Source organism: Citrobacter braakii, from assembly GCF_009648935.1.
Classification (GTDB): Bacteria; Pseudomonadota; Gammaproteobacteria; order Enterobacterales; family Enterobacteriaceae; genus Citrobacter; species Citrobacter braakii.
Genome location: NZ_CP045771.1, coordinates 2996973 through 3052699 on the forward strand (window position 1 = coordinate 2996973; position 55727 = coordinate 3052699).

The 55727-nt window shown below is 52.4% G+C and carries 61 protein-coding genes (1 of these 61 only partly in view); 29 read left to right on the forward strand and 32 right to left on the reverse strand.

Going from position 1 to position 55727, the window contains the following annotated elements:
• A protein-coding gene (locus GFC06_RS13935; protein WP_047502136.1) for a VOC family protein crosses the window boundary here: on the forward strand, nucleotides 1–480 show its 3' portion. It extends 87 nt beyond the left edge of the window; the window shows 480 of its 567 coding nt (coding positions 88–567); the start codon falls outside the window, past its left edge; its stop codon occupies nucleotides 478–480.
• A 2-nt stretch (nucleotides 481–482) separates the two neighbouring features.
• Entirely contained in the window at nucleotides 483–1229 is a 747-nt protein-coding gene (gene cutC, locus GFC06_RS13940; RefSeq protein WP_153690271.1) for a copper homeostasis protein CutC, read from the forward strand.
• Between the two features lie 167 nt (nucleotides 1230–1396).
• On the opposite strand, the gene cmoB is transcribed toward cutC, so the two are convergent.
• The 5 genes from cmoB to GFC06_RS13965 are packed head-to-tail and all read right to left on the reverse strand — an operon-like array spanning nucleotide 1397 to nucleotide 4975.
• Nucleotides 1397–2365 carry a tRNA 5-methoxyuridine(34)/uridine 5-oxyacetic acid(34) synthase CmoB gene (gene cmoB / locus GFC06_RS13945; RefSeq protein WP_016153420.1) on the reverse strand — a complete coding sequence of 323 codons (969 nt, stop codon included), beginning with the start codon at nucleotides 2363–2365 and terminating at the stop codon, nucleotides 1397–1399.
• Entirely contained in the window at nucleotides 2362–3105 is a 744-nt protein-coding gene (gene cmoA, locus GFC06_RS13950) for a carboxy-S-adenosyl-L-methionine synthase CmoA (protein ID WP_016153419.1), read from the reverse strand. The genes cmoB and cmoA overlap by 4 nt, the downstream gene beginning before the upstream one ends.
• A 40-nt stretch (nucleotides 3106–3145) precedes the next feature.
• Nucleotides 3146–3541, reverse strand: a complete 396-nt coding sequence (locus GFC06_RS13955; protein ID WP_016153418.1) for an MAPEG family protein — start codon at nucleotides 3539–3541, stop codon at nucleotides 3146–3148.
• A 52-nt stretch (nucleotides 3542–3593) separates the two neighbouring features.
• Nucleotides 3594–4412, reverse strand: coding sequence for a DUF72 domain-containing protein (locus GFC06_RS13960; protein ID WP_153690272.1), 819 nt, complete (start codon nucleotides 4410–4412; stop codon nucleotides 3594–3596).
• Nucleotides 4409–4975, reverse strand: a complete 567-nt coding sequence (locus GFC06_RS13965) for a hydrolase (protein WP_153690273.1) — start codon at nucleotides 4973–4975, stop codon at nucleotides 4409–4411. The genes GFC06_RS13960 and GFC06_RS13965 overlap by 4 nt, the downstream gene beginning before the upstream one ends.
• A gap of 264 nt (nucleotides 4976–5239) precedes the next feature.
• On the opposite strand from GFC06_RS13965, the gene aspS reads away from it, so the two are divergent.
• From aspS to ruvB, 6 genes are all read left to right on the forward strand, one after another.
• Entirely contained in the window at nucleotides 5240–7012 is a 1773-nt protein-coding gene (gene aspS, locus GFC06_RS13970) for an aspartate--tRNA ligase (protein WP_016153415.1), read from the forward strand.
• A gap of 1 nt (nucleotide 7013) precedes the next feature.
• The gene (gene nudB / locus GFC06_RS13975; protein ID WP_016153414.1) at nucleotides 7014–7457 is read left to right on the forward strand and encodes a dihydroneopterin triphosphate diphosphatase; all 444 of its coding nucleotides are present in this window, start codon (nucleotides 7014–7016) and stop codon (nucleotides 7455–7457) included.
• Nucleotides 7458–7485: 28 nt separating this feature from the next.
• A complete protein-coding gene (locus tag GFC06_RS13980) occupies nucleotides 7486–8229 on the forward strand; it encodes a YebC/PmpR family DNA-binding transcriptional regulator (RefSeq protein WP_016153413.1) in 744 nt (247 codons plus the stop codon).
• A 34-nt stretch (nucleotides 8230–8263) separates the two neighbouring features.
• Nucleotides 8264–8785 carry a crossover junction endodeoxyribonuclease RuvC gene (gene ruvC, locus GFC06_RS13985; protein WP_003034867.1) on the forward strand — a complete coding sequence of 174 codons (522 nt, stop codon included), beginning with the start codon at nucleotides 8264–8266 and terminating at the stop codon, nucleotides 8783–8785.
• An 80-nt stretch (nucleotides 8786–8865) separates the two neighbouring features.
• A complete protein-coding gene (gene ruvA, locus GFC06_RS13990; protein WP_016153412.1) occupies nucleotides 8866–9477 on the forward strand; it encodes a Holliday junction branch migration protein RuvA in 612 nt (203 codons plus the stop codon).
• A gap of 8 nt (nucleotides 9478–9485) precedes the next feature.
• Entirely contained in the window at nucleotides 9486–10496 is a 1011-nt protein-coding gene (gene ruvB, locus GFC06_RS13995; protein ID WP_016153411.1) for a Holliday junction branch migration DNA helicase RuvB, read from the forward strand.
• 74 nt (nucleotides 10497–10570) lie between these two features.
• On the opposite strand, the gene purB is transcribed toward ruvB, so the two are convergent.
• From purB to rluE, 5 genes are read right to left on the reverse strand one after another with little or no spacing between them, the layout of a single operon-like run.
• The gene (gene purB, locus GFC06_RS14000; protein ID WP_016153410.1) at nucleotides 10571–11941 is read right to left on the reverse strand and encodes an adenylosuccinate lyase; all 1371 of its coding nucleotides are present in this window, start codon (nucleotides 11939–11941) and stop codon (nucleotides 10571–10573) included.
• Between the two features lie 3 nt (nucleotides 11942–11944).
• Nucleotides 11945–12586, reverse strand: a complete 642-nt coding sequence (hflD, locus tag GFC06_RS14005; RefSeq protein ID WP_016153409.1) for a high frequency lysogenization protein HflD — start codon at nucleotides 12584–12586, stop codon at nucleotides 11945–11947.
• Nucleotides 12587–12620: 34 nt separating this feature from the next.
• Entirely contained in the window at nucleotides 12621–13727 is a 1107-nt protein-coding gene (gene mnmA, locus GFC06_RS14010) for a tRNA 2-thiouridine(34) synthase MnmA (RefSeq protein ID WP_003832402.1), read from the reverse strand.
• Between the two features lie 53 nt (nucleotides 13728–13780).
• Complete coding sequence (locus tag GFC06_RS14015) at nucleotides 13781–14242, reverse strand: NUDIX hydrolase (protein ID WP_153690274.1); 462 nt, start codon at nucleotides 14240–14242, stop codon at nucleotides 13781–13783.
• 13 nt (nucleotides 14243–14255) lie between these two features.
• The gene (gene rluE, locus GFC06_RS14020) at nucleotides 14256–14879 is read right to left on the reverse strand and encodes a 23S rRNA pseudouridine(2457) synthase RluE (protein WP_016156800.1); all 624 of its coding nucleotides are present in this window, start codon (nucleotides 14877–14879) and stop codon (nucleotides 14256–14258) included.
• A gap of 202 nt (nucleotides 14880–15081) precedes the next feature.
• Here rluE and icd point away from each other — a divergent pair, with 202 nt between their 5' ends.
• Nucleotides 15082–16332, forward strand: a complete 1251-nt coding sequence (gene icd / locus GFC06_RS14025; protein ID WP_153690275.1) for an NADP-dependent isocitrate dehydrogenase — start codon at nucleotides 15082–15084, stop codon at nucleotides 16330–16332.
• Nucleotides 16333–16382: 50 nt separating this feature from the next.
• Here icd and GFC06_RS14030 read toward each other — a convergent pair whose 3' ends face one another.
• Entirely contained in the window at nucleotides 16383–17756 is a 1374-nt protein-coding gene (locus GFC06_RS14030; RefSeq protein WP_047500603.1) for an MFS transporter, read from the reverse strand.
• Nucleotides 17757–17930: 174 nt separating this feature from the next.
• Here GFC06_RS14030 and kdgR point away from each other — a divergent pair, with 174 nt between their 5' ends.
• On the forward strand, nucleotides 17931–18722 hold the full coding sequence (gene kdgR / locus GFC06_RS14035; RefSeq protein WP_016156798.1) for a DNA-binding transcriptional regulator KdgR: 792 nt from the start codon (nucleotides 17931–17933) through the stop codon (nucleotides 18720–18722).
• A gap of 112 nt (nucleotides 18723–18834) precedes the next feature.
• Here kdgR and GFC06_RS14040 read toward each other — a convergent pair whose 3' ends face one another.
• Nucleotides 18835–19074 (reverse strand): YobH family protein, encoded by a 240-nt coding sequence (locus tag GFC06_RS14040; RefSeq protein WP_016153403.1) that lies wholly within the window; start codon nucleotides 19072–19074, stop codon nucleotides 18835–18837.
• 164 nt (nucleotides 19075–19238) lie between these two features.
• On the opposite strand from GFC06_RS14040, the gene mgrB reads away from it, so the two are divergent.
• The 6 genes from mgrB to rlmA all read left to right on the forward strand — a co-directional run bounded on the left by mgrB (nucleotide 19239) and on the right by rlmA (nucleotide 23581).
• On the forward strand, nucleotides 19239–19382 hold the full coding sequence (mgrB, locus tag GFC06_RS14045; RefSeq protein WP_016153402.1) for a PhoP/PhoQ regulator MgrB: 144 nt from the start codon (nucleotides 19239–19241) through the stop codon (nucleotides 19380–19382).
• A 74-nt stretch (nucleotides 19383–19456) separates the two neighbouring features.
• A complete protein-coding gene (locus GFC06_RS14050; protein ID WP_016156797.1) occupies nucleotides 19457–19741 on the forward strand; it encodes a YebO family protein in 285 nt (94 codons plus the stop codon).
• A 636-nt stretch (nucleotides 19742–20377) separates the two neighbouring features.
• Nucleotides 20378–20521, forward strand: a complete 144-nt coding sequence (locus tag GFC06_RS14055; protein WP_006684179.1) for a DUF2627 domain-containing protein — start codon at nucleotides 20378–20380, stop codon at nucleotides 20519–20521.
• A 12-nt stretch (nucleotides 20522–20533) separates the two neighbouring features.
• Nucleotides 20534–20743, forward strand: coding sequence for a transcription antiterminator/RNA stability regulator CspE (gene cspE / locus GFC06_RS14060; RefSeq protein ID WP_001062678.1), 210 nt, complete (start codon nucleotides 20534–20536; stop codon nucleotides 20741–20743).
• 219 nt (nucleotides 20744–20962) lie between these two features.
• Nucleotides 20963–22708, forward strand: a complete 1746-nt coding sequence (ftsI, locus tag GFC06_RS14065; RefSeq protein ID WP_016153400.1) for a peptidoglycan glycosyltransferase FtsI — start codon at nucleotides 20963–20965, stop codon at nucleotides 22706–22708.
• Between the two features lie 63 nt (nucleotides 22709–22771).
• A complete protein-coding gene (gene rlmA, locus GFC06_RS14070; protein WP_153690276.1) occupies nucleotides 22772–23581 on the forward strand; it encodes a 23S rRNA (guanine(745)-N(1))-methyltransferase in 810 nt (269 codons plus the stop codon).
• Here rlmA and mntP read toward each other — a convergent pair.
• The 5 genes from mntP to manX all read right to left on the reverse strand — a co-directional run bounded on the left by mntP (nucleotide 23578) and on the right by manX (nucleotide 27780).
• A complete protein-coding gene (mntP, locus tag GFC06_RS14075; RefSeq protein ID WP_016153398.1) occupies nucleotides 23578–24144 on the reverse strand; it encodes a manganese efflux pump MntP in 567 nt (188 codons plus the stop codon). The two genes, rlmA and mntP, sit on opposite strands and share 4 nt — an antisense overlap.
• 431 nt (nucleotides 24145–24575) lie before the next feature.
• Nucleotides 24576–25034 (reverse strand): DUF986 family protein, encoded by a 459-nt coding sequence (locus GFC06_RS14080; protein WP_016153397.1) that lies wholly within the window; start codon nucleotides 25032–25034, stop codon nucleotides 24576–24578.
• A gap of 60 nt (nucleotides 25035–25094) precedes the next feature.
• The gene (locus GFC06_RS14085) at nucleotides 25095–25946 is read right to left on the reverse strand and encodes a PTS mannose transporter subunit IID (protein WP_016153396.1); all 852 of its coding nucleotides are present in this window, start codon (nucleotides 25944–25946) and stop codon (nucleotides 25095–25097) included.
• A 12-nt stretch (nucleotides 25947–25958) separates the two neighbouring features.
• A complete protein-coding gene (gene manY, locus GFC06_RS14090) occupies nucleotides 25959–26759 on the reverse strand; it encodes a PTS mannose transporter subunit IIC (RefSeq protein ID WP_016153395.1) in 801 nt (266 codons plus the stop codon).
• A 58-nt stretch (nucleotides 26760–26817) separates the two neighbouring features.
• Nucleotides 26818–27780, reverse strand: coding sequence for a PTS mannose transporter subunit IIAB (manX, locus tag GFC06_RS14095; RefSeq protein WP_049282133.1), 963 nt, complete (start codon nucleotides 27778–27780; stop codon nucleotides 26818–26820).
• A 313-nt stretch (nucleotides 27781–28093) separates the two neighbouring features.
• Here manX and GFC06_RS23550 point away from each other — a divergent pair, with 313 nt between their 5' ends.
• Both GFC06_RS23550 and yoaE read left to right on the forward strand, forming a co-directional pair.
• On the forward strand, nucleotides 28094–28252 hold the full coding sequence (locus GFC06_RS23550) for a protein YoaL (protein WP_407643784.1): 159 nt from the start codon (nucleotides 28094–28096) through the stop codon (nucleotides 28250–28252).
• Complete coding sequence (gene yoaE / locus GFC06_RS14100; RefSeq protein WP_016153393.1) at nucleotides 28240–29799, forward strand: CNNM family cation transport protein YoaE; 1560 nt, start codon at nucleotides 28240–28242, stop codon at nucleotides 29797–29799. Before GFC06_RS23550 ends, yoaE begins: the two co-directional genes overlap by 13 nt.
• A gap of 6 nt (nucleotides 29800–29805) precedes the next feature.
• On the opposite strand, the gene GFC06_RS14105 is transcribed toward yoaE, so the two are convergent.
• From GFC06_RS14105 to pabB, 4 genes are all read right to left on the reverse strand, one after another.
• Entirely contained in the window at nucleotides 29806–31407 is a 1602-nt protein-coding gene (locus GFC06_RS14105) for an EAL domain-containing protein (protein WP_153690277.1), read from the reverse strand.
• Nucleotides 31408–31537: 130 nt separating this feature from the next.
• Complete coding sequence (sdaA, locus tag GFC06_RS14110; RefSeq protein ID WP_016153391.1) at nucleotides 31538–32902, reverse strand: L-serine ammonia-lyase; 1365 nt, start codon at nucleotides 32900–32902, stop codon at nucleotides 31538–31540.
• A 183-nt stretch (nucleotides 32903–33085) separates the two neighbouring features.
• The gene (locus tag GFC06_RS14115) at nucleotides 33086–33664 is read right to left on the reverse strand and encodes a CoA pyrophosphatase (protein ID WP_016153390.1); all 579 of its coding nucleotides are present in this window, start codon (nucleotides 33662–33664) and stop codon (nucleotides 33086–33088) included.
• Between the two features lie 3 nt (nucleotides 33665–33667).
• Nucleotides 33668–35029 (reverse strand): aminodeoxychorismate synthase component 1, encoded by a 1362-nt coding sequence (pabB, locus tag GFC06_RS14120; RefSeq protein WP_194831196.1) that lies wholly within the window; start codon nucleotides 35027–35029, stop codon nucleotides 33668–33670.
• A gap of 83 nt (nucleotides 35030–35112) precedes the next feature.
• Here pabB and GFC06_RS14125 point away from each other — a divergent pair, with 83 nt between their 5' ends.
• Entirely contained in the window at nucleotides 35113–35292 is a 180-nt protein-coding gene (locus tag GFC06_RS14125) for a YoaH family protein (RefSeq protein WP_016153388.1), read from the forward strand.
• Between the two features lie 6 nt (nucleotides 35293–35298).
• Here GFC06_RS14125 and GFC06_RS14130 read toward each other — a convergent pair whose 3' ends face one another.
• Entirely contained in the window at nucleotides 35299–35643 is a 345-nt protein-coding gene (locus GFC06_RS14130) for a RidA family protein (protein WP_016153387.1), read from the reverse strand.
• A 141-nt stretch (nucleotides 35644–35784) separates the two neighbouring features.
• Between GFC06_RS14130 and GFC06_RS14135 the strand changes: the two genes are divergently transcribed.
• The 5 genes from GFC06_RS14135 (at nucleotide 35785) to rnd (ending at nucleotide 42218) form a co-directional block, all read left to right on the forward strand.
• Complete coding sequence (locus GFC06_RS14135; RefSeq protein WP_141875280.1) at nucleotides 35785–37695, forward strand: ATP-dependent DNA helicase; 1911 nt, start codon at nucleotides 35785–35787, stop codon at nucleotides 37693–37695.
• 58 nt (nucleotides 37696–37753) lie between these two features.
• Nucleotides 37754–38449 (forward strand): tRNA (adenosine(37)-N6)-threonylcarbamoyltransferase complex dimerization subunit type 1 TsaB, encoded by a 696-nt coding sequence (gene tsaB, locus GFC06_RS14140; protein WP_094761103.1) that lies wholly within the window; start codon nucleotides 37754–37756, stop codon nucleotides 38447–38449.
• A 94-nt stretch (nucleotides 38450–38543) separates the two neighbouring features.
• Nucleotides 38544–39128 carry a Slp family lipoprotein gene (locus GFC06_RS14145; protein WP_153690279.1) on the forward strand — a complete coding sequence of 195 codons (585 nt, stop codon included), beginning with the start codon at nucleotides 38544–38546 and terminating at the stop codon, nucleotides 39126–39128.
• 204 nt (nucleotides 39129–39332) lie between these two features.
• Complete coding sequence (gene fadD, locus GFC06_RS14150; RefSeq protein ID WP_141875278.1) at nucleotides 39333–41018, forward strand: long-chain-fatty-acid--CoA ligase FadD; 1686 nt, start codon at nucleotides 39333–39335, stop codon at nucleotides 41016–41018.
• An 84-nt stretch (nucleotides 41019–41102) separates the two neighbouring features.
• Nucleotides 41103–42218 (forward strand): ribonuclease D, encoded by a 1116-nt coding sequence (gene rnd / locus GFC06_RS14155; protein WP_153690742.1) that lies wholly within the window; start codon nucleotides 41103–41105, stop codon nucleotides 42216–42218.
• 49 nt (nucleotides 42219–42267) lie between these two features.
• Here the strand turns inward: rnd and GFC06_RS14160 are convergent, their stop codons facing one another.
• The 4 genes from GFC06_RS14160 to GFC06_RS14175 all read right to left on the reverse strand — a co-directional run bounded on the left by GFC06_RS14160 (nucleotide 42268) and on the right by GFC06_RS14175 (nucleotide 47413).
• Nucleotides 42268–43233, reverse strand: a complete 966-nt coding sequence (locus tag GFC06_RS14160) for a PDR/VanB family oxidoreductase (protein ID WP_153690280.1) — start codon at nucleotides 43231–43233, stop codon at nucleotides 42268–42270.
• Nucleotides 43234–43303: 70 nt separating this feature from the next.
• The gene (yeaW, locus tag GFC06_RS14165; RefSeq protein WP_003833746.1) at nucleotides 43304–44428 is read right to left on the reverse strand and encodes a carnitine monooxygenase, oxygenase subunit YeaW; all 1125 of its coding nucleotides are present in this window, start codon (nucleotides 44426–44428) and stop codon (nucleotides 43304–43306) included.
• 45 nt (nucleotides 44429–44473) lie between these two features.
• Nucleotides 44474–46075, reverse strand: coding sequence for a BCCT family transporter (locus GFC06_RS14170; RefSeq protein ID WP_103928304.1), 1602 nt, complete (start codon nucleotides 46073–46075; stop codon nucleotides 44474–44476).
• Between the two features lie 255 nt (nucleotides 46076–46330).
• Nucleotides 46331–47413, reverse strand: coding sequence for a tartrate dehydrogenase (locus GFC06_RS14175; RefSeq protein WP_153690281.1), 1083 nt, complete (start codon nucleotides 47411–47413; stop codon nucleotides 46331–46333).
• Between the two features lie 103 nt (nucleotides 47414–47516).
• On the opposite strand from GFC06_RS14175, the gene GFC06_RS14180 reads away from it, so the two are divergent.
• On the forward strand, nucleotides 47517–48434 hold the full coding sequence (locus GFC06_RS14180) for a LysR family transcriptional regulator (protein WP_016153377.1): 918 nt from the start codon (nucleotides 47517–47519) through the stop codon (nucleotides 48432–48434).
• 85 nt (nucleotides 48435–48519) lie between these two features.
• Here the strand turns inward: GFC06_RS14180 and minE are convergent, their stop codons facing one another.
• From minE to minC, 3 genes are read right to left on the reverse strand one after another with little or no spacing between them, the layout of a single operon-like run.
• Complete coding sequence (gene minE / locus GFC06_RS14185) at nucleotides 48520–48786, reverse strand: cell division topological specificity factor MinE (protein ID WP_001185666.1); 267 nt, start codon at nucleotides 48784–48786, stop codon at nucleotides 48520–48522.
• Between the two features lie 3 nt (nucleotides 48787–48789).
• Nucleotides 48790–49602, reverse strand: a complete 813-nt coding sequence (gene minD / locus GFC06_RS14190; protein WP_003020956.1) for a septum site-determining protein MinD — start codon at nucleotides 49600–49602, stop codon at nucleotides 48790–48792.
• A gap of 23 nt (nucleotides 49603–49625) precedes the next feature.
• Nucleotides 49626–50333 (reverse strand): septum site-determining protein MinC, encoded by a 708-nt coding sequence (gene minC / locus GFC06_RS14195; protein ID WP_049282151.1) that lies wholly within the window; start codon nucleotides 50331–50333, stop codon nucleotides 49626–49628.
• Nucleotides 50334–50459: 126 nt separating this feature from the next.
• Between minC and GFC06_RS14200 the strand changes: the two genes are divergently transcribed.
• From GFC06_RS14200 to GFC06_RS14210, 3 genes are all read left to right on the forward strand, one after another.
• Nucleotides 50460–50753: a YcgL domain-containing protein gene (locus GFC06_RS14200; RefSeq protein ID WP_153690282.1), complete on the forward strand. Its 294-nt coding sequence runs from the start codon at nucleotides 50460–50462 to the stop codon at nucleotides 50751–50753.
• 69 nt (nucleotides 50754–50822) lie between these two features.
• The gene (locus GFC06_RS14205) at nucleotides 50823–51482 is read left to right on the forward strand and encodes a fumarylacetoacetate hydrolase family protein (RefSeq protein ID WP_016156786.1); all 660 of its coding nucleotides are present in this window, start codon (nucleotides 50823–50825) and stop codon (nucleotides 51480–51482) included.
• Between the two features lie 92 nt (nucleotides 51483–51574).
• Nucleotides 51575–52021: a YcgN family cysteine cluster protein gene (locus GFC06_RS14210; RefSeq protein ID WP_016153373.1), complete on the forward strand. Its 447-nt coding sequence runs from the start codon at nucleotides 51575–51577 to the stop codon at nucleotides 52019–52021.
• Between the two features lie 29 nt (nucleotides 52022–52050).
• Here GFC06_RS14210 and GFC06_RS14215 read toward each other — a convergent pair whose 3' ends face one another.
• From GFC06_RS14215 to nhaB, 3 genes are all read right to left on the reverse strand, one after another.
• On the reverse strand, nucleotides 52051–52392 hold the full coding sequence (locus tag GFC06_RS14215) for a DUF1971 domain-containing protein (protein WP_016153372.1): 342 nt from the start codon (nucleotides 52390–52392) through the stop codon (nucleotides 52051–52053).
• A gap of 110 nt (nucleotides 52393–52502) precedes the next feature.
• Nucleotides 52503–53033: a disulfide bond formation protein DsbB gene (gene dsbB, locus GFC06_RS14220; protein WP_049282152.1), complete on the reverse strand. Its 531-nt coding sequence runs from the start codon at nucleotides 53031–53033 to the stop codon at nucleotides 52503–52505.
• Between the two features lie 141 nt (nucleotides 53034–53174).
• Nucleotides 53175–54719 (reverse strand): Na(+)/H(+) antiporter NhaB, encoded by a 1545-nt coding sequence (gene nhaB / locus GFC06_RS14225; protein ID WP_047502172.1) that lies wholly within the window; start codon nucleotides 54717–54719, stop codon nucleotides 53175–53177.
• Between the two features lie 236 nt (nucleotides 54720–54955).
• On the opposite strand from nhaB, the gene fadR reads away from it, so the two are divergent.
• Complete coding sequence (gene fadR, locus GFC06_RS14230; RefSeq protein WP_016153370.1) at nucleotides 54956–55675, forward strand: fatty acid metabolism transcriptional regulator FadR; 720 nt, start codon at nucleotides 54956–54958, stop codon at nucleotides 55673–55675.
• Nucleotides 55676–55727 lie beyond the last annotated feature (52 nt).

The window sequence follows — 55727 nt, forward strand, 5'->3', positions numbered from 1 at the left end:
CGCCTTGGGCTGGATGTCTCATCGCTTGAAGCCGATCACATTTCTCTGCGTTGTCATCAAAATACCACCGCAGAGCGCTGGCGTCGTGGGTTTGAACAGTGCGGCGAATTGCTGTCAGAAAATATCATCAATGGCCGACCGATTTGCTTGTTCAAACTCGATGAGCCAGTTTGTGTGCAACACTGGCAATTTACTATCGTAGAACTGCCGTGGCCGGGCGAAAAGCGCTATCCGCATGAAGGCTGGGAGCATGTTGAAATTGTTCTGCCGGGTGAGGTGGAAACGCTGAATGCACGAGCGCTGGCGCTGCTTTCAGATCACGGGCTGAGCCAGCCGGGTATATTTGTAAAAACCAGTTCGCCAAAAGGCGAGCGCGAACGTTTACCGAATCCAACGCTGGCGGTCAGCGATGGCAGCGTGACGATAAAATTCCATCCGTGGTCGATTGAAGCCATTGTGGCAAGCGAACGTCAGGAGTGAGTATGGCATTACTGGAAATCTGCTGTTACAGCATGGAGTGCGCACGCACGGCGCAGCAAAACGGCGCGGATCGCATTGAGCTTTGCTCGGCGCCCAAAGAGGGGGGCTTAACGCCGTCCCTGGGCGTCTTGCGTTCGGTTCGCCAGCATATCTCGATTCCGGTCAATCCCATTATTCGCCCGCGCGGGGGCGACTTTTGTTACACCGACGGTGAATTCGCTGCAATGCTGGATGATATTGCGATGGTAAGAGATCTGGGGTTCTCAGGGTTGGTAACCGGCATTTTAGATGCAGAGGGTGATGTCGATATGCCGCGCATGGAGAAAATAATGATCGCGGCGGGACCGCTGCACGTCACTTTTCATCGGTCCTTTGACATGTGCGCTAACCCACTCAATGCGCTAAAAAAATTAGCTGATTTGGGCATCGCCAGAGTGCTGACTTCCGGGCAAAAATCAGATGCGGCGCAAGGTTTAACAAAAATAATGGAACTTATTGCGCAGGTGGATGCTCCAATCATTATGGCCGGAGCGGGGGTTCGCGCCTCGAATTTGTCCCTGTTCCTTGATGCTGGAGTGCAGGAAGTCCACAGTTCTGCCGGAGTATGGTTGGCTTCCCCCATGCGTTATCGCAATTCGGGGTTGTCGATGTCTTCGGATGCACAGGCGGATGAGTATTCACGCTATGCGGTAGACGGGGCGGCGGTTGCGGAAATGAAAGCAATCATTGCACACCACCAGGCCAGCTGATTTTTACCGTTGCATCATGTCGCCCAATATGATGCTTGCTCGTACCAGGCCCCTGCAATTTCAACAGGGGCCTTTTTTTATCCTGCATATTTCAAGCCGCAGCGGAGTTGTCTGCCTTGCTGCAAGTTGAACTATTTTGCAGAAAGAGTGCTATCTGGCAAAAATGATTACGGCTTACGTGCAATCAATACCGCGCGTAATGGGGCCGGGTAGCCTTCCACCGTTTTGCTGTGATCGTTCGGGTCGAGGAAGTCGGCCAGGGATTCGGTTATCATCCACTCGGTGCGGCGCTGCTCTTCGGTGGTGGTGACGCAGACATCAGCGATGCGCACATCAACAAACCCACATTTTTCCAGCCAGTTTTTTAACGCCAGCGCAGAAGGAATAAAGTAAACGTTACGCATCTGTGCGTAGCGATCGCCCGGTACCAGTACGGTATTTTCATCACCTTCGACGACCAGCGTTTCCAGTACCAGTTCGCCATCTTTCACCAACTGATCCTTCAACTGCCACAGGTGTTCCAGCGGTGAACGGCGGTGATAAAGCACTCCCATGGAGAATACGGTATCAAAGGCGTTGAGCGCCGGAAGCTGCTCAATACCCAGCGGCAGCAGGTGAGCGCGTTGGTCATTGCCCAGCAGTTTACGCACTGCCTCGAACTGGCACAGAAACAGTTGGGTAGGATCGATGCCAACCGCCAGATGCGCCCCCGCGCCAATCATGCGCCACATGTGATATCCACTCCCGCAGCCGACATCAAGAATGGTGCGCCCGGTGAGGTCAGACAAGTGCGGCAGAACGCGATCCCATTTCCAGTCCGAGCGCCACTCGGTATCTATATTGACGCCGTACAACGAGTACGGCCCTTTACGCCATGGCATCAGGTTACGCATCAGGGTGTCGATACGTTTGAGCTGACCGTCGCTGAGCGGCTCATCGCTTTCGGCGGTAACGCTATGCAGTAAGTCCAGGCGATGCGGCGTCAGCTCGGGCAGAAACTCGACCGCATTTGACCACTGCTTAAACAAACCGTGCTGATCGCGCTGCCAGGTCGCGATTTGCGCCGGGAGCGTTTCCAGCCAATGGGAAAGGTGATTTTTGGCAATCAGTTGATAAAAGTTACCAAAGTCGATCATGCGCTAACCTCGGCTTTCAGTGCCACCAGAGAACCAAAGTTAAAGCACTGGAACCACAATTCGCTGTGTTCAAAGCCCGCCTGATGCAGTCTCGCTTTGTGCGTTTCGACCGAGTCGGTCAGCATCACGTTCTCCAGCATGCTGCGCTTTTGACTGATTTCCAGCTCGCTATAGCCATTTGCCCGTTTGAAATCGTGGTGCATGTTGAACAGCAGCTCGCCAACGTTAGCGTCTTCGAAACTGAATTTTTCAGACAGTACCAGCGCGCCGCCGGGGTTCAGCCCCTGATAAATCTTATCCAACAATGCCTGGCGCTCAGGTGGCTCAAGGAATTGCAGGGTAAAATTCAGCACCACCATCGAGGCGTTTTCGATAGTAATGTTGCGAATATCGCCTTCGACAACGTCAACCGGTGTCGGCGCTTTATAGGCGTCAATATGACGGCGGCAGCGCTCAACCATAGCCGGGGAGTTATCAACGGCAATAATTTTGCAATTCTCGTGATGAATATTGCGACGCACCGAGAGCGTCGCAGCGCCCAGAGAACAGCCCAGATCGTAGACCTGTGTGTTGGGTTGTACGAAACGTTCGGCCAACATCCCAATCATAGAAATGATATTGGAATAGCCAGGAACGGATCGCTGGATCATATCCGGGAAGACTTCAGCTACCCGTTCATCAAAGGTCCAGTCACCCAGACTGGCGATAGGCGCAGAAAAAAGCGTGTCGCGGTGAGACATAACGTAAAAATCCGGGAAAAATAAAGTGGCGTATTGTGCGCTAATGCAGGGAGAAAACCAACTCCCAGGGCATATACCAAAGATTCGCCAGCACCATTAGCAACAGCGAACACCAGGTCGCGCTCATGCCTGAACGGCGCCAGCGGAAAAGCCGGTGATGGAATCCGTAATAATGCATCAGTCGTCCGGCAATCAAAATCAGCCCGCAAATATGCACCATCCACGTTTCAGCGCCGTTCATTTCCATAAATAACAGCAGCACCAATGCGACGGGAATATATTCCACCGCATTACCGTGAATGCGGATAGCGCTTTGTAGTTCGCTAAAACCTCCGTCACCATATGCAACGCGGTATTGCATGCGCAGGCGAACGACGTCAAAGGAGAACTTAATTAACAATAACGCACCCAATACGGCATAAAGCGCGCTTACCATACAAACTCCCTTTTAAAATGGCTGATGGCATTGACTATGATAGGTGGCATTTTCAGAAAAGAGAAGATTGCTGTGGAATAGACGGAGCTGATCCGATCTCTGGCAGGGCGCTGCGTAAATTTGCCCATAGCGTATCGACAAGCTCCGGGGCCTGCGCGATATCCGGGGTATGTAAAAACAGATACGGCGTTGTGGTTTGTTGCCATTGCGACAGCTTGGTCAGCCAGACGGCAAAAAGCGCGCTGTTTTGTGCCATATTATCGCTGCCGATAAAGCGTACCATCGGATGGTTTGCCGTCACCACCGCATGCACCGGAACCTTTGGCTTCTTGCGCTGGGCGTCGCGTATCGCTTCAGTATGTGGTATTGCGGCATGTACCGGTCGACTGTCCAGAATCACCCGATTTACCCCGCGCTCATGTAGGCCACGATTGAATAGCTGCTCTGTTTCGCCTTTGGCAAAAAAGTCCGGATGGCGAACTTCCACACCGTAGGTAAAGGATTTGGGGAGCGCATCAAGAAACTGCCACAAGGCAGGCAGGTCGTGCGGGCCAAAAGTTGCGGGTAATTGCAGCCAGTATTGCCCAATGCGTGATTCAAGTGGCGACATGCGCGTGAAAAACTCATGCACCAGGTCATCGCAATTACGCAGCGCGGCCTGATGCGAAATGGTGGCCGGAAACTTAAAACAAAATCGAAACACATCGGTAGTCTGCGCATGCCAGCGGGCCACAATGTCGGCTTTTGGCAGCGCGTACAGCGTGGTATTGCCCTCCACACAGTTAAAGTGGCGGGCATACTCTTCAAGGCTGGAGATCCCCAGACGCACCCATTTGGGATGCGCCCACTGGGGTAAACCGATATAAATCATAGCGCTTGCAGGATCTCGGCCACGCTGCGTACGCGTGCGATACGCGGGAAAATATGCGTCATGCTGCCCTGATGTTGCTCAGCGCTGGCGGCACTACAGGCGTTTTCTGCAACAATCAGATTAAAACCCAGCTCCCACGCATTTCGCGCCGTTGACTCCACGCCAATATTTGTGGAGATGCCGCACAGGACGATGGTCTCGATGCCCCGACGACGCAGTTGTAATTCCAGATCGGTGCCGTAGAAAGCTCCCCACTGGCGTTTGGTCACTTCGAGGTCGCTGGCGCATTTACCCAGAGCGCTCGGGTAATTCCACCAGTTTTCGGGTAACGCTTTGGCCGGAGCGTGAGCATCAACTGGCTGTTTCAGCGCTTCGGCATAATCGTCAGACCAGCCGACGCGCACCATTACCACCGGGGAACCGTGGGCACGGAATTTTTCCGCCAACTGCGCGGCGCGGGCAACCACGTCGTTTGCCGAGTGTGGGCCGCCAGCGAAAGGCAGGATACCTTCCTGTAGATCAATAACAACAAGAGCGGTTGTTTTTGCGTTCAGTTCCAGCATGATCACTCCAGTAAAAAAAGAATTCCGTTACACCTTAATCGCGAATCAGTGTGAAAGGGACGACAATTTTTGTTATTTTTTGTGAGATTACGCAATGCCCGTCCAGGAAACAGGCGTACAGTCAGTACCGGACTTATCGTGCGGCAGAATTTCCAGTATAATAGCCGCCTTTTTTCATTCAGTTGTGACATTCAGCTAAAGCTGCGACTTCGTCACCTGCGAGACAGGTGACAATCCGCCTGCGGCAAAGTTAAGGGATATCTCATGCGTACAGAATATTGCGGACAGCTACGTCTGTCCCACGAGGGGCAGCAGGTGACTCTGTGTGGTTGGGTCAACCGTCGTCGTGATCTTGGTAGCCTGATCTTTATCGATATGCGCGACCGCGAAGGTATCGTGCAGGTATTTTTCGATCCGGACCGTGCGGATGCGTTAAAGCTGGCCTCCGAACTGCGTAATGAGTTCTGTATCCAGGTTACGGGCACCGTGCGTGCGCGTGACGCGAAAAACGTCAACGCCGATATGGCGACTGGCGAAATTGAAGTGCTGGCCTCCGATCTGACCATCATCAACCGTTCAGACTCGCTGCCGCTGGACTCTAACCATGTAAACACTGAAGAAGCGCGACTGAAGTATCGCTACCTGGATCTGCGTCGCCCTGAAATGGCGCAGCGCCTGAAAACGCGTGCCAAAATTACCAGCCTGGTGCGTCGTTTTATGGACGATCACGGATTCCTCGACATCGAAACTCCGATGCTGACCAAAGCTACGCCGGAAGGCGCGCGCGATTACCTGGTTCCTTCTCGTGTTCATAAAGGTAAGTTCTACGCGCTGCCGCAGTCTCCTCAGCTGTTTAAACAGCTGCTGATGATGTCCGGTTTTGACCGCTACTATCAGATCGTAAAATGCTTCCGTGATGAAGACTTACGTGCTGACCGTCAGCCTGAATTTACTCAGATCGACGTTGAGACTTCCTTCATGACCGCGCCGCAGGTGCGTGAAGTGATGGAAGCGCTGGTGCGTAACCTGTGGCTGGAAGTTAAAGGTGTGGATCTGGGTGATTTCCCGATCATGACCTTTGCCGAAGCCGAGCGTCGTTACGGTTCTGATAAACCAGACCTGCGTAACCCGATGGAACTGGTTGACGTTGCCGATCTGGTGAAAGGCGTTGAGTTCGCCGTGTTCTCTGGTCCGGCGAATGATGCGAAAGGCCGCGTAGCTGCCCTGCGTGTACCGGGCGGTGCGAGCTTAAGCCGTAAGCAGATCGACGATTACGGTAACTTTATTAAGATTTACGGCGCGAAAGGTCTGGCTTACATCAAAGTCACCGAGCGTGCGAAAGGCCTGGAAGGCATCACCAGCCCGGTTGCTAAGTTCCTGAACGCAGAAATCGTAGACGCGATTCTGGAGCGTACCGGTGCGCAAGACGGCGACATGATTTTCTTCGGTGCCGACAACAAGAAAGTGGTTGCCGACGCGATGGGCGCGCTGCGTCTGAAACTGGGCAAAGACCTGAACATTACCGACGAAGCCAAATGGGCGCCGCTGTGGGTTATCGACTTCCCGATGTTTGAAGACGATGGTGAAGGCGGTCTGACCGCGATGCACCACCCGTTCACCGCGCCAAAAGACATGACTGCCGCTGAGCTGAAAGCTGCGCCGGAAGACGCGGTTGCCAACGCTTACGATATGGTCATCAACGGCTATGAAGTGGGCGGTGGTTCCGTGCGTATTCACAACGGTGATATGCAGCAGACCGTATTCGGCATTCTGGGCATTAACGAGCAAGAACAGCGCGAGAAGTTCGGCTTCCTGCTGGATGCGCTAAAATACGGTACACCGCCGCATGCGGGCCTGGCGTTTGGTCTGGATCGCTTGACTATGCTGCTGACCGGTACTGACAACATTCGTGACGTTATTGCCTTCCCGAAAACCACGGCTGCAGCATGTCTGATGACTGAAGCGCCAAGCTTTGCCAATGAAGCCGCGCTGGCGGAGCTGAGCATTCAGGTTGTTAAGAAGGCCGAGAATAACTGATATGAGATATAAACAGCCTGTCTCGGTGTTAGTCGTGATTTATGCAAAGGACACCGGGAGAGTGCTGATGTTACAGCGACGCGACGATCCTGATTTCTGGCAGTCGGTCACCGGCAGCCTTGAAGAGGGTGAAACCGCGTCGCAAGCCGCGATGCGCGAAGTAAAGGAAGAGGTCGCCATTGATGTTGCGACTGAGCAACTGACCTTAATTGACTGTCAGCGCACGGTGGAATTTGAGATTTTTAGCCATTTACGTCATCGCTATGCGCCGGGAATTGAGCGTAATACTGAATCCTGGTTTTGCCTGGCACTTCCCTCTGAACGAGAGATCGTGTTCACCGAACATCTGACCTACCGTTGGGTTAATGCGCACGAAGCCGCGCAGTTAACCAAGTCGTGGAGTAACCGGCAGGCGATTGAAGAGTTTGTAATTAACGTCGCCTGAGAAGGCGCGCTTTTTGGAGAGATTATTTATGGCAGGTCATAGTAAATGGGCCAACACCAGACATCGTAAAGCAGCGCAGGATGCTAAACGCGGTAAAATTTTCACCAAAATCATTCGTGAACTGGTGACGGCAGCCAAACTGGGCGGCGGCGATCCGGATGCTAACCCACGTCTGCGCGCCGCGGTTGATAAAGCGCTGGCAAACAACATGACCCGTGACACCCTGAACCGTGCAATCGCGCGTGGTGTTGGTGGCGACGATGATGCGAACATGGAAACCATCATCTATGAAGGTTACGGTCCTGGCGGAACAGCCGTTATGATTGAGTGTCTGTCTGACAACCGTAACCGTACCGTTGCGGAAGTGCGTCACGCATTCACTAAAACGGGCGGCAACCTCGGTACCGACGGTTCCGTAGCTTACCTGTTCAGCAAAAAAGGCGTGATCTCTTTTGAACAAGGCGACGAAGACGCCATTATGGAAGCGGCACTGGAAGCGGGCGCTGAAGACGTTGTGACCTTCGACGACGGCGCGATTGACGTTTACACCGCGTGGGAAGAGATGGGCAAAGTGCGTGATGCGCTGGAAGCGGCTGGTCTGAAAGCGGACGCGGCTGAAGTGTCTATGATCCCCTCCACCAAAGCGGATATGGATGCAGAAACGGCACCGAAGCTGATGCGTCTGATCGATATGCTGGAAGACTGCGACGACGTGCAGGAAGTTTACCACAACGGCGAAATCTCCGATGAGGTTGCTGCAACGCTCGAATGATGTGGTTAAGCCATAAACTAACAGGAGATGCGTGATGTCTATCATTCTCGGCATTGACCCGGGGTCGCGCATCACCGGTTATGGCGTAATCCGTCAGGTCGGCAGACAGCTGACCTACCTCGGTAGCGGCTGCATTCGCACCAAAGTCGACGATCTTCCATCACGTCTGAAGTTGATTTATGCAGGCGTGACGGAAATCATCACTCAGTTCCAGCCCGACTATTTTGCCATTGAGCAGGTCTTTATGGCGAAGAATGCCGACTCGGCGCTAAAGCTGGGGCAGGCGCGCGGCGTGGCAATCGTTGCGGCTACCAATCAGGATCTTCCGGTCTTTGAATACGCGGCCCGCCAGGTAAAACAGACCGTGGTGGGTATCGGCAGCGCGGAAAAAAGCCAGGTTCAGCATATGGTACGCACGCTGCTAAAACTCCCGGCAAATCCGCAGGCGGATGCCGCGGATGCGCTGGCGATTGCTATTACCCATTGCCACGTCAGCCAGAACGCCATGCAAATGAGTGAGTCGCGGCTGAATCTGGCGCGAGGTCGGTTACGTTAGTGACAAATGAGGCTGGATATCTATCCAGCCTTTTTTTATGATAGCGCATTACCTTTTAGCCCTTAACGCAGGAGCGTCACGTGATAGGCAGACTCAGAGGCATCATTCTTGAAAAACAACCCCCGCTGGTCCTTCTGGAAACCGGCGGAGTAGGCTATGAAGTCCATATGCCGATGACCTGTTTCTACGAGTTGCCGGAAGCCGGGCAGGAAGCGATTATCTTCACCCATTTTGTGGTGCGTGAAGACGCTCAACTGCTATATGGTTTTAACAACAAACAAGAACGCACGCTGTTTAAAGAGTTAATCAAAACCAATGGCGTGGGGCCGAAGCTGGCGCTGGCGATCCTCTCCGGTATGTCTGCACAGCAGTTCGTTAATGCCGTTGAGCGCGAAGAGCTTGGCGCGCTGGTGAAATTACCGGGTATAGGTAAGAAAACCGCAGAGCGTTTGATTGTGGAAATGAAAGACCGCTTTAAAGGCCTGCATGGCGATCTCTTCACGCCGGCGGCGGATCTGGTCCTGACCTCTCCGGCCAGTCCTGCAACGGATGACGCCGAGCAGGAAGCGGTTGCTGCGCTGGTGGCGTTAGGCTATAAACCACAGGAAGCCAGCCGCATGGTGAGCAAAATTGCTCGCCCTGATGCCAGCAGTGAAACCCTGATTCGTGAAGCGCTTCGCGCGGCATTGTGAGGTAAAGGATGATTGAAGCAGATCGCCTGATTTCGGCTGTCAGCACGACCCCTGAAGATCTGGTGGATCGCGCGATCCGCCCCAAATTGCTGGAAGAGTATATTGGCCAGCCTCAGGTGCGTTCGCAAATGGAGATTTTTATCCAGGCGGCGAAGCTGCGCGGTGAAGCCCTCGATCACCTGCTGATTTTCGGTCCTCCAGGTCTCGGTAAAACCACGCTTGCCAATATAGTTGCCAATGAAATGGGCGTTAATTTGCGCACCACTTCCGGTCCGGTACTGGAAAAAGCGGGCGATCTGGCGGCAATGCTCACCAACCTTGAACCGCACGATGTGCTGTTTATCGATGAAATCCATCGCCTGTCGCCGGTGGTGGAAGAGGTGCTGTATCCGGCGATGGAAGATTATCAGCTGGATATCATGATTGGCGAAGGACCAGCCGCACGTTCGATTAAGATCGATCTGCCGCCGTTTACCCTGATCGGGGCGACGACGCGCGCCGGTTCGTTAACGTCTCCGCTGCGTGACCGCTTCGGTATTGTACAGCGCCTGGAATTCTATCAGGTGGCAGACCTGCAGCACATTGTTGGACGCAGCGCCCGCTTTATGGGACTGGAAATGAGCGATGAAGGCGCATTGGAAGTGGCACGCCGCGCCCGTGGTACGCCGCGTATCGCCAACCGTTTATTACGCCGGGTACGCGACTTCTCCGAAGTGAAGCATGACGGCACAATTTCAGCAGATATCGCCGCTCAGGCACTGGATATGCTCAATGTGGATGCGGAAGGATTCGATTATATGGACCGTAAGCTGCTGCTGGCGGTTATCGATAAGTTCTTCGGTGGACCGGTAGGACTGGATAACCTGGCGGCGGCGATTGGGGAAGAGCGTGAAACCATTGAGGACGTGCTGGAGCCGTATCTGATTCAACAAGGTTTTCTGCAGCGAACTCCGCGCGGACGTATGGCAACGGTGCGGGCGTGGAACCACTTTGGCATTACACCGCCGGAAATGCCATAAGACTCAATAATCCCTGATGGCGCTACGCCTGGCAGGCCTACGATATGATGCAGGCCTGACAGGCGTAAAACAGATTACTTCAGTTCATCAACCATGGTGACGGCGCGACCAATGTAATTGGCCGGCGTCATTGCTTTCAGGCGCGTTTTCTCGTCTTCAGGCAGCGCCAGACCGTCGATAAACTGCTTCATACCTTCGGCGTCAACGCGTTTGCCGCGGGTCAGTTCCTTCAGCTTCTCGTATGGTTTTTCAATGCCATAGCGACGCATCACGGTCTGGATCGGCTCTGCCAGCACTTCCCAGTTATGATCCAGTTCATCCAGCAGATGATCGCGGTTCACTTCCAGTTTGCTCACACCTTTCAGCGTGGACTGATAAGCGATCAGCGCATAGCCAATCCCCACGCCCAGGTTACGCAGAACGGTAGAGTCCGTCAGATCGCGCTGCCAGCGGGAGACCGGCAGTTTGCTCGCCAGATGCTGCAGAACCGCGTTAGACAGGCCCAGGTTACCCTCGGAGTTTTCGAAATCGATTGGGTTCACCTTGTGCGGCATGGTGGAGGAACCAATTTCACCCGCGATGGTTTTCTGTTTGAAATGGTTCAGCGCCACGTAACCCCAGACATCGCGGTCGAAGTCGATCAGGATAGTGTTGAAACGGGCGATGCAATCAAACAGCTCGGCAATGTAGTCGTGCGGCTCAATCTGCGTGGTGTACGGGTTCCACTGGATGCCCAGCGAGGTGACAAATTCTTCGCTGAACTGATGCCAGTCCACTTCCGGATAAGCGGCGATGTGGGCGTTATAGTTACCGACTGCACCGTTGATTTTGCCGAGAATTTCGACCTGATTGAGCTGGCGGTACTGACGCTCCATACGGTAAGCCACGTTAGCCATTTCTTTGCCCAGCGTAGACGGGGTGGCTGGCTGACCGTGGGTACGGGAGAGCAGAGGAATATCGCGATACTGGACGGAAAGATCTTTCACCGCGTCGATAAGCTTGCGCCAGTACGGCAGAACTACTTCGTCACGGGCGGTTTTCAGCATCAGCGCGTGAGACAGGTTGTTGATGTCTTCTGAGGTACACGCGAAGTGGATGAACTCGGAAACAGCGTGCAGTTCCGGGATATCCGCCACTTTCTCTTTCAGGAAATACTCAACTGCCTTCACGTCATGGTTGGTCGTGCGCTCAATGGTTTTGATACGCGCAGCATCTTCTTCATTGAAGTTAGCGACAATCGCATCAAGGAAACCGATTGCGTCGGCAGCAAAAGCAGGAACTTCCTTGATCGCTGCGTGCGCGGCCAGTTTTTGCAGCCAGCGTACTTCAACTTGTACACGGAATTTCAGCAAACCGTATTCGCTGAAAATCCCGCGCAGCGCGCTGACTTTATCGCCGTAGCGTCCATCGACAGGGGAAACGGCGGTCAGTGAGGATAATTCCATAGATCACAACTCCGGGGTTAAATGAGCAAGAATTTGTTTAGCCTGAGTCGTCAGGCGATTACGAGAAAACATGAGTTGCAGACGGCCTCCACCAACCTGATGCCAGAGCACGGCAGCGCGAATGCCAGCCAGCAGGGAAGCGCGTACTTTAGCCTGAACCTGTGGGCTCTGAAGGATGGCCGGGGAGCCCGTAACCTGAATACGTGGGCCGAGTGGGCTGATGACGTCAACATAAATGCCTGCCATCGCACTCATCAACGTTTCTGACTGCAAATCAAAATGGTCCAGTTGGCGCTGCAAGCCGTTGATGCGGTCTCCCAGCGTGTCCATCGCGCCTTTAGCGGCTGACAGCTTACGCTCCAGCACCATCAGGCTTAACGTGTAGCGGGTGAGTTCCGCGTTCAGCCCCTGACGACTGCTGGCGTTGAGCACGCCGAGCATCGTTTCCAGACCTAAACGCAGGTTGGCCTCGCTACCGCCAAACACGCCCAGCGTAGAGCTGGGATTCATGTCGATGACACTGTTCAGTGAAACGTGCAATGCATCGGCATCACAATGCCCCTGGTGCGCCAGTTCCTGCACCAGGCGTGCCGACTGACAAATGCCTGCCAGAGCGAGGGTGATGTCATAATAATTCTTTGCCACGTTCACTGCTTCCTTGTATTAGATGTGTAAGTAATTATACCGGCAGAGGCAATCGTTGTTCGATAATGCCGCCGCCGAGGCACACTTCACCATTGTAAAAGACAGCCGACTGACCCGGCGTTACCGCCGCGACTGGCTCGTCGAAAATGACTTCAATACGCTCAGCATCCAGCGCCTTAACGGTGCACGGAATGTCGGTCTGACGATAGCGGGTTTTCACCGTGCAGCGCATTGTGCCGGTGAACGGTTCGCGATCGACCCAGTGCAGCTGTTGCGCCACCAGGCCAACGGACATCAGACGCGGGTGTTCATGACCCTGAGCAACAACCAGAATGTTGTTCTCGACGTCTTTATCCACCACGTACCACGGATCTTCCGTGCCTTCTTTCGTCCCGCCAATGCCCAGACCTTTACGCTGACCCAGCGTGTGGTACATCAGCCCCTGATGCTGGCCAATCTCTTCGCCATCAACGGTGATGATTTTGCCAGGCTGAGCGGGCAGGTAACGACCGAGAAACTCGCGGAACTTACGTTCGCCGATGAAGCAGATACCAGTTGAGTCTTTTTTCTTGGCCGTAATCAGACCGAGATCTTCGGCAATTTTACGCACCTGCGGTTTTTCCAGTTCGCCTACCGGGAACAGGCTCTGCGCGATTTGTTCATGACCGAGCGTGTAGAGGAAATAGCTCTGGTCTTTATTGCCATCAAGTCCACGCAGCAGGCGGCTTTTGCCGTCGACGTCGGCGCGGCGCACGTAGTGACCGGTGGCGATATAATCGGCACCTAAATCTTCGGCGGCAAACTCGAGGAAGGCTTTAAACTTGATTTCTTTATTGCACAGAATATCGGGGTTTGGCGTACGGCCCGCTTTGTACTCTTCAAGGAACAGTTCAAAGACGTTGTCCCAGTATTCTGCGGCAAAGTTGACGGTATGCAGTTCAATGCCGAGTTTGTCACAGACAGCCTGCGCATCCGCAAGATCGGCGGCCGCTGTGCAATATTCCTCGCCATCGTCCTCTTCCCAGTTCTTCATGAACAGGCCTTCTACCTGATAACCCTGTTGTTGCAACAGCCAGGCAGAAACGGAGGAATCGACACCGCCGGACATGCCGACGATCACTTTTTTTGGGCTTTCAGACATAGGAATACTCACGACATTGAACTTCAAGGCGGCATATTCTAGCACGCAGCCCCTTACTTGACACCCTCTGTAAACGGCCAGTTAAATTCGCCGATCATCGCCAGCGGGTAGCGCTGTCCGCTCTGATAGCAACGAATACTCTCCGCAACCAACGGCGAACGCAGATTTGGCGCTGAGAGAACCTCTTCTGCGCTGACCCAGCGACAGCAATCTATATCGCTGTCATGAGGTTCAGTAGTGCACATATTGGCAAGCTCGATAGAAAACAGAAAACGTAAAAAGGGCGTTTTGTCCGGCGCAATCCATTGATGCATCCGGATGAAGTGTTGCGGCTGCGCTTTGATGCCCGTCTCTTCCCACAGTTCGCGAGCGGCGGCTTGCACCAGGGTTTCATCCGCTTCCAGATGTCCTGCAGGTTGATTCCACAGGGCTTTGCCATTGATTGTTTCCTCAACGACTAAGAACTTATCTTCTGCATGCACAATGCAGGCGACCGTGACGTGCGGTTTGAACATACCTGTTCCTTATTCAGTTAGTTGCATCCCGCCATTGACCGTTGGCGAGATTTTCCAGCGTGTAATCTCCCATGGCATAGCGGATGAGGCGCAGCGTCGGGAATCCAACATGTGCTGTCATACGACGAACCTGGCGGTTACGGCCTTCATATAAAGTAACTTTCAGCCAACTGGTGGGGATATTTTTCCGTTCCCGAATAGGCGGATTTCTCGGCCACAGCCAGGTGGGTTCCTCTACTATTTCAATACCTGCGGGCAGCGTGGGACCATCATTGAGCGTCACCCCGGTACGCAGCGCATCCAGCGCTTCTGCTGTCGGCTCGCCTTCGACCTGGACGTAATAGATTTTCCCCGTACGCTTGCCGGGTTGCGTTAACCGCGCCTGCAGCGCGCCGTCATTGGTCAGCACTAAAAGTCCTTCGCTGTCCCGGTCGAGTCGGCCCGCAGCATAAATTCCCGGCACGGGAATAAAATCTTTTAACGTGCTTCTGCCCGCCTCGTCAGTAAATTGTGGCAAAACATCGTAGGGTTTATTGAACAAAACCACGCGTTTTGGCTGGTTTTCTTTACGCTGCCTGGTGACTTGTCGTGAGCTGAATCGCTCAACCCGGTGATTTCTAAAAGAAGTTTTTTGCATGGTATTTTCAGATTATATCAATTGCCGCATTATAGCCTAAGAACGAGTGTCTTTCATGGCGACGAACATTAGGGTAGTATTGACATGCTCATTACAAAACATTAACAAAAAATTGCTCTAACGCATTCGTGCAGCAGGACGCAAACGCACATGCAGCGCGATGACAGACGAGCAGAACCAGAAGCGCTCGAAGGAGAGGTGAATGGAAAGCAAAGTAGTTGTTCCGGCGGAAGGTAAGAAGATCACCCTGCAAAACGGCAAACTCAACGTTCCTGAAAATCCGATTATCCCGTTCATTGAAGGCGACGGTATCGGCGTTGATGTAACCCCACCGATGATCAAAGTTGTCGATGCTGCTGTCGAGAAAGCCTATAAAGGCGAGCGTAAAATCTCCTGGATGGAAATCTTCACCGGCGAGAAATCCACTCAGGTTTATGGCCAGGACGTCTGGCTGCCTGCTGAAACCCTTGATCTGATTCGTGAATATCGTGTTGCCATCAAAGGCCCACTGACCACCCCAGTTGGCGGCGGTATTCGCTCTCTGAACGTTGCCCTGCGTCAGGAACTTGACCTGTATGTCTGCCTGCGCCCGGTGCGTTATTACCAGGGCACGCCTAGCCCGGTTAAGCACCCTGAACTGACCGACATGGTCATCTTCCGTGAAAACTCCGAAGATATCTACGCAGGTATCGAATGGAAAGCGGACTCTGCAGATGCCGAGAAAGTGATTAAATTCCTGCGCGAAGAAATGGGAGTGAAGAAAATCCGCTTCCCGGAGCATTGCGGTATTGGTATCAAACCGTGTTCTGAAGAAGGGACTAAACGTCTGGTTCGTGCGGCGATCGAATACGCCATCGCTAACGATCGTGATTCTGTTACCCTGGTACACAAAGGTAACATCATGAAATTCACCGAAGGCGCGTTCAAAGACTGGGGCTACCAGTTAGCGCGTGAAGAATTCGGTGGTGAACTGATCGACGGCGGTCCATGGGTGAAAATCAAGAACCCGAAAACCGGTAAAGAGATCGTGGTTAAGGATGTTATCGCCGATGCGTTCCTGCAACAGATCCTGCTGCGTCCGGCTGAATATGATGTGATTGCCTGTATGAACCTGAACGGCGACTACATCTCCGATGCGCTGGCCGCGCAAGTTGGTGGTATTGGTATCGCGCCGGGCGCGAACATCGGTGACGAATGTGCGCTGTTCGAAGCAACCCACGGTACTGCACCGAAGTATGCAGGTCAGGATAAAGTGAACCCAGGTTCCATTATTCTGTCCGCTGAAATGATGCTGCGCCACATGGGTTGGGTTGAAGCGGCTGACCTGATTGTTAAAGGTATGGAAGGCGCGATTAACGCCAAGACCGTAACCTATGACTTTGAACGTCTGATGGAAGGCGCTAAGCTGCTGAAATGTTCAGAGTTTGGTGACGCGATCATCGAAAACATGTAATCCAGATTCTGGGTTGTGTGAGAACGGGAGCCGAGAGGTTCCCGTTTTTTTTATGCCTGAACTCGCGGTTGCGTAATACGTAAACCACTCACAATTGCTGCCAGCGAGGCCAGAATGCCTGCGGCTATCAGCGAGACGTGCGTTCCACTGTCGCCAAACTGGTTTAGCATCAGCGCGACCAGTGCAGCCCCGGTACTCTGACCCAGTAAGCGCGCCGTCCCCAGCATACCGCTTGCCCCACCGCTGCGTTCACGCGGCGCGGAGGTGATGATGGTGTGATTATTTGGGGACTGGAACAAGCCAAAGCCTGCGCCGCACAGAATCATCGGCCAGATGATATTAAAATCGGAGGGGGAAACGGGCAGCAGCACCAGCGAAAACAACCCGCTGGCCATCAACGCCATGCCCAGTGCGCCCAACAGCCCGGCGTGAACGCGTTCAATCAGATATCCCGCCAGCGGCGCCATCACCATGGTTGCCAGCGGCCATGGCGTCAACAGCAGGCCTGTTTCGACCTCGCTGCGTCCGAGCACCGTTTGCATAAAGAAGGGCAGGGAAACCAATGCCAGCATTTGTGCGCAGAATGAACATATCGAGGTACAAATCGAGAGTGAAAACAGTGGAATGCGTAACAGGTCAACCGGCAGTAACGGCACCTCCAGCGCGAGCTGGCGTCGGATAAAGAAAAAACCCACCACCATAAGCGCCACAAGCTCGGCACCAATCAGTTTTAGCGACTGTCCTTGTGCAAAGCCGCTGAGCGCCGTAATTAACAAGCCAAACGTTAAGGCATTCATTACCGCACTGGGCAGGTCAAAGCGTGGTTTAGTGCCGCGGGACGCATTGGGTGGCAGAAAACGCATCGCCAGCAACAGGGCGACTATTCCCAGCGGGACGTTAATCAGAAACAGCCATTTCCAGGAGGCAATAGAAAGAATTGCTGCGGCAATGGTCGGACCCGCAGCCGAGGAGACTGCGACGATAAAGGAGTTAATCCCCATCCCTCGCCCGAGCTGACGCTGGGGATAAATAAGTCGGATCAATGCCGTATTCACGCTCATTAGCGCCGCACCGCCAAAACCCTGGGCGACGCGAGCCAGCGTCAGCATGTGCAACGAATCTGACAAGGCACAAAATAGCGATGCAAGCAGGAACACGACCAGGCCACACTTATAAATGCGCCGGTAACCGAACATATCGCCTAAAAAAGAGAGGGACAGGAGCGAAACGACGATCGCGATTTGATAGGCGTTCACAATCCAGATTGAGCTGGCAGGTGAGGCCTGAAGATCGGCGGCGATAGTTGGCAGGGCCACGTTCGCTATTGCACCGTCGAGTACTGCCATAGAAATGCCAATAACAATGGTTAAAATTGCGCCATATCGCTGGGGCAATGGCAGACCATCGGCCTGAATTTTTTCCATAGAAAGTCGATATTTGTGGAATTTATGATGAGAGTAATAATTTTAGCATTGATATTCAGGTGTTAGGTCGCAGATTTGTAACTAAGTGAGCAAAGAGCGATTGCGAGGGTTGGTACGTGAAATTATAATAAAAACCGGTTCTGATTTTTATAAAACACTCGAAAGGGGTGATAAATGGCAATCGCAGATCTGGATAAGCAACCCGATTCTGTATCTTCCGTGCTGAAAGTTTTTGGCATTCTGCAGGCGCTGGGTGAAGAGCGCGAAATTGGTATTACCGAGTTGTCGCAACGCGTCATGATGTCGAAAAGCACCGTTTATCGCTTTTTGCAGACCATGAAAACGCTGGGTTATGTGGCACAGGAAGGGGAGTCTGAGAAATACTCACTGACCCTGAAATTATTCGAGCTGGGCGCGCGCGCGTTGCAAAACGTCGATCTTATCCGTAGCGCTGACATTCAGATGCGCGAACTTTCGCGCCTGACTAAAGAGACTGTACACCTCGGTGCGTTGGATGAAGACAGCATTGTCTACATTCACAAAATCGACTCTATGTACAATCTGCGCATGTATTCCCGCGTTGGTCGTCGTAATCCGCTGTACAGTACGGCTATCGGTAAAGTTCTGCTGGCATGGCGTGACCGCGATGAAGTGAAGCAGATTCTGGATGGCATTGAGTACAAACGCAGCACCGATCGTACCATTACGAATACTGATGAATTACTGCTACTGCTGGATAAAGTACGTGAGCAGGGTTACGGCGAAGATAACGAAGAACAGGAAGAAGGCCTGCGCTGCATCGGCGTACCGGTGTTTGACCGTTTCGGCGTGGTTATTGCGGGGTTGAGTATTTCATTCCCAACGCTGCGTTTCTCAGAAGAGCGTTTACACGAGTATGTGGCAATGCTGCATACGGCAGCGCGCAAGATTTCAGAACAAATGGGTTATAACGACTATCCGTTCTAATCTGACGTAATCGCGAATGTTAAAAACCCCAGGTATTTTGTACCTGGGGTTTTTTATGAACAGTCATAACCTTACCTGGCGTAAATAACGTATCGTATGTAATGTTGCATTATTAGCCGTTATCGATAATGACCGTGCTTTTCCTTAACAAGGGACAATCCGATAGGCCAATGATACCGCTACTGGTGTGGACGTACTGTGCCGTGCTGGTTCCACGGGCAGTCAGATATTGGCATTGCAGACCCAGACCGGCAGCATTCTCCTTACTTCCAATCAAAATTCCATAGCCGCTCAATAATAAACCGATCCAAACCAGAGCTAACAACACAATAGCGCGGATAATCAGACGCATTACAACCTCTTATCTTTTCTCATTGTTATTAGATTAGCCTGTACACGGTATGAAACAAGTCAATCATTCCTAAAAAGATTGAATGCCTATACAGTTAACGCTGGGTTTAGGTAACGCATGGTAATTTATAGACATAAGATGTGGAGTTGAAGAGTGGAGCTGGAGTGAAAAAAATTCGCTGGGTAGTGCTGATTGTTGTTGTACTGGTATGCATACTGATGTGGGCGCAGGTGTTCAACATCATGTGCGATCAGGACGTACAATTTTTCAGCGGTATTTGTGCCTTCAATAAATTTATTCCCTGGTAAGCGCATTTTCGCAACAGTTGATTACCTTCTTGTGCGGCAGTGGTAAACTACACTGTCTACATTGAGGTGGTAAAATGAACGAAGTTTTGAATTCTGGCGCGTTGAGTTTTGCGTCTTTAGCGGTATCGGTGGTGGTTCTGATTGTTGGGCTTGTTCTTTGGTTTTTTATCAATCGGGCAAGTTCGCGTACTAACGAGCAGATTGAGCTGCTTGAGGCATTGTTAGATCAGCAAAAAAGACAGAACGCTTTGTTACGTCGCCTTTGCGAAGCTAACGAACCCGAGAAAGCAGCAGAGCCTACTGCACTGCCCATTAAGGATGAAGACGATGACATCATCCGCCTGGTAGCTGAGCGGTAAAAAAGGTATGGCAGGATGAGGAACGGCTGTTGTTGTTCTCAGTTGCTTCATCCTGTCGTCAGCGCGTCAGATTATTTTCTTCTGTCCCCGTCGTGTAATTGGCGGCCGGGCAGTCATCTATTCTCAGTATTTTCAGATGCTCCGACTAATTAATATCTTATCCCCAGTCTGATATAAATATAATCTTCCATACGTAAAAAATATGATTATGTCATTTTTGTGATAACGATCGTTTTATTAACAGCGAAACGTTTCTCTTACTTTTTTTGTGCCTTGTCATCATTCTTTCATTATTTTGGTGCAAAACCAGAAGGCGGATCTCATTTTTACGCTTGTGACATTTTATGCATTACTAAGCATAAAAAATGATATCTGGCAGAACCCGTAACAGATAACCTGGAACAACTGAAGCTATTGAGCTATGGTAGAAATATCCCGGCTATGGCGCAAGTCAGGCGGGGATAGGGGAGAGAGGCGAGAATATAATTCTACTCGATCTGGCGCATAACTGTGCAGTTGCTGTTTGATGGACGACGGGATTTGTGCGACCGATCGAGACACGTTTAAAAATGGCTTGCCATTATTAACGTTGTATGTGATAACACGTTTTGGGTTAAACGAGGTACAGTTCTGTTTATGTGTGGCATTTTCAGTAAAGAAGTCCTGAGTAAACACGTTGACGTTGAATACCGCTTCTCTGCCGAACCTTATATTAGTGCCTCAAGCAGTAATGTCTCAGTTTTATCTATGTTATGCCCGCGGGCGAAGAAAATACTCTAAGGAATTTTGCAAATGGCAAAGATTAAAGGTCAAGTTAAGTGGTTCAACGAGTCTAAAGGTTTTGGTTTCATTACTCCGGCTGATGGCAGCAAAGACGTGTTCGTACACTTCTCCGCTATCCAGGGTAACGGCTTCAAAACTCTGGCTGAAGGCCAGAACGTTGAGTTCGAAATTCAGGACGGCCAGAAAGGTCCGGCTGCTGTTAACGTAACAGCTATCTGATCGACACCACTGATTTGAAGCGCTTTTGCGCATCCATCTCAGATATAAAGCCTCGCTTATGCGGGGCTTTTTAATTCAAATTACGTCAAAATATTACTGAATGCCCATCCATTAGCGCTTTGTTGCAAAGGCGTGAGGTTCGTAGCATAGTTTTCCCCGCTTTCTTGCGGCATTTCCCGTTAAATCAGACACCTGAAAAACTATCTTGTTGGAGATCGGGTGAAAAAGAAAAACGACGGCGATGCGCGCAATTTTACTCCCGTACGTTTTGCCCTGCTTTGCGTGGCAATATTATTGAGCCTTGGATTGCTGCTGGGGCGGGTTGCGTGGTTGCAAATTGTCACGCCGACGAATCTGGTAAAACAGGAAGACATGCGTTCCTTACGCGAGGTGTCCATCGCTTCGCCACGCGGAATGATAACCGACAGAGAAGGGCGACCGCTGGCGGTAAGCGTTCCGGTTAACGCCGTCTGGGCCGATCCGAAGACGATTATCAGCAAGGGTGGCGTTGGCTATAACGAACGTTGGCAGGCGTTAGCGAAGACGCTGCATATTTCGCTCAGCACGCTGGCTGAACGCGTTAACAGCAATCCCGCCGGGCGGTTTATCTATCTGGCGCGCCAGATCTCTCCTCAGCAGGCAGAATGGGTGGATAAACTGGATCTGCCGGGAATCAACCTGCGTGAAGAGTCGCGCCGCTTTTATCCCGCCGGACATGTTGCAGCCAATCTGATTGGTTTCACCAACATTGACGGTCAGGGGATTGAAGGGCTGGAGAAAAGCTTCAATAGCCAGTTGATGGGCAAACCTGGCTCCCGCCTGGTAAGGAAAGACAAATTTGGCCATGTCATCGAAAATATCACGGAAGTGATGCCGGTGCCGGCGCATGAATTACAGCTCAGCATTGATGAGCGTTTGCAGACGGTTACTGAAGACGCGCTGGACAATGCCGTGACATGGAATAAAGCGGAATCAGGGGCCGCAGTGCTGGTCAACATTGCCACCGGCGAAATACTCTCCATGGCAAGCTTTCCCGATTTCAATCCCAATAACCGTGATGGCGCGGTACTGGATGATTTTCGTAATCGTGCAATTAGCGATACCTTTGAACCCGGTTCAACCGTAAAACCCCTGGTGATTATGACCGCTCTGCAGCAGGGGATAGTACAGCCTGACAGCGTGATTGATACTCATCCTTTTATTGTTGATGGGCATCGCATCCGCGACGTCGGATTTTACCCGGAGCTATCGCTGACCGGGATTTTGCAGAAATCGAGCGATACCGGCGTGTCACACCTTTCGCTGGCGATGCCGGTACAGAAATTACTGAATACCTATAAAAGCTTTGGCTTTGGCGATCCAACCGGACTGGGTTTAACCGGGGAAAGTCGCGGATTAATGCCTCAACGCCGCTACTGGAGCGATCTGGACCGGGCAACCTTCGCATTTGGTTATGGATTAATGGTGACGCCGCTCCAGTTGGCGCATGTCTATGCCACCATCGGCAGTTTTGGTATCTATCGACCCCTTTCTATTACACGTATCGATCCGCCGGTAATAGGTACGCGGGTGATGCCGGAGGCGCTGGTTCACCAGGTTGAACATATGATGGAAAGCGTCGCGCTACCCGGCGGCGGGGGAACCAAGGCCGCGGTCAGAGATTATCGCGTCGCGGTTAAGACCGGAACGGCAAAGAAAATTGGCGATGACGGCAAATATGTCGATAAATATGTGGCCTATACGGCGGGCGTTGCACCAGCAAGCGACCCAAAGTTCGCGCTGGTTGTGGTTATAAATAACCCGCAAAACGGTGCTTATTATGGGGGGGCAGTCTCCGCGCCGGTATTCAGCCAGATAATGGGCGATGTCCTGCGTCTGGAAAACGTAAAGCCGGACGGTATGCCTCCCGGCTCCGATCATCTTCTGGTAATGCACGGCAGCAACGTATCCTCGCCGTCGCTGTAAGTTATTTTCCCAGGGCGCAATTCGCGTTACACTTGCGCCCTTAAGTCACCTGCCGGAGTTGTCATGTCGTTTTCCTGTCCTCTTTGCCACCAGCCTCTTACTCAAGCGAATAACAGTTTTGTCTGCCCTGAGCGGCACCAGTTTGACGTGGCGAAAGAAGGGTATGTCAACTTACTGCCGGTTCAGCACAAACGGTCGCGCGATCCGGGTGATAGCGCGGAGATGATGCAGGCGCGCCGGGTATTTCTCGATGCCGGACACTATCAGCCGCTGCGCGATGCAATTGTGGATGCGCTCACCCAGAGGTTGAGTTCAGAAGATGCGGCGATCCTGGATATTGGCTGTGGGGAAGGGTATTACACCCATGCGTTTGCCGATGCGCTGACGGGCTGTACAACCTTTGGTCTTGACGTTTCTAAAGTGGCGATTAAGGCCGCAGCCCGACGTTATCCGCAGGTGACCTTTTGCGTTGCCTCCAGTCATCGCCTGCCGTTTGCCGACGAGTCAATGGATGCCATCATCCGGATCTATGCGCCCTGTAAAGCGCCGGAGCTGGCTCGCGTGGTCAAACCGGGGGGCTGGGTTATTACCGCCACGCCGGGTCCGCGTCATTTAATGGAGCTGAAAGGGCTGATTTATGATGAGGTGCGTTTGCATGCGCCACACACTGAGCAACTGGACGGTTTTGTTCTGCAAGAGAGTCTTGCGCTGGGGTATCAGATGCAGCTCAAAGGTAGCGAGGCCGTTGCGTTACTGCAAATGACGCCGTTCGCCTGGCGGGCAAAGCCGGAAGTGTGGGAAACGTTAGCCGGAAAAACGACGTTTGACTGCCAGACAGACTTTAGTATTCATATCTGGCAGCGCCTGAATTAACCGTGGAAGTGTGCCCAGAGGATCTGGGCGCCAATACCTATCAGTACCACCCCGCCCAAAATTTCAGCTCGCTTGCCCAGCATCGGGCCAATGAAACGACCGATCATCATGCCGAGCGTGGACATAATCAACGTGGCGCAGCCGATGGCCAGCGCTGTGGCAATAATGTTGACCTGCAGGAAAGCCAGACCCACCCCGACGGCCATTGCGTCGAGACTGGTTGCAATGGCGGTGGTGACCAGCAGCCAGAAGCCATGGCGGCGCTGTGGCTCTTCATCTTCATCCCCGTCGTCACGAAAGCCTTCTATTATCATTCGTCCGCCTAAAAAGATCAGCAGAATGAAGGCGATCCAATGGTTCCACTCCAGTACAAATTTGCTGGCGAGCATACCCATGCCCCAGCCAATGAGCGGCGTAAGCGTTTCAACGGCGCCGAAAATAAGGCCGGTGCGCAGTGCTTCAGAAAATTTGGGCTTATGCAGGGTGGCGCCTTTGCCAATTGATGCAGCGAAAGCATCCATCGACATGCCGAAAGCAAGAAGAACAGTAGCGGTGAGATTCATAACAGCGTCCTGACCGGGGTATCCATAACACACATCACTGCCCCCAGTAACCATGCATACAGGCTGGAATCACTAAATACAGCGCCATTCAGGTATGCATTGCAGTTGATGTGCCTATGGTCTCGCCTGACTGAACCTGTAAGATCAGTCCGTACGCGCCACGTTTTTCAACGAGTATGTTGACACGTACATTTCCGGAGTCTGGAAATCGGCTACTCCCCAACGACGGGCGCAACCTTAACATATTTTGAGAATATAAAACAAGAAACGCAGAAATAATATTTGGCCTCTAATTGAAAACGATTTTCATTTAGATTTATTTATAAATAAAACGTTAAAATAAATAACATTATGAGCAGTGGGATATAGCCTTAGCTATGTTTATTTTTGAATGGATATATAAAAAACATAGTTCAGGCTATATTTGTAACTTACTGATTTGAAATTAAAAGTTTATATATGTTTTCGAGATCGTCTATATTACGTACGCGAATCAGTAATCTTCGATGTTCTAATTGCATCACCAGGACACCGTCTTCAGATAAATTCATCTCTTTAATCCGGTTATATTCAATCCAGACATTGGCGAAAAAAAAGCCTTTCTGTTTGAAGATGATTTTTGGCGTACGGATCCAAAACAGATACAGTCCCATCAATACCAGTGCACATAATAACCATGTGGTAAATTGCGCGCCGTGGCTGGTGATGTTGTTGTAGATAAGAATAGCAATCAAGCCAAGGAAGATAACGCTGTCGACTCTGCTACGAGGAAGCAGGGCGACAGACAGCAGAGTAGGGCCATTACGGCGGGGCATGATGAACTGATCGTAAATGGCATACGCCAGCAGCGAAAAGATAAAAAGAACCAGCACCAGGTCCGTGATAGTCATGAATCCTCAACCCTCTAAATAGAAAAACCGGGGGCAAGCCCCCGGCGGTGTACAACAGTCTTACAGGCCGAGCAGTCCGACAGCGTAGCCCGCGATACCGATGACGAAGAAGCCAACGATGATCCACAGCGGGTTCACTTTTTTACGCAGCAGCCACATACAGGCGAAAGTCAACAGCAGAGGAACCAGACCCGGCATCAGCTGGTCAAGGATAGTCTGCACGGTGGTGACGCGAGTCTGACCATCCTGACCGGTGATGGTGGAAACCACCAACGGGATGTTTACGTGCGTCCACTTATTAACCAATGCCCCCATGACAAACAGGCCGAGGATTGACGCCCCCTCAGTCAGTTTCTGCAGGAAGCCGCCGCCCATATCTTTAACGATATCGATACCTTTACGGTAGCCGTATGCCACACCGTAGTAACGGGTTGCCAGGCGAACCAGGTTAAACAGGATGAAGAACAGCAGTGGTCCAAGCAGACTGCCGCTCATCGCGATACCTGCGCCAAGTGCGGCGAATACCGGACGTACGGTACCCCAGAAGATCGGGTCGCCCACGCCTGCAAGCGGTCCCATCAGACCAACTTTGATACCGTTGATGGCACCATCGTCAATCTCTGCGCCGTTTGCACGCTGCTCTTCCATCGCCAGCGTAACGCCCAATACGGGGGCCGCTACGTACGGATGGGTATTAAAGAATTCCAGGTGACGCTTAATAGCCTGCTTACGAGCGTCGTTGTTTTCCGGGTACAAGCGGCGGATAGCCGGCACCATGGAGAAACAGAAACCCAGCGCCTGCATACGTTCGAAGTTCCAGGAACCCTGAAACAGGTTAGAACGAAGGAACACGCCACGAATGTCACTCGGAGTGAGTTTTTTCTCGGTGGTAGTTTTAGTCATATCAACCATTTCGCTCACCTGCTAGTCCAGTTCGTTATCGAGATCATTATTGCCAGCCGCAGCAGCAGGTGCACCGGCTACGCGGTTATATTTCGGGCTCAGCTGAATGTAGAGGATAGCCATTACTGCGCCAATCACACCCAGAGCAACCAGGTTGAAGTTAGTAAATGCCGCGGTGACGAAGCCGAGGTAGAAGAATGGCATCAGGTAGCCTGCGCGCATCATGTTGATGACCATCGCATAACCAACCACAACGATCATACCCCCTGCGATGTTCAGACCGCCGGTCACAACTTCCGGAATGGCATTAAGCATGCTCTGAACTTCACTGGTACCAACAGAAATCGCCACGATTACCGCCGGGATAGCGATACGCATAGCCTGCAGGAACAGGGAGGATACGTGCAGCCAGGAGATCGCCGTCAGGTTACCGTTTTCTGCCGCCTTATCCGCTGCGTGCTGGAATGCTACGGTGATAGTACGAACGATGATGGTCAGTACCTGGCCTGCTGCTGCCAGTGGGATAGCCAGCGCGATACCTGCACCAATGCTTTGGTGACCCGCGATAACCAGAACGGTAGAGATAATTGAGGCCAATGCGGCATCAGGTGCAACCGCAGCACCGATGTTCATCCAGCCCAGGGCGATCATTTCCAGGGTACCACCGATGATGATACCGGTTTTCATATCACCGAGAACGGCACCAATCAGCGTACAGGCCACCAACGGACGGTGGAACTGAAATTCATCGAGTACCGACTCCATACCCGCGATACATGCGACGATGAACACCAGCACAATCTGAAGAGTGGTAATCTCCATTGTACTTCTCCTATTGCTATACAGACTTAAGTGTGAAAACTAAGTAAATGCCAGGGCGTTATTTCACCTTGGCAATCAAATCCATCATTTTCAGTTTCTGATCGGTAGAAACCTTACGAGCCTCGAGCTCAATACCGCGTTCGTTGAGTTTCTTGAAGGCTTCGATGTCTTTTTCATCGACAGAAATTGCGTTGTTTACCTGCGTTTTACCCTGACGGAAAGCCATACCGCCAATGTTTACAGAGGCAATTTTCACACCACCTTCAACGATACGTTCTACGTCGGTCGGGTTGGTAAACAACAGCATCACACGCTCACCTGCATATTTCGGGTTGTTGTAGACGCGGATCATTTTCGCGACATCAACCACATGCGCCGTCACACCCGGAGGTGCAACCTGGGTCAGCAGCGTTTTACGCACGGTATCGGCGGCAACTTCATCACTGACGACGATAATGCGTGTTACGTTGGTTTCTTTGGTCCAGCGAGTTGCTACCTGACCATGGATTAAGCGGTCATCAATACGCGCCAGGCCGATCTGCATATAATCGTTCGGCCCCATCGGTTTGGCGGGAACTGCTGCTTTTGGCGCCGCGACTGGGGCTGGAGCGGCTTTCTCCACCGGTTTTGCTTTCAGCGCTTTCACGCCTTCGCTACCGGTTTCAACGGCCAGTGCCACTAATTCATCGAAGCTGGGGTTGTCATCACGCGCCATGAAGGTCTCAACCAGCATGGGAATGTTCACACCGGCGATGACTTCGTAATGCTCTTTATCGACGACAATGCGGCTCGCAGCGTTAAACGGGCTGCCTCCCCATGTGTCAACGAGAAACAGCACGCCTTTACTGGTATCGAGTTTTGCCAACTGAGCGTTGTACTTTTCAATCAGCGTTTCGGCATTTTCGCCTGGAACGAAATCGATCCAGCCGACGTTTTCCTGCTCGCCTAACAGCATTTCTGCTGTCTTAAGTAACTGCTCTGCAGCCCAACCATGTGTGCCTATTACAATAGCAATGGTCACTTGCTACCTCCTTTATTATCGTTAACACATCAACGTGAAGATGTATTTGAATCGTCGTCCGCAATCGAATCGATTCAGATAAGGGTTACAAAGAAAAACCTATGATTTTCGTGAATTATTTTAGATATCGAAAAAAATATTTTATGTGATGAAGATCCGTAATTTAACTTCCGATAAAAAGAAATTTCGAAGGGTAAAATATCTCCGAAACAACTTATTGCAAAGGAAAGTAAATCTTTGCTAAAAAACAGTTGTCTCTGTTATGTTTAGCATCGGTTTAATTACTCAGGAGTATAGGGCAGTAGCTCACCATATGGATCGTCACCGACGTCATTTCACTATCAGGCCGTATCAAGCCTGTCAGATTGGCACTTTTTGCCACAAATTTTCTCTGCATATCGCTTCAACGCCTGAGTTCCTCAGCGCGCAGTTTGGTCATTCCTTAAGCAGGAGCTTGTCATGGAATTATTAATGGACCCGCAGATTTGGGTGGGTTTGCTCACGCTTGTCGTTCTCGAAATTGTTCTGGGTATTGATAACCTGGTCTTCATTGCGATCCTGGCTGATAAGCTGCCGCCAAAACAGCGAGATAAAGCGCGTTTAATCGGTTTGTCACTGGCACTGGTTATGCGCCTGGGCTTGTTGTCCGTGATTTCGTGGATGGTGACGCTAACTAAGCCGCTATTTACGGTAATGGACTACTCGTTCTCGGGGCGCGATCTGATCATGCTGCTGGGGGGGATTTTCCTCTTGTTCAAGGCCACGACAGAGCTGCATGAGCGGCTGGAAAACCGTGAACATGATACCGGCCAGGCAAAAGGGTATGCGAGTTTTTGGGTTGTTGTGACGCAGATTGTCATCCTCGACGCGGTGTTCTCGCTGGATGCCGTTATTACGGCGGTTGGTATGGTCAACCATCTGCCGGTGATGATGGCGGCGGTCGTGATTGCCATGGCCGTGATGCTGCTGGCTTCTAAGCCGCTGACACGATTTGTGAACCAACATCCGACGGTGGTGGTGCTGTGTCTGAGCTTCCTGTTAATGATCGGTCTGAGCCTGGTTGCCGAAGGGTTTGGCTTCCATATTCCGAAAGGCTATCTGTATGCGGCGATTGGCTTCTCAATCATCATTGAGTTGTTTAACCAGATTGCCCGTCGGAACTTTATTCGCCACCAGTCGACGCTGCCGCTGCGTGCGCGCACTGCCGATGCAATCCTGCGTCTGATGGGGGGTAAAAGTCAGGCCAGCGCGCAGATGGAATCCGACAACCCGGTGCCGGTTCCCGTCCCGGAAGGCGCATTTGTGGAAGAAGAACGCTATATGATCAACGGCGTCCTGTCTCTGGCGTCGCGTTCATTACGTGGCATTATGACGCCTCGTGGCGAAATTAGCTGGGTTGATGCAGACCTGAGCGTGGAGGAAATTCGCGAGCAATTGCTCTCGTCACCACACAGCCTGTTCCCGGTGTGTCGTGGCGAACTGGATGAAATCATCGGTATTGTGCGTGCTAAAGAGCTGCTGGTCGCGCTGGAAGACGGTGTGGATGTGGCGGCCATTGCCTCTGCGTCTCCGGCTATTATTGTCCCGGAAACGCTGGATCCTATCAATCTGTTAGGTGTTCTGCGACGCGCCCGCGGCAGCTTTGTTATCGTCACTAACGAGTTTGGTGTAGTCCAGGGTCTGGTCACGCCGTTGGACGTATTAGAAGCTATTGCCGGTGAATTCCCGGATGCCGATGAAACGCCTGAAATTATTGCTGATGCAGGCGGTTGGTTGGTGAAAGGTGGTACCGATCTGCATGCGTTGCAACAGGCGCTGGACGTGGATACGTTAGTGAATGAAGATGAAGACATCGCCACGGTGGCAGGTTTAGTCATTGCCGCTAACGGCCATATTCCACGCGTAGGTGATGTTATCGATGTTGCACCGTTGAGCATTACGATTGTCGAAGCCAATGACTATCGTGTGGATTTAGTTCGCATTGTTAAAGAACAACCCGCTCACGACGAAGACGAGTAAGCGGGGTTAGCGAAACGGCATAACGTGCATACTGTGTCGCCCGTTATGCCGGGCGGGCGGCGGCGTGCTGCCCGCCAGCCATTTGGGAAAATCGCGCAGCGGCATCGGCTTTGCATACAAAAAGCCTTGCAATAAATGTACGCCGTGTCGGCGCAAATGCTGTGCCTGCGCCTGTGTTTCAACGCCTTCCGCCACCAGTTCTATATTCAGTTTTTTCCCCAAAGCGATAATGATGTCTGTGACGGTTGAGTTCACGGCGTCTGTCCCGATTGCCGAGGTAAATGATTTATCAATCTTCAGCACATCCGGGCGAAGCTTTTCCAGCCAGGAGAGCGAGCTGTTGCCGGTGCCGAAATCGTCAATTGCCAGCTTTACGCCAAGCCGATTTAACTCGCGCACGACCCGATAATCCACATCCAGTAACGCATCGCGCTCGGTGAGTTCGATAACCAACTGCTGAATAGGGTGCTGGCTGAACCAGTACTGGTTGAGATCTTTTAGCAGCGTACCGTTACGAAAATGGCTGGCGGCAACATTTATCCCAATATGAAACTGGCTGCTCATCGGGAATACGTGCCGTTGCTGAATGGTTTCTGCGATGACATGACGGGTAAGCGGCACAATCAGGTTGTGCTCCTCTGCGATGGGAATAAACACTTCGGGAGAGATCCAACCCTGGCGCGGGTTATTCCAGCGTAAAAGGATTTCCACTCCCATACATTGCTGGGTTTGCGCATTAAGTAGCGGCTGGCAAAACAGCTCGAATTCCCGTGCAGCAAGGGCCAGATTTATCTCCCAGGAGAAGCTCATTCTGCTGGCGGTCGCCAGCCATGCCAGGTAGCCCACTAAAAAACTTAGGATCACCGCCAGCGGCAGTTGTGTTGGTAGATGTTTTATAGCCAGTTCGCTGGCACCCGGACCGGTGACGCTGATAGTAAAGGGGAAATGTTGCGATGAGAGCTGGTAGCGTTTTTCATTATCCAGTTCAGGTAGCGTATCGACAACACCCTGTCCATATAGCAAATGGCGATTACCGACGGTTAAGCTGGCATGGGTAATTTGCGGTGGCTGGGGTTCAAGCAACATGGACGATAATAAATCAATATTCACGATTTCCAGCACGCCATCTGAACCATCGGCAGATGCTGGATACCATTGCGTCAGGATCGGACTGCCCTTAATCAACGAATGGTCGGTAGACAGCAGCAATTGCGGCTCCCGACTGGGTAATTCAGGCTCCAGTTGGCGAATAGGCACATTGCGATAGCCAAAAATGCTGGAACAATAAAGGACCCCGCTCTGAATCAGGTTGATAGAACGTACCGTTTGCAGTCTGGCTGCATGCTTACTCAGAGGTAAACGCGCGACTGAGCAGGGAAGCCCAATCAGCGGTAGCAGTACATCGCGTCCGGTCTGTAGGGGCAAAAGCACGTCATCCAACTCTTCAACGGCGTGGTTGGCAAAGGTAACGGTATTGCGATGATTTAAATTACGCTCCGAAATAAATCGGACAGTTAATGTGAGAATGAGCGTCAGTAGTGCACATAGTGTGCAGACGATTAAGCGATTCCGGCGATAGTTCTTGATGATCCTTTGCGCTGTTTGCATGCGGGCCGCCCGATAAGCCGTTGGTCACAGTAGCCAACAGCAACAGAGCAAGTGTAGTGGGGAAAATTACGCCAGACGAGGGAGAGGGGGCAAATTCGCCCATCCGTCGCAGATGGGCGAAAAATAAGTATTAGTCACATTGAACTTTGATTGCCAGGCCACCGCGTGACGTTTCACGGTACTTGGCGTTCATGTCTTTACCTGTTTCGTACATGGTCTCAATGACTTTATCCAGCGAGACGCGCGGAGCGCTGGTACGGCGCATTGCCATACGCGCAGCGTTGATCGCCTTCACTGACGCAATGGCATTACGTTCGATGCACGGAACCTGTACCTGTCCCGCCACCGGATCGCAGGTTAAGCCGAGGTTATGTTCCATGCCGATTTCAGCAGCAACACACACCTGCTCAGGGCTCGCGCCTAACAGTTCAGCCAGACCCGCGGCAGCCATGGAACAGGCTACGCCCACTTCACCCTGACAACCCACTTCTGCACCAGAGATAGACGCGTTCATTTTATACAACGCGCCAATCGCGCCGGCCGCCAGGAAATAACGGGTATAGATATCCGGGCTAACGGACTCGATGAAATGATCGTAATAGGCCAGTACCGCAGGCACGATACCGCAGGCACCGTTGGTTGGCGCAGTAACTACGCGACCACCCGCGGCGTTTTCTTCGTTAACGGCCAGCGCGAACATGTTCACCCAGTCGATCACGTTCATCGGATCGTTGGACAGCTTATCGCTGGAAACCAGCATACGACGCAGGGCTGAAGCACGACGAGGAACGCGCAGCGGACCCGGCAGCACGCCTTCGGTGTTCATACCACGATCGATACAAGCCTGCATGGTTTGCCAGACGTTACCAAAGTACTCTTCAATCTCTTTTTTACTGTGCAGAGCAAGTTCGTTCTGCATCGCCATGCCAGAGAGAGACAGGCCGGTGCTGTTGCAGTATTCCAGCATTTCAGTGGCGGATTTGAACGGATAAGGCACACTGACCTCGCCCGCGGCATCCTGACCAAAATGTTCTTCATCAACGATGAATCCACCGCCGATAGAGTAGTAGGTTTTGCTGTAAATGACGGTTTCGCCACTGTACGCGTGGATCTGCATTCCGTTTTCATGCAGCGGCAGGTTGCCGTTGTGAAAACGCATTCCGTCATTCTGCGGGAAATCCACTTCGTGTTGGCCCTGCGCAAGCAGCAGGCGTCCACGCGTTTCCACGTCGCGGATAAATCCGGGGATGCTGTCAATATCTACGGTAGCAGGCTCATTGCCCGCCAGACCCATAATAATGGCGATATCGGTATGGTGACCTTTACCCGTGAGCGACAGTGAACCATACACGTCGACGGCGACACGAGTAACGCTGTCCAGTAATCCTTTTTCGACCAGGTCATCGACGAACTGTTTACCCGCCTTCATAGGCCCTACGGTATGGGAAGATGAGGGACCAATCCCCACCTTAAACATGTCGAATAGACTAATCACGATAATACTCCTACAGGGCGACTGGGGTTTCCAGTAACGATGTTATAACTGCGCATAGTGTAAGAGGGAACGCGGCGATCGGCTTAACTATTCACATGAATTAAACTAATAGATAACCGCGGTTTTACTAATGTTGTGACCTGAGTTTCAAGTTGTCTATGGTGTGCGTAAAGATAAGTATAGTCAGGGCTTGACGCCAATTTGCAGCGCCAGCTCACGAATTATTCCGGCGGTCATTCCCCAGACGAAATATTGCTCATACCAGGAAAGCCATACACGATGTGAATCGCCGCGACGGTAGATATCCAGCGGATGATAACGACCTAAATGCAGGGCTTGTGCCAGCGGCATTTCAAACACGGCGGAAACTTCATCAACACTTGCGCGATACGGCAAATTTGGCGGGATAATGCCTACCACCGGAGTGACCTGGAAACCGGTCACACTGTCGACCGGCGGCAGAACGCCAATCACCTCAACGCAGGATGGTGGGATCGCCACTTCTTCCTGCGCTTCGCGAAGGGCGGCGGCTATTAACGAGGCATCGCTGCTATCCACCGCGCCGCCGGGAAAGGCGACCTGTCCGGCATGCTTGCGCAGATGAACTGATCGCTGAGTTAACAGCAACCCCGGCTGTGCACGACGCACGACGGGGATCAGTACGGCGGCCTGACGCTGGTTTAACGCAGTATGATTAACCTGCGGGCGCAGGAGTTGAAAGCGCGATAAAAAATCATCAAGCGTCAGGCTGCTGTATTCCACGTGTCAGTTCTCCAGTTGGTGCAAAATACGATTCACTTTATCAAACGTTTCCTGATACTCCGCATCTTCCTGGCTGTCCGCCACAATGCCACCGCCAGCGGAACAATAAATGCGTCCGTTGGTGGCTGTCAGCGTGCGAATGGTGATGCTGGTATCCATATTGCCGCAAAAGCTCAGATAGCCAATGCTACCGCACCAGGCGTTGCGTCTTTGCGGTTCCAGTTCGTCAATAATTTCCATTGCCCGCACTTTTGGCGCACCGGTAATAGAGCCGCCGGGGAAGGCGGCGCGCAGCAGGTCAGTGGCGTGCAATGATTCTGGCAGACGCGCGGTAATGGTGCTGACCAAATGATGAACGGCAGGGAACGGTTCGACAACGAACAGTTCCGGAACCTGTACCGAACCGGGTTCGGCAACGCGGCCGATATCATTACGCATTAAATCGACGATCATCAGGTTTTCCGCCTGATCCTTTGGGGAGTTCGCCAGTGATTGAGCCTGCAGACGATCGGCATCGGCATCTTCAAGTCTGGGCAGCGTGCCTTTAATCGGACGCGTCTGGATGTGCTGGTTTTCCAGCAGAATAAAACGCTCAGGTGAAAGGCTGAGAATCGCCCCCTCCTCAAGACGTATAAACGCACTGAACGGGGCGCGGTTCGCATGGTTGAGACGTACAAACGCCAACCACTCATCTCCTTGATAATGCGCCTGAAAGCGCTGGGCAAGATTGACCTGATAGCAATCGCCGCTGTGCAGATAACGCTGCACCTGACGGAACCTTTCACCATACTGCTCGCGGGTCATGTTGGACTGCCACGAGGATGTTAACGAAAACGGTTCGCGCACGGGTATCTGTTGACTTTCCAGCCAACGGCGTCGTGCCTGTACATCGGAGTGGCTAAGTAGCGACACCCTTTGCAACTGATGATCGACAATCAGCGCCCAATCGTAAATGCCAACCGCCATGTCCGGTAGCGTGATATCCTGTTCGGCTTCCGTTGGCAGAGATTCAAAACGACGGCCTAAGTCATAACCGAACAGACCCAATGCGCCTCCCTGGAAGGGAAAATCGGGATTATAATCGGGCTGAATAGTCAGCGATGTCAGCGCCGAACGTAAAACCGTCATAGGATCATCAACCGTTTGCATAGTGCCGTGATGGTCATGCACAACGGTCTCTTCTGCATGTGTGACCAGCGTGGTAATGGGGTCGGCGACCAGAATATCAAAGCGATTATGCGGATGGTCGGCATGGCCCGAATGCAAAAGCATTGCCCAGGGCTGGTGGCTTAATGTGGCAAAATAGTGCTCAGCGGCGTCCAGACGCCAGGGGAGTGTGATTACAGCGGGAGATAACGTCTTCATCAGTCCTGACTCGTTGCTACTTCACTGGCTATGTGCCGGGTAGCATGAAATAATTAGCGCTAATAATTTAGCAGGAGTTCACCATGATTGCAGGTTTACCTTCACTCACGCACGATCAGCAGCAACAGGCGGTTGAACGCATTCATGAACTGATATCCCAGGGGATGAGCAGTGGCGAGGCGATTACGAAAGTGGCTGCTGAATTACGCGCCAGCCATACCGGCGAGCGGATCGTGGCGCGTTTTGAAGATGAAGACGAATAACGCCGCTTATACCGCAGCGATAATCTTAATTTCAACTTTGTATTTCGGGTTCATTAACCCGGCCTGAACGGTACAACGTACCGGCGCGTGACCAGCAACAACCCATGCGTCCCAGGCTTTGTTCATGGCGGCAAAATCATTTTTGTCCGCCAGGAACAGGGTGGCATCAAGAATACGTGACTTGCTGCTGCCCTGTTTTTCCAGCACCGCATCAATTTGCGCCAGCGTATTTGCCGTTTGCTCAAAGGCGTCGGCATCCAGATTTTCCGGTACGCCGGTGTAATACAACGTGTTGTTGTGGATAACCACGTCGGACCAACGCGCTTCGGCATCAATGCGCACAATCGTCATAAATCATTCCTCATTTACGTTTTTTCATAATGGCTTCGGGTTGCGCCAAGACTGCCATAATGTTGTGTCCACGTCACCTCTTCAACTGGCGAAAGAGCCGCTGGCCTGACATAATCCCTGTTCAAATGAACAGGGGGCAGTGTGACGGACGATTTTGCAGCAGACGGTCAGTTGGCTAAAGCGATACCCGGTTTTAAACCGCGTGAACCACAGCGGCAGATGGCCTTCGCCGTCAGCCATGCTATCGAAAAATCACAGCCGCTTGTTGTCGAAGCCGGAACAGGAACAGGTAAAACCTACGCTTATCTTGCCCCCGCGCTGCGTGCCGGAAAGAAAGTGATCGTCTCCACGGGCTCGAAGGCGTTGCAGGATCAGCTATACAGCCGCGATTTACCCACAGTAGCGAAGGCTCTGGAATTCACGGGTAAACTGGCGCTACTGAAAGGGCGTTCAAACTATCTGTGTCTTGAGCGTCTCGAACAACAGGCGCTGGCGGGCGGTGACCTGCCGGTACAGACTTTAAGTGACGTCATTCTGCTACGCTCCTGGTCAAATCAAACCCTTGATGGTGACATCAGCACCTGCGTCAGCGTGGCGGAAGACTCTCAGGCCTGGCCGCTGGTGACGAGCACAAATGATAATTGCCTTGGGAGCGACTGCCCGCTGTACAAAGAGTGCTTTGTCGTTAAAGCGCGCAAGAAGGCGATGGATGCGGATGTCGTCGTGGTAAACCACCATCTGTTTCTCGCTGATATGGTGGTGAAAGAGAGTGGGTTTGGCGAGCTGATCCCGGAAGCTGAAGTGATGATCTTCGATGAAGCGCATCAGTTACCGGATATCGCCAGCCAGTATTTTGGTCAATCGCTCTCCAGTCGCCAACTGCTGGATCTGGCGAAAGACATCACCATTGCCTATCGCACCGAGCTGAAAGACACTCAGCAGCTTCAAAAATGCGCCGACCGGCTGGCGCAAAGCGCGCAGGACTTCCGTCTGCAGTTGGGCGAGCCGGGCTATCGAGGAAACTTGCGGGAACTGCTGGCCGACCCGCGCGTGCAGCGCGCGTTTTTGTTGCTCGATGACACGCTGGAGCTGTGTTACGACGTGGCGAAACTGTCTCTCGGACGTTCCGCCTTGCTGGATGCCGCGTTTGAACGTGCCACGCTTTACCGTACTCGTCTGAAGCGCCTGAAAGAGATCAACCAGCCAGGTTTCAGCTACTGGTATGAATGCACCTCGCGCCATTTCACCCTTGCGCTGACGCCGCTCACGGTGGCGGATAAATTCAAAGAAGTGATGGAACAGAAGCCGGGCTGCTGGATTTTTACCTCCGCGACGCTGTCGGTAAACGATGACCTTCATCATTTCACCGCGCGGCTGGGTATTGAAGATGCCGAGTCGATGCTGCTGCCAAGTCCATTTGATTTCACCCGCCAGGCGCTGCTGTGCGTGCCGCGTAATCTCCCGCAAACCAACCAACCGGGAGCGGCGCGTCAGCTGGCATCCATGCTGCGTCCCATTATCGAAGCGAACAACGGTCGCTGCTTTATGCTGTGTACCTCGCACGCGATGATGCGCGATCTGGCTGAACAATTCCGCGCCACCATGACCCTTCCCGTGCTGCTGCAGGGCGAAACCAGTAAAGGGCAACTGTTACAGCAGTTTGTCAGCGCAGGTAATGCGTTACTGGTTGCCACCAGCAGCTTCTGGGAAGGGGTGGACGTGCGTGGCGATACGTTGTCGCTGGTGATTATTGATAAACTGCCGTTCACCTCGCCGGACGATCCGCTGTTAAAAGCGCGGATGGAGGACTGCCGTTTGCGCGGCGGCGATCCGTTTGAAGACGTTCAGTTGCCGGATGCGGTAATCACCCTGAAACAGGGCGTGGGGCGTCTGATTCGTGACGCCGACGACCGCGGGGTGCTGGTGATTTGCGACAACCGTCTGGTGATGCGACCTTATGGTGCCACTTTCCTGGCAAGCCTTCCGCCTGCGCCGCGGACGCGTGATATTGCTCGCGCTGTTCGTTTTCTTGCCATACCAACGACTGAGTAATTTGTTACGGAGTGTGGTAAGATGCGCGCCAAATTTATTGACCTGATCACAAACACCCATGCGAATTCTGGCTATCGATACCGCCACAGAGGCGTGCTCTGTTGCCCTGTGGAATGACGGTACTACCAAGGCTCATTTCGAGCTTTGCCCACGAGAACACACCCAACGAATTTTACCAATGGTCGAGGAAATCCTGGCCGCTGGCGATCTCACGTTAACCGATATCGACGCTCTGGCGTTTGGTCGCGGTCCTGGCAGTTTCACCGGTGTACGTATTGGGATTGGCATTGCTCAGGGGCTGGCGTTAGGCGCGAATTTACCGATGATCGGCGTTTCCACCCTGGCAACAATGGCGCAGGGAGCCTGGCGTAAGTCGGGCGCGACCCGCGTACTGGCTGCGATCGACGCGCGAATGGGCGAAGTCTATTGGGCCGAATACCTGCGTGATGAGCACGGCAACTGGCACGGTGAAGAAACCGAAGCGGTGCTAACCCCCGAGCAGGTGCATGCGCGTTTACTGCAACTGTCTGGCGAGTGGGTAACGGTCGGAACAGGCTGGCCTGCCTGGCCTGAGCTCGGTAAAGACAGCGGTCTGACGCTGAGCGATGGCGACGTTTTGCTTCCGGCGGCTGAAGATATGCTGCCTGTTGCCACGCAAATGCTGGCTGCCGGTAAGACCGTGGCGGTTGAACATGCGGAACCGGTTTATTTACGTAACACCGTGGCATGGAAGAAACTTCCCGGTAAAGAATGAATCTTAGTAGTACATCCCCGGTTAATTCGCACAGCCGTCAGTGCGCAGCATGGTGAATTGGTCGGGGCAGAAGCTAAGAAAAGGGAGTCGCAATATGGCGGTGCAAAAGCAGTTATTGAAAGGTCTGTTGGCGGGCGCATTCGCGTTAATGCTTAGCGGTTGTGTCACCATCCCGGACGCGATTAAAGGTTCGAGCCCTACGCCGCAGCAGGATCTGGTGCGGGTTATGAATGCCCCGCAGCTGTATGTCGGACAGGAAGCGCGTTTCGGCGGTAAAGTTGTGGATATTCAGAACCAGCAGGGGAAATCCCGTCTGGAAATTGCCACTGTTCCTCTTGATAGTGGGGCGCGACCGGTGCTGGGCGAAGCCTCCCGCGGGCGAATTTATGCTGATGTAAATGGTTTCCTCGACCCGGTGGACTTCCGCGGTCAACTGGTTACCGTCGTCGGTCCGATTAGCGGTACTATGGATGGAAAAATCGGTAATACACCGTATAAATTCATGCTGATGCAGGTAACTGGCTATAAACGCTGGCATATTACTCAGCAAATTGTTATGCCGCCTCAGCCGATCGACCCCTGGTTCTACGGTGCGCGTGGCTGGCCTTACGGTGGCTACGGCGGATGGGGATGGTACAATCCCGGCCCGGCACAGGTTCAGACCATAGTAACTGAGTAACTCTTTGTTTTATGAGTAAAAGAAACAGCGGCTCGTCCGCTGTTTCTGCATTAACGTGGATATAAGAAAAATAAATAGTGACGTGCTTCGCAACCTTGTCGTTGTGTAATAAACAAACTGGTACGCTGAGTTAATATTATGTTAACAGTTTGTTTATTACCTGGGGTTGTGATGACGACGAATACGCATTTTAGAGGTGATGTATTGAAAAAGGTTTGGCTTAACCGTTATCCCGCTGGTGTTCCTGCGGAGATCAATCCTGACCGTTATCAATCCCTGGTGGAACTCTTTGAACACTCAGTAAGACGGTATGCCGATCAGCCCGCGTTTGTAAACATGGGGGAGGTGATGACCTTCCGCAAGCTTGAAGAGCGTAGCCGGGCATTTGCGGCCTATTTGCAACAGGGACTCGGGCTGAAGAAGGGCGATCGCGTCGCGCTGATGATGCCGAACCTGCTGCAATATCCGGTCGCACTGTTTGGGATTTTACGTGCCGGCATGATCGTCGTGAACGTGAACCCGCTGTACACGCCTCGCGAGCTGGAACATCAGCTCAACGACAGCGGCGCGTCGGCGATTGTCATCGTGTCTAACTTTGCCCACACGCTGGAAAAAGTCGTCGACAAAACGTCGGTGCAACACGTGATCCTGACGCGTATGGGCGATCAGCTGTCGACCGCCAAAGGGACGTTGGTTAACTTTGTCGTCAAGTATATCAAGCGTCTGGTGCCGAAATATCACCTGCCGGATGCCATCTCTTTTCGTAGCGCGCTGCAAAACGGTTATCGCATGCAGTATGTGAAACCCGAAGTGGTGTCGGAAGATCTGGCGTTCCTGCAATATACCGGGGGGACTACCGGTGTGGCGAAGGGCGCGATGCTTACGCACCGTAACATGCTGGCTAACCTTGAGCAGGTTAACGCCACTTATGGCCCGTTGCTGCATCCGGGTAAAGAACTGGTGGTGACGGCCCTACCGCTGTATCACATTTTTGCACTGACGATGAACTGCCTGCTGTTTATTGAGCTGGGCGGTCAAAACCTGCTGATTACCAACCCGCGTGATATTCCGGGACTGGTAAAAGAGCTGGCGAAGTATCCGTTCACCGCCATGACCGGCGTCAACACGCTGTTTAACGCGCTGCTGAATAACAAAGAGTTCCAACAACTGGACTTCTCGTCACTGCACCTTTCGGCTGGCGGCGGGATGCCGGTTCAACAGGCGGTAGCTGAACGTTGGGTAAAGCTGACCGGTCAGTATCTGCTGGAAGGCTATGGCCTGACGGAGTGTGCCCCTCTGGTGAGCGTCAACCCTCATGATATCGACTACCACAGCGGCAGTATCGGGTTACCGGTTCCTTCCACCGAGGTCAAACTGGTGGATGACGACGATAACGAAGTGCCGCCGGGAGAACCGGGCGAACTGTGCGTGAAAGGTCCGCAAGTGATGCTGGGCTACTGGCAGCGACCAGACGCCACCGACGAAATCGTTAAAGACGGCTGGCTGCACACCGGCGATATTGCGGTGATGGATGATGAAGGCTTCCTGCGTATTGTCGATCGTAAGAAAGATATGATCCTGGTGTCCGGCTTCAACGTCTATCCAAATGAAATTGAAGACGTGGTTATGCAACATCCTGGCGTACAGGAAGTGGCTGCGGTCGGCGTTCCGTCGGGCAGCAGCGGTGAAGCGGTGAAAATTTTCGTGGTGAAGAAAGATGCCTCGTTAACTGATGAGGTGCTTATCACTTTCTGCCGTCGTCACCTGACGGGCTATAAAGTACCGAAGCTGGTGGAGTTTCGCGACGAGTTGCCGAAATCTAACGTCGGTAAAATTTTGCGACGAGAATTACGTGACGAAGCGCGCGCCAAAGTGGACAATAAAGGCTGAGCGTTAAGTCAGCCAGCAGAAAACGCCGGGTAAACCGGCGTTTTTTTTGGCGCAAACCTAAGAGAGCACGATTTGAATTATCAAATGATCACCACGGACGACGCGTTAGCCACGCTGTGCGAAGCCGTCCGTGAATTTCCGGCGATAGCCCTGGATACCGAATTTGTTCGCACACGTACCTATTATCCGCAGTTGGGGCTGATCCAACTCTTTGATGGCAAACACGTTGCTCTGATTGATCCACTAGGGATCACCGACTGGTCGCCCCTGCGCGATATTCTGCGTGATACCGCCATCACCAAATTCCTGCATGCGGGAAGTGAAGACCTGGAAGTGTTTCTCAACGCTTTTGGCGAACTTCCGCAGCCGTTAATTGACACACAAATCCTGGCTGCGTTTTGCGGTCGTCCGCTGTCGTGGGGCTTCGCCTCGATGGTGGAAGAGTTTACGGGGGTGGCGCTCGACAAAAGCGAATCGCGTACCGACTGGCTGGCCAGACCGCTGACCGAGCGTCAGTGCGAATACGCGGCGGCTGACGTCTGGTATCTGTTACCGATCACCACAAAACTGATGGCTGAAACCGAAGCCAGCGGCTGGCTGCCAGCTGCGCTGGACGAATGCCGCTTAATGCAGCAGCGTCGCCAGGAGATTCTGGCGCCAGAAGACGCCTGGCGTGACATCACCAACGCATGGCAACTGCGCACCCGTCAGCTAGCCTGCCTGCAACTGCTTGCCGACTGGCGGCTGCGTAAAGCACGCGAGCGCGATCTGGCGGTAAACTTCGTGGTGCGTGAAGAGCACCTGTGGGCGGTGGCGCGTTATATGCCGGGCAGCCTGGGTGAACTGGATAGCCTGGGTCTTTCCGGGAGTGAAATTCGTTTCCACGGTAAAACGCTGATCGCCCTGGTAGAAAAGGCCCAGGCTTTACCGGAAGAGTCGCTGCCGCAGCCGCTGCTGAATTTGATGGATATGCCAGAGTATCGCAAGGCGTTCAAAGCCATCAAAGCGCTGGTTGCCGAGGTGAGTGCGGAACATAATCTCAGCGTCGAACTTCTTGCTTCGCGTCGCCAGATCAACCAGTTGCTCAACTGGCTCTGGAAATTAAAGCCGCAGCAATCCCTGCCAGAGCTGGTTTCCGGCTGGCGTGGCGAATTGATGTCCGATCGCCTCAACGCGCTGCTGCAGGAATACCCGCAGTAAGTCACCAGGCTCGCCGGGTCGCGCGTTTGCTGACCCGGCCTGCGCAACGCTACAGATCGAGCACCAGGCGCTTACCTTTGGCGCGCGAGCAGCAGATGAGCATGCTTTGCTGGCTGGCTTTTTCGTCGTCGCTGAAATACTGATCGCGGTGATCCGCTTCCCCTTCGAGAATCGTCGTTTCGCAGGTGCCGCAAACACCTTCCCGGCACAGGCACTCAACCCGGGCGGCTTTGTTATTTTCGATAACCTGCAAAATGGTCATCTCTTCCGGGACCACAAACTCGCGCCCGGAACGCGCCAGCACCAGGGTGAAGGCGTCGCCGCCTTTCTCTTCCACGGCAAATTGTTCGAAATGTAGCGTATTGCTGTCCAGCCCAAGGCGGGAAGCCGCTTCTCTGACAGCATCGTTGAGCACCGCAGGGCCACAGGTATAGATATGCGTGCCGGGTTCAACATCTGCCAGCAGACGGGCTAAATCGAGGCGGGTGCCTGCGTTCGACAGGTGCAGATGAATGCGATCGGCGCTGGGGTGTTGCATGAGTTCGTCATGAAACGCGCAGGTCTCCTGGCTGGGAGAGCAATAGTGCAGTTGCCATTGCATCTGAGATTGTTCCAGCTCCGGGAGTTGCGATAAAAACGGTGTGATGCCGATACCTCCGGCAATCAACAGATGTTTTTGCGCCTGAGGGGCGAGGGCGAAGAGATTATTTGGTGTGGAGATCGTGAGCGTGTCGCCGGGCTTCACGTTTTGATGCAGGTATCGTGAGCCGCCTTTGGACGCTTCCTCCAGGCGTACGGCAATTTTATAGGCGCGCGTATCGCGTGGTGAACTCATCAGCGAGTACGCATTGCTGTACAGGTTCTCGCCATCGTGCATCTGCACGATAATATGGCTGCCACCCTGAAACGCAGGCAACGGCTGGCCTGAGGTCGCCGTTAAAGTGAAGCATTTTACCTGCGCGGTAATCGTCTCAATCCGGCTGACCCGGACTTCTTGCATTTGATAATCAGACATTGCGGCCTCCCTAATAAATCTGTCCGACGCGGCTCAGCGACGCGCCGGAACCTGTCGTAAAAGCCCCGGGTTATTCCTGAAAAACCTGGGCGACCAGATTATGAAAATGGGCAATGCCATGCTCGGAGATGCCGCTGCCGCTGGTGTCCGCCATAATGCGTCCCTGGCCGCGATACCCGCGCGATTTCAGCCCTTTTTGTACGCTTTCAACCAGACGTAAATCTTCAGGACGAAAGACGTTGCGATACCATTCGATCAGTTGTTTCTGCTCTTCGGTCAGCTCTTCGTTGGTGAAATAGATGTCATAGTTTTGCAGCGTGGTTTCCGCATCTACCGGGAATTCGTAGATAACGGTCATCATACCTTTGATTGGCGTCACGTTGAGCATGGTGCACGGCCACAGCCAGAAACCGTGGAAAGCGGCATCAACCCCTTCTTCGAACTTAAATGACTGCTCTGAAGGTTTGGCGAAACCGTATTGCAGCGTCCAGTTACCGTGCATGGTATGCCAGTAACGGTCAACCTGGACCGAGTCGGAAAAACCTGGATGGGCCGGACCGCAGTGGTAGCACTCCAGATAGTTATCGACAATATTCTTCCAGTTGGCTGGGGTACGAGTCGTAAAGCGCGCAGCAAGTTTCAGGTCATGCACGTCTGGGCAGGCTTCGATAACTTTGTCCGCAAGACCAGGGAGTTGTTCTTCCACGCTGCCCGCATTCGGATCCATGTTTATAAACACGAATCCGGCATATTCTTCTAGGCGTACCGGTGTAAGGTGCGCTTTTTCGCTGTCGAAGTTGGCGACGTTTTCGCAGTTACGCGCATGCGCCAGATTGCCGTCAAGTTTGAACGCCCATGCGTGGTAAGGGCAGGTAATCACATTTTTCGCTTTCCCCTCGCCGCTCAACAGCTGATGACCGCGATGCGGGCAGACGTTGTAGAAGGCCCGCAGCACGTTATCGCGACCACGTACCAGCACGATATTCTCGCCAATCACTTCTCGGGTAACATAATCATTGGGTTTCGCCAGTTCGCTACTGTGGGCGACGCAAATCCAGCTTTTAGCGAACACCTTTTCTTGTTCGTGTTCGAAAGCCTGATGGTCGGTATAAAACCGGGCCGGGATAGTCCAGGCATCCTGCGGGTTGGCACAGAAATTTTGCGGCAGAATAAACTCAGGGCTCAGATTGCTCATTGGAATACCTTTAATTTGTGAGTATGAGGATTTTTGTACTGGCGCTTAATTGTCGCCTTTGAGTAGTGTCCCGGCCGGTGGCGCGACCGGGACGTCAACTGGCACTTCGGGAAGATGACTTTCAATTTGATGCGCAGGAACGTGGGCATAGTCCTGCCGTACCCAGCGCAGAAAACCGCCAACCTTCACCAACAGGATGGCGAGGAATGGAAGAGCGGTCAGAACCACCGTGGTCTTCATGGTTTCCAGGGACGCGCCGGTGAACAAAATCGATAATGGGATCAGGGTGATAACCACGCACCAGAACAGACGAAGACTGCGCTGCGGATCTTCCCCTTCCTGCAGGTTGCGTGTGCTGGTGGCCGCCATGGTGTAGGCCACAGCATCCATGTGTGAGGCGAGGAATATAATCATGATCGCCAGATACGCCACCAGAAACAGTTTCCCGGCAGGCAACGACATCAACACTTGCTGTACGGCTGTCTCACCACCCAGCGTCGCCATAACCTGCGGTACGTCGATCACACCGTTCACAAACTGGTGAATGGAGTAGCTTTCCATCACGCCAAAGAAGAACCAGCAGCCAACAGTGCTACCGAGGATTAATGCCCAGATAACCTCTTTGATTTTGCGACCACGGGATACGCGAGTGACAAACATTGCCACGCCCGGCGTGTAGGAGATCCACCACAGCCAGTAGAACACCGTCCAGTTACGGGTGAACTCACCGTTGCCAAGCGGGTCGGTGAAGAGGCTCATTTGCAAAAAATTTTGTGTCGTCAGGCCGATGGCGTTGATGATGTTGTTGGTGATGAACTCGGTCGGGCCGACGATCAGCACCAGCAGCGGCAGTAAAAATGCCCCCCAGCCGACCATTTTGCTCAGACGTTGCAAACCGTTATTGATGCCAATCCAGGAGCTCAGGCAGAAAATGCCGCCAGAGAACAGGATCACAAACGCCTGCACCGTGAAGTTATCCGGTAACCCCGTCAGGGCAGACAAACCGCGGGTAAAGGTGGCGGCGGTGACGACCAGAGAGATGGTTAACGCGCCAACTGTCGCGATCAGGAACATCAGGTCAACCAGGCGACCCCAGACGCCCTGCGGATGCACGCCGGTAATGGCGGCGATAATCCCGGACAGGCTCAGTCCTTTGTTTTTACGCACATGGAAGTGGTAGGCCATGGTTAATGAGGCCAACGTGTAGGTCGCCCATGCGCTGATCCCCCAATGGAAAAAGGAGTAGGGCAGGCTGTATTCCAGCGCTTTTTGCGAGTGCGGCGCGATATTCAGACCCGGGGTCTGGTAATAATAGGCCCACTCAGCAACGCCCCAGTAGAGCGTGGAGGAGCCTAATCCGGCGCATATAAACATAAACAGCCAGGAGAGCGTGCTGTATTCCGCTTTACCTTCTCCCAGACGGATGTTGCCGTATTTGCTGGTAGCCAGCCAGACGACCAGACCCATAGCCATCAGAACGAGGATCTGCACGGCGGAACCCAGCATCCGGGTAACGCCGTTAAAAAGGGTATTTGCGACTTGTGCAGACTGCTGAGGGAAGAGACTAAGTGTGGCGGCGATGAAAAGAATAGCCACCAGGCTGATGGCTATCAGCGGCATGTCTTTTTTCTTGACGTTGCTCAACATGGGATCTCCTGGGCACAGTTGCCCGCGTATGGCATTAGCCTGTCGTTGTTATCATGCTGTAGGGGTAGAATGAGTTACTTTGCATTTAACAATTTTATTATTTGTTCTTTACATGAATTAAACAATTGCCCGATGCGTGAAGCAATAAAACACGGAACGGAAATAATAAAAGGTGAATTAGCGCAGGTTATTGGCTCCACAAAACGCATAAAAAAGCCGCGTCAGTGACGCGGCTCATATTTCGTGGTTTGACCTCTAACGTAGTGCCTGACAGATGGCTTCTCCCATCTGTTGCGTGGTGGCGCAGCCTTTCATATCCGGCGTTTTCGGGCCACTGGCAATAACGTGCTCAATTGCCGCCAGAATACCGTCGTGGGCAGCCTTATAGTTGGCATCACCCTTGCCAAGGAAGTCCAGCATCATGGCGCCAGCCCAGATAGTGGCAATCGGGTTGGCGATGTTTTTTCCGTAAATATCGGGGGCCGAACCATGCACCGGCTCGAACAGGGACGGGAAGGTGCGTTCCGGGTTTAAGTTGGCAGAAGGCGCGATGCCAATCGTCCCGGTACAGGCCGGACCCAGATCGGAGAGGATGTCGCCGAACAGGTTGGAAGCAACCACAACGTCAAAGCGCTCCGGCTGCATCACAAAGCGGGCGCACAATATATCGATATGCTGTTTATCCCAACGGATCTCAGGATAGTTAGCCGCCATTGCTTCAACACGCTCGTCCCAGTAAGGCATGCTGATGGCCAGACCATTGGATTTGGTCGCCGAGGTCAGGGTTTTGCGCGGGCGGTTTTGCGCCAGCTCGAAGGCGTAACGCAATATACGATCTACGCCGCGACGGGTGAAGACCGACTCCTGGATAACCACCTCGTGTTCCGTCCCTTCACTCACGCGTCCGCCGAGAGAAGAGTATTCTCCCTCGGTGTTCTCGCGTACGACGTAGAAATCAATGTCGCCTGGCTGCTTGCCCGCCAGTGGGCAAGGGACTCCCGGAAACAGGCGTACCGGACGCAGGTTGACGTACTGGTCGAATTCGCGGCGAAACTTAAGCAGCGAGCCCCATAAAGAGATGTGGTCCGGTACGGTGTCCGGCCAGCCAACGGCGCCAAAATAGATAGCATCAAAGGATTGCAACTGCTCATGCCAGTCATCCGGCATCATTTTACCGTGATGGGTGTAGTACTCGCAGCTCGCCCATTCCATTTGCTCAAAGCTGAGCGACAACCCCCAACGCTCGGCGGCTGCCTGTAACACATGAATGCCTTCAGGCAGCACTTCTTTACCAATGCCATCTCCGGGGATAGCGGCAATACGACAGGTTTTCTTCATAGCAGCTCTCACTTGTACGCCATCAAAATTGACTTTCCCCTTATCCTATAATTGACTGATTAATAGTTAATCCCCCTAACTGGTGAAACATAAAACACAGATCATGAATAATCTGCCGCTGCTAAATGATTTACGCGTCTTTATGCTGGTTGCCCGTCGGGCAGGATTTGCCGCCGTTGCCGAGGAACTGGGTGTATCACCGGCTTTTATCAGTAAGCGAGTAGCCCTGCTGGAGCAGACACTGAACGTGGTGCTGCTGCACCGGACAACGCGGCGTGTAACCATCACGGAAGAGGGGGAGCGGATCTACGAATGGGCGCAGCGGATCCTGCAGGATGTCGATCAGATGATGGACGAGTTGTCTGATGCCAGGCAGATCCCGCAGGGGATGCTACGCATTATTAGTAGCTTTGGTTTTGGCCGTCGGGTGGTGGCTCCGGCGCTGTCTGCACTGGCAAAAGCGTACCCGCAGTTAGAACTGAGGTTCGATGTTGAAGACCGCCTGGTGGATATGGTGAATGAGGGCGTCGATCTTGATATTCGTATCGGGGATGATATCGCGCCGAACCTGATTGCCCGCAAGCTGGCGACTAACTACCGTATTCTGTGCGCCTCGCCGGAATTTGTGGCGCAGCACGGGACGCCGAAGCAACTCAACGATCTCTCCACTTTTCCTTGTCTGGTTATCAAAGAGCGCGACCATCCGTTTGGCATCTGGCAAATGCGTAATAAAGAGGGCGCTCACTCAATTAAAGTTACGGGGCCTCTGTCGTCTAATCATGGCGAAGTGGTACATCAGTGGTGTCTTGATGGGCAGGGAATTGCCCTGCGTTCGTGGTGGGACGTTTGCGACAACATTGCCGGTGGACATCTGGTACACGTATTACCCGAGTATTATCAACCAGCAAATATATGGGCGGTTTATGTTTCTCGGCTGGCGACGTCGGCAAAAATCCGTATTACGGTTGAGTATTTGCGCCGCTATTTTGCCGAAAACTATCCAAAGTTTACTTTGGAATAAATCCGCAACAGCTGGCAAGAAACTGAAAATAAAAAAGGCAGAATAATCTGCCTTTTTTGCAACTATAACTCACTGAGCAAAGCCGTTATTTAGACTCTTCAGCTTCAGGTAATGTCACGTTAAGTTCGAGGATAGAAATATCGCCGTCTTTTTGTTCAAGCTGTACGGTGACCATTTCGGGATCAATTTGTACATACTTGCAGATAACCTCGAGAATATCTTTCCTCAGTTGCGGTAAATAATGTGGCTCGGCGTCACTACGACGACGTTCCGCAACAATAATCTGCAGTCGCTCTTTAGCGATGTTCGCTGTGCTCTTTTTCCGCGAGAGAAAAAAATCCAGTAATGCCATAACTTATCCTCCGAACAGGCGTTTGAGGAAACCTTTCTTCTCTTCTTCAATGAAGCGGAAAGGACGTTCTTCTCCCAACAGACGGTCTACGGTATCAGCATAGGCTTTACCGGCATCAGCATTGATGTCGAGAATAACCGGCTCACCCTGGTTAGACGCGCGCAGGACTGACTGATCTTCAGGAATCACGCCAACCAGCTTGATTCGCAGAATTTCCAGTACGTCTTCCATGCTCAGCATGTCACCTTTATTTACGCGGCCGGGGTTGTAGCGCGTCAGCAACAAATGCTCTTTAATCGGATCTTCACCGTTTTCCGCACGACGAGATTTCGACGCCAGAATACCCAGAATACGGTCAGAGTCACGTACAGAGGAGACTTCCGGGTTAGTGGTGATAATCGCTTCATCGGCAAAATACAGGGCCATCAGCGCGCCGGTTTCAATACCCGCTGGGGAGTCGCAGACGATGAAATCGAATTCCATCGTTTTCAGGTCGTCCAGAACTTTCGCGACGCCTTCACGCGTCAGCGCGTCTTTATCGCGAGTCTGTGAGGCCGGAAGAATAAAGAGATTTTCGGTACGCTTATCTTTGATTAACGCCTGATTTAACGACGCATCGCCCTGAATAACGTTGACGAAGTCGTAAACGACGCGGCGTTCACAACCCATAATCAGATCGAGGTTACGCAGGCCGATATCAAAATCAATAACGACAGTTTTCTTTCCCTTCTGGGCCAAACCTGTAGCGATGGCCGCGCTGGAGGTGGTTTTGCCAACGCCCCCTTTACCCGAAGTAACAACAATAATGCGTGCCATAGAAATTCCTTGTTAAAAAGGGATCAATTCAACGGTTGAACTGTCAAAGCGTTCTCTGCTAATTGCAGACGGGCCGCTTTGCCATAAAATTCTGCTGGGATTTTATCACTCAGCCAATAAACACCTGCGATAGACACCAGTTCTGCCGTCAGATGGGTACAAAAAATTTGCGCTTCACGATCGCCGCTTGCACCTGCCAGCGCACGGCCTCTCATCATTCCATAAACATGAATATTGCCATCAGCGATAAGCTCTGCGCCCGCACTGACGTGGCTTGTAACAATCAGATCACATTGTGGAGCATAAATGCGCTGACCGGAACGAACCGGCACATTTATTAATCGTGTTTTTGTGATGGGAGTAACGTTTTGCGGCAAAGCGACGGGAGCCGGGACCTCAACAGGCGCAGGGCGAATAGCTTTTTCTTTACCTTCAGTCAGTAAAGGAAGACCCATTTCGTCGATTTCTGCCTTTAGTCTGGCGTCTTTGCATCCGCTAACGCCAATAATGCGCAATCCGGTAGACGCGACAACTTTCTGCAGCGCTGACCAGTTTACCGGGCTTTCAAGACCACTCACGTTAACCACCACTGGAGCATGTTTTAAAAAAGCCGGTGCCTGCGCGATTTTGTCTTCCAACGCCTGACGAATAACCTCGGGTTCTGCTTCATGTAAATGAACCACTGATAAGGTGAAGCTACTGCCTTTAAGCTCGATTGGCGTGTTTGACATCCTGGCCTTACTCAATTTGCTATTTATCATCCCCAGCGCGGGGTGATATTCCGAAGACTATAAGGCATGTTATAGTCAGTATTATATTGAGGCAAGCCACCATTCCGTGAATTCAGAGTAAAAGATATGTTTTGTGTGATCTACCGAAGCAGCAAACGTGACCAGACCTATTTATATGTCGAAAAAAAAGACGATTTCTCGCGCGTTCCTGAAGAACTGATGAGAGGATTTGGTCAGCCGACGCTGGCAATGATGTTACCGCTTGATGGGCGAAAAAAATTAGTTAATGCCGATCTTGAAAAAGTAAAACAGGCCATGACCGAGCAGGGCTATTATTTACAAATACCCCCGCCGCCAGAAGATTTACTTAAACAGCATCTGGCAGCGGCAAAACAAAATACACCAGACGCTAAACGTTAAACTGCATCCGGCAGCAGCACGTTCCATCGATGCAGTACCTGAAATCTATGACTACGTTAGGGGAAAGTAATGTATCAACATCACAACTGGCATGGTGCTCTGCTGGATTATCCGGTGAGTAAGGTGGTTTGCGTAGGGAGTAACTATGCCAACCATATTAAAGAGATGGGCGGAACCACCCCGGAAGAACCGGTTCTGTTTATTAAACCGGAAACCGCGCTGTGCGATTTGCGCCAGCCGCTGGTGATCCCATCTGATATGGGGTCTGTCCACCATGAAGTTGAGCTGGCTGTGCTGATTGGCGCGACCCTGCGGCAAGCGACAGAAGATCATGTGCGCAAAGCCATCGCCGGTTATGGTGTCGCGCTGGATCTGACCCTGCGCGATATTCAGGGCAAAATGAAGAAAGCGGGGCAGCCATGGGAAAAAGCGAAGGGTTTTGATAATTCTTGCCCGCTGTCTGGATTTATTCCGGTGGCGGAGTTTAACGGCGACCCGCAGGATACGATGCTTGGATTAACGGTCAACGGTGAAACTCGCCAGCACGGCTCCACGGCGGACATGATCCATCACATCGTTCCCTTGATTGCTTATATGAGCCGTTTCTTTACCCTCAAAGCGGGCGATGTGGTGCTAACGGGAACGCCAGCAGGCGTGGGACCTTTAAGCAGCGGCGACGAACTGGCCATCAGTTTTCACGGTCAAACGCTAACAACCCGCGTGCTGTAATCTCTGCTTGCCGCCTTTTCGGGCGGCAAAACTTGCATCAGCGTGCCAGACTGGTTATAAGGTGCAGCTTTATTGCAATAGCGGAAACCCTGATGAGCGACATACCTTTCTGGCAAAGTAAAACCCTTGATGAAATGACCGATGCCGAGTGGGAGTCATTATGTGACGGGTGCGGTCAATGCTGCCTGCATAAGCTGATGGATGAAGACACTGACGAAATCTACTTTACCAACGTCGCCTGTCGTCAGCTCAACATTAAAACCTGCCAGTGTCGTAATTACGAACGTCGATTCGAGTACGAGCCTGACTGCATCAAACTGACGCGTGATAATCTGCCGACTTTTGAATGGTTGCCGATGACCTGCGCTTATCGTCTGCTCGCAGAAGGAAAAGGGCTGCCGGAGTGGCACCCGTTGCTGACAGGATCAAAAGCGGCGATGCACGGTGAACGTATCTCAGTTCGTCATATTGCGGTGAAAGAGTCGGAAGTGCGTGACTGGCAGGATCATATCCTGAACAAACCTTCATGGGCGGACTGAGCCGCCCATCGATTAGCAGGCGTTAAGGGTTAAGACTTTTTCGCCTGATACATCTCATCGGAGTGGTTGTCATCTTCCACCCAGAAGTTAATGTTGAATTGCGCATCGTCGCTTAATTCAACGCGATGCCAGTACTGCGGTGGGCTGGTTGCGAACTGACCGGCATTAATCACCACTTTTACTTCAGGTTCTTTTGCGTCTTCATTGGCAAAGCCATAATACGTTACCGTACCTTCCATCACGCAGAGCTGTCCAAACACGCCTGCTGCGGTGTTATGGTGAGAAAGAAGTGCTGCCGGGACGTTGTCTTTGGTAAAGAAGGGAGTAGAGCGTTTTACTTTCCAGTTTGCCGGGATGCGTAAATGGGACATCAGACATCTCCTTGGTGTGGCATCTATAAGATGTATCTAATATACATCTTATAGATGCCAGCAGGCAATGAATTTAAGGCAAAAAAAACGCTCCCGAAGGAGCGTCTCTGTTAGCGACCGAAGAGGTCACGTTTTTTCGGTTTAAACGGCTGTGCTAGGACTACCAGCACGGCGACCACCAGGTAAGCGGCGAAGATCCCCAACAGCCACTGTGGCATTTCCAGGGTTAAAAAAGACCACTGGCGTTCAGCACAGTCACCGGATGCTAAAAACACCTGCGGCAGCCATTTGTCCAGCGGCAGCCAGCTCGGGAAGCGTGCGGCAAAATCACAGGTCATAAACGGTGATGGGTGCAACTGAATCATGGTGTGCTCATACGCTAACTGCAGTCCGCGCCAGGCACTGTAAATCCAGATAATCATCGCCACATAGCGCAGCGGCGTTTTTGGTGCGATAGCCCCCACCAGCCCCGCGCCCATCACGCCAAATAATGCGCTACGTTCGTAAATACACAACACGCAAGGTTTTAGCAGCATGACGTGCTGGAACCACAGCGCGACAAGCTCCAGCGCAAAGGCGGTTAACGCCAACAATAACCATGCACCACGACCTCGGGAGCACTGGTTTAAAAATCGCAACATAATAATTTCCCTGCAACATGCGTAGAGAGCGCAGTTTAAACCAATTCAATTTATGCGCCACTAGCAGGAATTGAAAATTTGAGTAATCGGATAATTATCATGCAAAAAGTCAAACCGGGCAGTGATTTGCCCGGTAAATTGTTATGAAAGTGTAGCTAACCAGCCCGCCTGGGTCATCCACTCAGTCACCGGTACAAGCGTGAACTCGACGCAAAGCAGACCAACCAGCGTCAGGACGAGAGTATAAGGCAGAGCCATCCACACCATGCGACCATAAGAGAGTCGAATCAATGGTGCCAGCGCGGAGGTCAGCAGGAACAGGAATGCCGCCTGGCCGTTTGGCGTAGCAACGGAAGGCAGGTTAGTCCCGGTATTGATCGCCACCGCTAACAGCTCAAATTGGTTAAGGCTGATGGTCCCATGTTCCAACGCGGCTTTGGCTTCGTTAATGTAGATGGTGCCGACAAACACGTTATCAGAGATAGAAGACAGCAGGCCGTTAAAGAGATAGAACAGCGTCAGTTGAGCATGTTCAGAGGACTGCAAAACAAACTGAATAATCGGTGAAAAGAGCTGTTGATCGATAATCACCGCAACGATAGAGAAGAACACGGTTAGCAGGGCGGTGAAAGGCAGCGACTCGGTAAACGCTTTACCAATCGCGTGTTCGTCAGTAACGCCGGTCAACGACGTGGCCAGGATAATGACGGACAGACCGATTAATCCGACTTCCGCCAGATGCAGGGCCAGGGCAACCACCAGCCAGATACCGATAATCGCCTGGATAATCAGTTTGATTTTTTCCTGACGAGTACGCTGCTGACGGCTTTGATCGTCAAACTGTTGCAGGACATCGCGGACGGTCTCCGGCAGCGTTTCGCCATAGCCAAACCAGCGCAATTTCTCAACCAGCATGCAGGTTAACAGGCCGCAAATCAGCACCGGGACGGTAACCGGCGACATGCGCAGGAAAAAGTCACCAAAATGCCAGCCAGCCGCTTTGGCGATAATCAGGTTTTGCGGTTCGCCGACCATAGTCATTACGCCGCCTAACGCTGTACCGACACCCGCATGCATCATCAGGCTGCGCAGAAAACCACGGAACTGCTCCAGTACGATCTTATTGTGCTGATCGATATGGCTGTCATCGAGCATATTGTTGTCTTCCGTGCGGGAAGAGGCGAAGCGATGGTAAATACCATAAAAACCAACCGCTACGCTGATTACCACGGCAACGACTGTCAGCGCATCCAGGAATGCAGAAAGGAAGGCGGCGGCAACGCAAAATGCCAGCGACAGCAGCATCTTGGAGCGAATCGTAAGCAGTAGGCGGGTGAAAATAAACAGCAGCAACTGCTTCATAAAGTAGATGCCAGCCACCATAAACATCAGCAGCAATAGCACCTCAAGGTTAGCGGCAACCTCTTCACGCACATGTGTGGCGCTGGTCATGCCGATGATGACCGCCTCGATGGCTAGCAGCCCGCCTGGTAGCAGCGGGTAACATTTTAACGCCATCGCCAGCGTAAAAATGAACTCGGCTACCAACAGCCAGCCCGCAATAAAGGGATTGATGAAAAATATAACCGGGTTAACGACTAAGAATACGAGTAGTGCAAGTTTGTACCAGTCAGGTGATTGACCTAAAAAATTGCGCCACATAGCGCGGCCCCATGATAGCTCCATGGTGATTTCCCTACCTTTAAAAATGAAATCATGTTTTTATGTTTGACCGCAAAGCTTAGCGGGAGGAGGGAGTACAGGCAAGCTATTCACGCGACGGACAAGGCTGGCTGTGCTTCAGCGTAATCTGGAAAATGAAGCCTTGATCCACTTTTTCTTCATTGCGTCAGCTATCAGCCATGTAGCCCGTCTGGTATGATAACTGTAACTATGTTTTGCTGTGTAATGGAATTATCACTATGGTCATTAAGGCGCAAAGCCCGGCTGGGTTCGCGGAAGAGTACATCATTGAAAGTATCTGGAATAACCGCTTCCCACCTGGCACTATTTTGCCTGCTGAACGTGAACTCTCTGAACTGATTGGAGTGACACGTACCACGTTACGCGAGGTATTACAGCGTCTGGCGCGGGACGGCTGGTTGACCATTCAACACGGCAAGCCGACGAAGGTGAATAACTTCTGGGAAACCTCCGGGCTAAATATCCTTGAAACGCTGGCGCGTCTCGATCACGAGAGCGTGCCACAGCTTATTGATAATCTGCTGTCCGTGCGTACCAACATCTCGACGATCTTTGTTCGTACCGCGTTTCGCCAGCATCCTGATAAAGCGCAGGAGGTTCTGGCAACGGCAAATCAGGTGGCCGACCATGCTGATGCGTTCGCCGATCTGGACTATAACATTTTCCGCGGTCTGGCATTTGCCTCTGGCAATCCGATTTACGGTTTGATCCTCAATGGAATGAAGGGATTATATACCCGCATTGGCCGCCATTATTTCGCCAATCCGGAAGCCCGCGCACTGGCGCTGAGCTTTTACCGTAAGCTATCAGAACTTTGTGATCAGGGTGCTCATGAGCAGGTATATGAAACGGTGCGTCGCTATGGTCACGACAGCGGCGAAATTTGGCATCGTATGCAGAAAAACCTGCCGGGCGATTTAGCTATTCAGGGGCGCTAATCGCAGCTTATCCGGCCTACGAAATGCATTGTAGGCCGGATAAGACGTTTTC

Excerpts from the sequence above, each read along its gene's own strand:
- GFC06_RS14145 (WP_153690279.1), top strand. The coding sequence starts at position 38,544 with ATGGCGGTGCAAAAGCAGTTATTGAAAGGTCTGTTGGCGGGCGCATTC.
- cutC (WP_153690271.1), top strand. The coding sequence starts at position 483 with ATGGCATTACTGGAAATCTGCTGTTACAGCATGGAGTGCGCACGCACG.
- GFC06_RS14080 (WP_016153397.1), bottom strand. The coding sequence starts at position 25,034 with ATGACTATCACGGACCTGGTGCTGGTTCTTTTTATCTTTTCGCTGCTG.
- purB (WP_016153410.1), bottom strand. The coding sequence starts at position 11,941 with ATGGAATTATCCTCACTGACCGCCGTTTCCCCTGTCGATGGACGCTAC.
- GFC06_RS14105 (WP_153690277.1), bottom strand. The coding sequence starts at position 31,407 with ATGCAAACAGCGCAAAGGATCATCAAGAACTATCGCCGGAATCGCTTA.
- GFC06_RS23550 (WP_407643784.1), top strand. The coding sequence starts at position 28,094 with ATGGATCGTCACCGACGTCATTTCACTATCAGGCCGTATCAAGCCTGT.
- GFC06_RS14180 (WP_016153377.1), top strand. The coding sequence starts at position 47,517 with ATGAATAATCTGCCGCTGCTAAATGATTTACGCGTCTTTATGCTGGTT.
- tsaB (WP_094761103.1), top strand. The coding sequence starts at position 37,754 with ATGCGAATTCTGGCTATCGATACCGCCACAGAGGCGTGCTCTGTTGCC.
- GFC06_RS14125 (WP_016153388.1), top strand. The coding sequence starts at position 35,113 with ATGATTGCAGGTTTACCTTCACTCACGCACGATCAGCAGCAACAGGCG.
- ruvC (WP_003034867.1), top strand. The coding sequence starts at position 8,264 with ATGTCTATCATTCTCGGCATTGACCCGGGGTCGCGCATCACCGGTTAT.
- GFC06_RS14175 (WP_153690281.1), bottom strand. The coding sequence starts at position 47,413 with ATGAAGAAAACCTGTCGTATTGCCGCTATCCCCGGAGATGGCATTGGT.
- pabB (WP_194831196.1), bottom strand. The coding sequence starts at position 35,029 with ATGAAGACGTTATCTCCCGCTGTAATCACACTCCCCTGGCGTCTGGAC.
- GFC06_RS14050 (WP_016156797.1), top strand. The coding sequence starts at position 19,457 with ATGAACGAAGTTTTGAATTCTGGCGCGTTGAGTTTTGCGTCTTTAGCG.
- GFC06_RS14200 (WP_153690282.1), top strand. The coding sequence starts at position 50,460 with ATGTTTTGTGTGATCTACCGAAGCAGCAAACGTGACCAGACCTATTTA.
- cspE (WP_001062678.1), top strand. The coding sequence starts at position 20,534 with ATGGCAAAGATTAAAGGTCAAGTTAAGTGGTTCAACGAGTCTAAAGGT.
- rluE (WP_016156800.1), bottom strand. The coding sequence starts at position 14,879 with ATGCAAAAAACTTCTTTTAGAAATCACCGGGTTGAGCGATTCAGCTCA.
- GFC06_RS14040 (WP_016153403.1), bottom strand. The coding sequence starts at position 19,074 with ATGCGTCTGATTATCCGCGCTATTGTGTTGTTAGCTCTGGTTTGGATC.
- GFC06_RS14160 (WP_153690280.1), bottom strand. The coding sequence starts at position 43,233 with ATGTCTGATTATCAAATGCAAGAAGTCCGGGTCAGCCGGATTGAGACG.
- GFC06_RS13980 (WP_016153413.1), top strand. The coding sequence starts at position 7,486 with ATGGCAGGTCATAGTAAATGGGCCAACACCAGACATCGTAAAGCAGCG.
- GFC06_RS14030 (WP_047500603.1), bottom strand. The coding sequence starts at position 17,756 with ATGGAAAAAATTCAGGCCGATGGTCTGCCATTGCCCCAGCGATATGGC.
- minE (WP_001185666.1), bottom strand. The coding sequence starts at position 48,786 with ATGGCATTACTGGATTTTTTTCTCTCGCGGAAAAAGAGCACAGCGAAC.
- GFC06_RS14205 (WP_016156786.1), top strand. The coding sequence starts at position 50,823 with ATGTATCAACATCACAACTGGCATGGTGCTCTGCTGGATTATCCGGTG.
- manY (WP_016153395.1), bottom strand. The coding sequence starts at position 26,759 with ATGGAGATTACCACTCTTCAGATTGTGCTGGTGTTCATCGTCGCATGT.
- GFC06_RS13960 (WP_153690272.1), bottom strand. The coding sequence starts at position 4,412 with ATGATTTATATCGGTTTACCCCAGTGGGCGCATCCCAAATGGGTGCGT.
- kdgR (WP_016156798.1), top strand. The coding sequence starts at position 17,931 with ATGGCAATCGCAGATCTGGATAAGCAACCCGATTCTGTATCTTCCGTG.
- GFC06_RS14055 (WP_006684179.1), top strand. The coding sequence starts at position 20,378 with ATGTGTGGCATTTTCAGTAAAGAAGTCCTGAGTAAACACGTTGACGTT.
- fadR (WP_016153370.1), top strand. The coding sequence starts at position 54,956 with ATGGTCATTAAGGCGCAAAGCCCGGCTGGGTTCGCGGAAGAGTACATC.
- GFC06_RS14210 (WP_016153373.1), top strand. The coding sequence starts at position 51,575 with ATGAGCGACATACCTTTCTGGCAAAGTAAAACCCTTGATGAAATGACC.
- minC (WP_049282151.1), bottom strand. The coding sequence starts at position 50,333 with ATGTCAAACACGCCAATCGAGCTTAAAGGCAGTAGCTTCACCTTATCA.
- icd (WP_153690275.1), top strand. The coding sequence starts at position 15,082 with ATGGAAAGCAAAGTAGTTGTTCCGGCGGAAGGTAAGAAGATCACCCTG.
- yeaW (WP_003833746.1), bottom strand. The coding sequence starts at position 44,428 with ATGAGCAATCTGAGCCCTGAGTTTATTCTGCCGCAAAATTTCTGTGCC.
- GFC06_RS13965 (WP_153690273.1), bottom strand. The coding sequence starts at position 4,975 with ATGCTGGAACTGAACGCAAAAACAACCGCTCTTGTTGTTATTGATCTA.
- nhaB (WP_047502172.1), bottom strand. The coding sequence starts at position 54,719 with ATGGAGCTATCATGGGGCCGCGCTATGTGGCGCAATTTTTTAGGTCAA.
- GFC06_RS14215 (WP_016153372.1), bottom strand. The coding sequence starts at position 52,392 with ATGTCCCATTTACGCATCCCGGCAAACTGGAAAGTAAAACGCTCTACT.
- GFC06_RS13955 (WP_016153418.1), bottom strand. The coding sequence starts at position 3,541 with ATGGTAAGCGCGCTTTATGCCGTATTGGGTGCGTTATTGTTAATTAAG.
- aspS (WP_016153415.1), top strand. The coding sequence starts at position 5,240 with ATGCGTACAGAATATTGCGGACAGCTACGTCTGTCCCACGAGGGGCAG.
- GFC06_RS14015 (WP_153690274.1), bottom strand. The coding sequence starts at position 14,242 with ATGTTCAAACCGCACGTCACGGTCGCCTGCATTGTGCATGCAGAAGAT.
- dsbB (WP_049282152.1), bottom strand. The coding sequence starts at position 53,033 with ATGTTGCGATTTTTAAACCAGTGCTCCCGAGGTCGTGGTGCATGGTTA.
- rlmA (WP_153690276.1), top strand. The coding sequence starts at position 22,772 with ATGTCGTTTTCCTGTCCTCTTTGCCACCAGCCTCTTACTCAAGCGAAT.
- cmoA (WP_016153419.1), bottom strand. The coding sequence starts at position 3,105 with ATGTCTCACCGCGACACGCTTTTTTCTGCGCCTATCGCCAGTCTGGGT.
- GFC06_RS14085 (WP_016153396.1), bottom strand. The coding sequence starts at position 25,946 with ATGGTTGATATGACTAAAACTACCACCGAGAAAAAACTCACTCCGAGT.
- GFC06_RS14130 (WP_016153387.1), bottom strand. The coding sequence starts at position 35,643 with ATGACGATTGTGCGCATTGATGCCGAAGCGCGTTGGTCCGACGTGGTT.
- yoaE (WP_016153393.1), top strand. The coding sequence starts at position 28,240 with ATGGAATTATTAATGGACCCGCAGATTTGGGTGGGTTTGCTCACGCTT.
- cmoB (WP_016153420.1), bottom strand. The coding sequence starts at position 2,365 with ATGATCGACTTTGGTAACTTTTATCAACTGATTGCCAAAAATCACCTT.
- mntP (WP_016153398.1), bottom strand. The coding sequence starts at position 24,144 with ATGAATCTCACCGCTACTGTTCTTCTTGCTTTCGGCATGTCGATGGAT.
- GFC06_RS14170 (WP_103928304.1), bottom strand. The coding sequence starts at position 46,075 with ATGTTGAGCAACGTCAAGAAAAAAGACATGCCGCTGATAGCCATCAGC.
- ruvB (WP_016153411.1), top strand. The coding sequence starts at position 9,486 with ATGATTGAAGCAGATCGCCTGATTTCGGCTGTCAGCACGACCCCTGAA.
- minD (WP_003020956.1), bottom strand. The coding sequence starts at position 49,602 with ATGGCACGCATTATTGTTGTTACTTCGGGTAAAGGGGGCGTTGGCAAA.
- mnmA (WP_003832402.1), bottom strand. The coding sequence starts at position 13,727 with ATGTCTGAAAGCCCAAAAAAAGTGATCGTCGGCATGTCCGGCGGTGTC.
- rnd (WP_153690742.1), top strand. The coding sequence starts at position 41,103 with ATGATCACCACGGACGACGCGTTAGCCACGCTGTGCGAAGCCGTCCGT.
- nudB (WP_016153414.1), top strand. The coding sequence starts at position 7,014 with ATGAGATATAAACAGCCTGTCTCGGTGTTAGTCGTGATTTATGCAAAG.